General features: G+C 31.3%; 34 protein-coding genes. 17 read left to right on the forward strand and 17 right to left on the reverse strand.

Features of this window, described 5'->3' with window-relative positions; genetic code table 11:
* Window positions 1-34: 34 nt before the first annotated feature.
* The 5 genes from BFJ87_RS07715 to BFJ87_RS07735 form a co-directional block, all read right to left on the reverse strand.
* Window positions 35-748 carry a YebC/PmpR family DNA-binding transcriptional regulator gene (locus tag BFJ87_RS07715; RefSeq protein ID WP_013622143.1) on the reverse strand — a complete coding sequence of 238 codons (714 nt, stop codon included), beginning with the start codon at window positions 746-748 and terminating at the stop codon, window positions 35-37.
* 159 nt (window positions 749-907) lie between these two features.
* The gene (locus BFJ87_RS07720; protein ID WP_077402361.1) at window positions 908-1357 is read right to left on the reverse strand and encodes a protein-disulfide reductase DsbD domain-containing protein; all 450 of its coding nucleotides are present in this window, start codon (window positions 1355-1357) and stop codon (window positions 908-910) included.
* Window positions 1358-1403: 46 nt separating this feature from the next.
* Window positions 1404-3386 carry a protein-disulfide reductase DsbD family protein gene (locus BFJ87_RS07725; protein ID WP_420836112.1) on the reverse strand — a complete coding sequence of 661 codons (1983 nt, stop codon included), beginning with the start codon at window positions 3384-3386 and terminating at the stop codon, window positions 1404-1406.
* Window positions 3387-3614: 228 nt separating this feature from the next.
* Complete coding sequence (locus tag BFJ87_RS07730; RefSeq protein WP_077402364.1) at window positions 3615-4991, reverse strand: TlpA disulfide reductase family protein; 1377 nt, start codon at window positions 4989-4991, stop codon at window positions 3615-3617.
* Between the two features lie 3 nt (window positions 4992-4994).
* The gene (locus BFJ87_RS07735; protein ID WP_077402367.1) at window positions 4995-7799 is read right to left on the reverse strand and encodes a M16 family metallopeptidase; all 2805 of its coding nucleotides are present in this window, start codon (window positions 7797-7799) and stop codon (window positions 4995-4997) included.
* 373 nt (window positions 7800-8172) lie between these two features.
* Here BFJ87_RS07735 and BFJ87_RS07740 point away from each other — a divergent pair, with 373 nt between their 5' ends.
* The 3 genes from BFJ87_RS07740 to BFJ87_RS07750 all read left to right on the forward strand — a co-directional run bounded on the left by BFJ87_RS07740 (window position 8173) and on the right by BFJ87_RS07750 (window position 11423).
* Entirely contained in the window at window positions 8173-9891 is a 1719-nt protein-coding gene (locus BFJ87_RS07740) for a GMC family oxidoreductase (protein WP_077402370.1), read from the forward strand.
* Between the two features lie 3 nt (window positions 9892-9894).
* Window positions 9895-10602: a gluconate 2-dehydrogenase subunit 3 family protein gene (locus BFJ87_RS07745; RefSeq protein WP_077402373.1), complete on the forward strand. Its 708-nt coding sequence runs from the start codon at window positions 9895-9897 to the stop codon at window positions 10600-10602.
* Window positions 10603-10694: 92 nt separating this feature from the next.
* Window positions 10695-11423 (forward strand): M15 family metallopeptidase, encoded by a 729-nt coding sequence (locus BFJ87_RS07750; RefSeq protein WP_077402376.1) that lies wholly within the window; start codon window positions 10695-10697, stop codon window positions 11421-11423.
* Window positions 11424-11425: 2 nt separating this feature from the next.
* On the opposite strand, the gene BFJ87_RS07755 is transcribed toward BFJ87_RS07750, so the two are convergent.
* Genes BFJ87_RS07755 through tsaD form a run of 5 tightly spaced genes read right to left on the reverse strand, consistent with a single transcriptional unit; the run spans window position 11426 to window position 16160 of the window.
* On the reverse strand, window positions 11426-12607 hold the full coding sequence (locus tag BFJ87_RS07755) for a THUMP-like domain-containing protein (RefSeq protein ID WP_077402379.1): 1182 nt from the start codon (window positions 12605-12607) through the stop codon (window positions 11426-11428).
* 8 nt (window positions 12608-12615) lie between these two features.
* On the reverse strand, window positions 12616-13704 hold the full coding sequence (locus BFJ87_RS07760) for an AI-2E family transporter (protein ID WP_077402382.1): 1089 nt from the start codon (window positions 13702-13704) through the stop codon (window positions 12616-12618).
* Window positions 13705-13711: 7 nt separating this feature from the next.
* A complete protein-coding gene (locus BFJ87_RS07765; RefSeq protein WP_077402385.1) occupies window positions 13712-14362 on the reverse strand; it encodes a DUF4159 domain-containing protein in 651 nt (216 codons plus the stop codon).
* A 34-nt stretch (window positions 14363-14396) separates the two neighbouring features.
* Entirely contained in the window at window positions 14397-15104 is a 708-nt protein-coding gene (locus BFJ87_RS07770) for a 16S rRNA (uracil(1498)-N(3))-methyltransferase (RefSeq protein ID WP_077402388.1), read from the reverse strand.
* 27 nt (window positions 15105-15131) lie between these two features.
* The gene (gene tsaD / locus BFJ87_RS07775) at window positions 15132-16160 is read right to left on the reverse strand and encodes a tRNA (adenosine(37)-N6)-threonylcarbamoyltransferase complex transferase subunit TsaD (protein ID WP_077402391.1); all 1029 of its coding nucleotides are present in this window, start codon (window positions 16158-16160) and stop codon (window positions 15132-15134) included.
* 82 nt (window positions 16161-16242) lie between these two features.
* On the opposite strand from tsaD, the gene BFJ87_RS07780 reads away from it, so the two are divergent.
* The 4 genes from BFJ87_RS07780 to BFJ87_RS07795 all read left to right on the forward strand — a co-directional run bounded on the left by BFJ87_RS07780 (window position 16243) and on the right by BFJ87_RS07795 (window position 23779).
* Window positions 16243-20625, forward strand: coding sequence for a translocation/assembly module TamB domain-containing protein (locus BFJ87_RS07780; RefSeq protein ID WP_077402394.1), 4383 nt, complete (start codon window positions 16243-16245; stop codon window positions 20623-20625).
* Between the two features lie 206 nt (window positions 20626-20831).
* On the forward strand, window positions 20832-21818 hold the full coding sequence (gene pfkA / locus BFJ87_RS07785; protein WP_077402398.1) for a 6-phosphofructokinase: 987 nt from the start codon (window positions 20832-20834) through the stop codon (window positions 21816-21818).
* A gap of 21 nt (window positions 21819-21839) precedes the next feature.
* Window positions 21840-22841 carry a type I glyceraldehyde-3-phosphate dehydrogenase gene (gap, locus tag BFJ87_RS07790; protein WP_077402401.1) on the forward strand — a complete coding sequence of 334 codons (1002 nt, stop codon included), beginning with the start codon at window positions 21840-21842 and terminating at the stop codon, window positions 22839-22841.
* A gap of 86 nt (window positions 22842-22927) precedes the next feature.
* Entirely contained in the window at window positions 22928-23779 is an 852-nt protein-coding gene (locus BFJ87_RS07795; protein WP_077402404.1) for an N-acetylglucosamine kinase, read from the forward strand.
* An 81-nt stretch (window positions 23780-23860) separates the two neighbouring features.
* On the opposite strand, the gene BFJ87_RS07800 is transcribed toward BFJ87_RS07795, so the two are convergent.
* Window positions 23861-24241: a RidA family protein gene (locus BFJ87_RS07800; protein ID WP_077402407.1), complete on the reverse strand. Its 381-nt coding sequence runs from the start codon at window positions 24239-24241 to the stop codon at window positions 23861-23863.
* Between the two features lie 62 nt (window positions 24242-24303).
* Complete coding sequence (locus BFJ87_RS07805) at window positions 24304-27051, reverse strand: putative LPS assembly protein LptD (protein WP_171974486.1); 2748 nt, start codon at window positions 27049-27051, stop codon at window positions 24304-24306.
* 55 nt (window positions 27052-27106) lie between these two features.
* Between BFJ87_RS07805 and BFJ87_RS07810 the strand changes: the two genes are divergently transcribed.
* The 10 genes from BFJ87_RS07810 to BFJ87_RS07855 all read left to right on the forward strand — a co-directional run bounded on the left by BFJ87_RS07810 (window position 27107) and on the right by BFJ87_RS07855 (window position 39993).
* Window positions 27107-28369, forward strand: a complete 1263-nt coding sequence (locus BFJ87_RS07810; protein WP_077402414.1) for an N-acetylmuramoyl-L-alanine amidase family protein — start codon at window positions 27107-27109, stop codon at window positions 28367-28369.
* Window positions 28370-28402: 33 nt separating this feature from the next.
* Window positions 28403-29368, forward strand: a complete 966-nt coding sequence (locus tag BFJ87_RS07815) for an MlaD family protein (RefSeq protein ID WP_077402417.1) — start codon at window positions 28403-28405, stop codon at window positions 29366-29368.
* Between the two features lie 17 nt (window positions 29369-29385).
* Complete coding sequence (locus tag BFJ87_RS07820) at window positions 29386-30720, forward strand: 4Fe-4S dicluster domain-containing protein (RefSeq protein ID WP_077402420.1); 1335 nt, start codon at window positions 29386-29388, stop codon at window positions 30718-30720.
* Between the two features lie 19 nt (window positions 30721-30739).
* Entirely contained in the window at window positions 30740-31531 is a 792-nt protein-coding gene (locus BFJ87_RS07825; protein ID WP_077402423.1) for a (Fe-S)-binding protein, read from the forward strand.
* 68 nt (window positions 31532-31599) lie between these two features.
* Window positions 31600-32082: a hypothetical protein gene (locus BFJ87_RS07830; RefSeq protein ID WP_013622166.1), complete on the forward strand. Its 483-nt coding sequence runs from the start codon at window positions 31600-31602 to the stop codon at window positions 32080-32082.
* A gap of 90 nt (window positions 32083-32172) precedes the next feature.
* Window positions 32173-35109 (forward strand): serine hydrolase domain-containing protein, encoded by a 2937-nt coding sequence (locus BFJ87_RS07835; RefSeq protein ID WP_077402426.1) that lies wholly within the window; start codon window positions 32173-32175, stop codon window positions 35107-35109.
* Between the two features lie 18 nt (window positions 35110-35127).
* Window positions 35128-36273, forward strand: a complete 1146-nt coding sequence (gene bshA, locus BFJ87_RS07840; protein ID WP_077402429.1) for an N-acetyl-alpha-D-glucosaminyl L-malate synthase BshA — start codon at window positions 35128-35130, stop codon at window positions 36271-36273.
* A 109-nt stretch (window positions 36274-36382) separates the two neighbouring features.
* Complete coding sequence (locus BFJ87_RS07845; protein WP_077402432.1) at window positions 36383-37564, forward strand: OmpA family protein; 1182 nt, start codon at window positions 36383-36385, stop codon at window positions 37562-37564.
* Between the two features lie 19 nt (window positions 37565-37583).
* Window positions 37584-39032 carry an MBOAT family O-acyltransferase gene (locus BFJ87_RS07850; RefSeq protein ID WP_077402435.1) on the forward strand — a complete coding sequence of 483 codons (1449 nt, stop codon included), beginning with the start codon at window positions 37584-37586 and terminating at the stop codon, window positions 39030-39032.
* A 4-nt stretch (window positions 39033-39036) separates the two neighbouring features.
* Window positions 39037-39993 (forward strand): hypothetical protein, encoded by a 957-nt coding sequence (locus BFJ87_RS07855; protein WP_077402438.1) that lies wholly within the window; start codon window positions 39037-39039, stop codon window positions 39991-39993.
* Between the two features lie 10 nt (window positions 39994-40003).
* On the opposite strand, the gene BFJ87_RS16985 is transcribed toward BFJ87_RS07855, so the two are convergent.
* The 5 genes from BFJ87_RS16985 to BFJ87_RS07880 all read right to left on the reverse strand — a co-directional run bounded on the left by BFJ87_RS16985 (window position 40004) and on the right by BFJ87_RS07880 (window position 45877).
* Window positions 40004-41749 carry a NeuD/PglB/VioB family sugar acetyltransferase gene (locus BFJ87_RS16985; RefSeq protein ID WP_077402441.1) on the reverse strand — a complete coding sequence of 582 codons (1746 nt, stop codon included), beginning with the start codon at window positions 41747-41749 and terminating at the stop codon, window positions 40004-40006.
* A 27-nt stretch (window positions 41750-41776) separates the two neighbouring features.
* Window positions 41777-42379, reverse strand: a complete 603-nt coding sequence (locus BFJ87_RS07865) for a sugar transferase (RefSeq protein WP_077402444.1) — start codon at window positions 42377-42379, stop codon at window positions 41777-41779.
* Window positions 42380-42385: 6 nt separating this feature from the next.
* Window positions 42386-43423 (reverse strand): hypothetical protein, encoded by a 1038-nt coding sequence (locus tag BFJ87_RS07870; RefSeq protein ID WP_077402447.1) that lies wholly within the window; start codon window positions 43421-43423, stop codon window positions 42386-42388.
* 106 nt (window positions 43424-43529) lie between these two features.
* Window positions 43530-44546, reverse strand: coding sequence for an ATP-grasp domain-containing protein (locus tag BFJ87_RS07875; RefSeq protein WP_077402450.1), 1017 nt, complete (start codon window positions 44544-44546; stop codon window positions 43530-43532).
* Window positions 44547-44572: 26 nt separating this feature from the next.
* Window positions 44573-45877, reverse strand: coding sequence for a phenylacetate--CoA ligase family protein (locus BFJ87_RS07880; protein WP_077402453.1), 1305 nt, complete (start codon window positions 45875-45877; stop codon window positions 44573-44575).
* Window positions 45878-46054 lie beyond the last annotated feature (177 nt).

Below are 46054 nucleotides of genomic sequence, written 5' to 3' on the forward strand. Positions count from 1 at the left end.
TAAGGGCTTTATTTATATTTATTGTAATAAAAAACTATTCTTTCATAGAATGATAAACGTTTTGTACGTCATCATCTTCTTCTAATTTTTCTAATAATTTTTCTACCTCGGCAACGTGCTCTTCATTTTCTAGTTCCTTTGTAACTTGTGGTATACGTTCAAAACCAGATGATAAAATTTCAATACCTCTAGATTCTAATTCTTTTTGTAATGCACCAAAGCTTTCAAAAGGAGCATAAATTAAAATACCATCATCATCTACAAACACTTCTTCTGCTCCAAAATCTATTAATTCTAGTTCTAATTCTTCTGGGTCTATGCCTTCTGCAGGAATTCTAAAATTACAAGTATGGTCAAACATAAACTCTACAGAACCAGATGTTCCTAAGCTACCATTACATTTATTAAAGTAGCTACGTACATTGGCTACTGTTCTGGTGTTATTGTCCGTAGCAGTTTCTACTAAAATTGCAATACCGTGAGGTGCATAACCTTCAAAAAGCACCTCTTTAAAGTCTCCTAAACTTTTGTCCGAAGCTCTTTTAATAGCGCGCTCCACGTTATCTTTAGGCATATTTACGGACTTTGCGTTTTGAATAACAGCTCTTAAACGCGCATTAGAGTCAGGATCTGGACCTCCTTCTTTAACAGCCATTACTATGTCTTTACCTATACGAGTAAATGCTTTAGACATTGCAGACCAACGCTTCATTTTACGTGCCTTTCTAAACTCAAACGCTCTTCCCATAAATTAAAATGCTATAAAAATTAGTATAAAGGCAAATTTAATAAAAATTAAGTCCATACCAAATGATGGTTAGTGTTTTACCTAACTAATTTAATTTTTATGCATAAAAAAAGAGCTACTATTAGGTAACTCTCTTTTAGGCTAATTTGTGTGTTCTTTTTATTGTATTGTAAAATCCAAATCTACGTAAGTAGGAGGCAAGCATCTAGAGTCGTCACAAACCATAAACTCTACTTCAGCTACAACAGAAGTTTTACCTGGTTTAGTTAATTTTATACGTTGTGTAAAACTAGCTTTTTTTTCAAAATAGGTAATTTTCATATTAAATACAGGGTCGTCTACTGTATGTCCCTTACCTTCTTTAGTTTTACCAATTGTTGTATAGTTATCTCCTGTTTCAAAAATGAAAGCAGTAGCTATTGGTCCGCCTTCAGGTACTACTTGTGAGTATAAGTGCCAGCCATCATCTATAGTGGCTGTAGCAACTAAATCATACTCTGTAGCAGATATTTTTTTTACTGATGTTTTCCAAGTAACTGGTTCTAATATTTGTCCGTATGAGCTAATACTTATTGCTAATACAACAATTGCTAAAAAATATTTTTTCATTGTAAATTTTTTAAGTTGTTAGTTAGTATACAAATTGCATACCATATTATTTATTTTTAAAGTTAGATACACCTTCTTTTAACCAATTGTGATACTCGGTTACATCTGGTGTGTAAGCAACGGGTTCGTTTAAGTTTTCTTCATCATGGCCAATAAGCACATAGTATGGCTGTGCATTAGTGCCATAACGTATTTGTTGTAACTCACTCCATTGTTGCCCTGTATAGCGGAGCTTTTTACCTGGACGTAATTTAGAGTCAGGAGCTTCTCCTTCAAACTTAATTTTTTCATCAACATATAAAGAAATTAAAACAACATCATTCTTTAACACATTTAAAACATTGTCTTTTACCCAAACGTTTTGTTCCATTTTTCTACAGTTAACACAAGCGTGACCTGTAAAATCTATCATAACAGGTTTGTTTACTTTTTTAGCGTAAGCTAACCCTTTTTCATAGTCGTTAAAAGCAAGTATGTTATGTGGTGCCATTAAATGTGCACCTTCTGGTACTTCTTGAGTATGAGTAGCTGTACCACCACCAGTTTGCATATTACCAACACCATAAGGAGACTCACTATAATGCTGTGGCGGAGGAAAAGCACTAATTAAGTTTAATGGAGCTCCCCATAAACCAGGAATCATATATACTGTTAATGCTAATGTTACTAGACCTAAACTTAATCTGCCTACAGAAATATGTTTTAACGGCGAATCATGAGGTAGTTGTAATTTACCAAATAAGTATAGTGTTAATGCTCCAAAAACAGCAATCCATATTGCTATAAATACTTCGCGTTCTAGTAAGTGCATTTGTAAAACCATATCTGCGTTAGATAAGAATTTAAATGCTAAAGCAAGTTCTAAGAATCCTAAAACAACTTTTACAGAGTTTAACCATCCGCCAGATTTAGGTAAAGAATTTAACCAACCTGGGAATGCTGCAAATAAAGCAAATGGAAGAGCAATTGCTAAAGAGAAACCAAACATACCTACAATTGGGCCTATTTGGCTACCGCCAGAAGCAGCTTGCACTAATAAGGTGCCAACAATTGGTCCTGTACAAGAGAAAGATACTATAGCTAAAGCTAATGCCATAAAAAATATACCAACCAAACCACCACGGTCTGCTTGTTTGTCTACTTTATTAGCCCAAGAATTTGGTAGCATAATTTCAAAAGCACCTAAGAAGGATGCAGCAAAAATTAATAATAGTACAAAAAAGATTAAGTTAAACCATACATTGGTAGATAATGCGTTTAGAGCATCTGCACCAAACACAGCACTGACTATAATACCTAATAATAGGTATATTACAATAATAGATATACCATATATTATTGCATTTCGTACACCTTTAGCTTTAGTTTTACTTTGTTTTGTAAAGAAACTAACCGTCATAGGTATCATAGGAAACACACAAGGCGTTAGTAAGGCAGCAAAACCAGATAAAAATGCAATAAAGAAGATAGAGAATAACCCTTTTTCAGAACCTTCTTTTTCTTTAGATTCTTTGCTAGTATTAGCTTCGTTTTTTTTAGCTTCTGTTGTTGCAGGGGCTTTTTCTGCTTTTATATTAAATACGATGTCTTTGTAAGTAGGAGGTAAGCATTGCGAGTCATTACAAACCATATAGTTTACTTCTCCTTTAACTACAGATAACTCTTTGTTTACAAGTTTTATACGTTGTTTAAATGTTGCGGAGTTTTCAAAATATTTAACCATCATATTATCAAAAGCAGGTTCTGGAGCAGAATGTCCTTCTTCTTCAGATGGTGAGTCTACTAATGTATAGTCCTCACTTTCAACAAAAGTAAATTCAGTAGCAACTGGTCCGCCTTCTTCTAAATGCTGAGAATATAAATGCCATGAAGCATCTATAGTTGCTTTCATGACTAAATCGTATTCTGTATCAGAAATTTTTTCTACAGATGTAGACCAACTTACTGGGTCTAAGATCTGTGCTTTTACTGTACTGCTAAAAGCAGTAGTAAAAATAACTAGTAGGAAATAAAAAGTACGTTTATTCAAAATATAATATTTATGGATATATAATATAAGACGTAAAAATAACAAAGAACCCTTACTTTAATGTTGTTAAAATTGGTTAATATTTTAAAGTTAAGTTTACGCTTTCTTAATATATGAGTAGATTATAAGTGGTTTGGGTGATAAAAAAATAAAAATATTGAATAAAAAAAATCATCTTGATAAATTACCAAGATGATTTTTATATTTTAAATTGTATAGTTTACTGTATTATAACAGGCTATTTAAAACTTCTTTTAACTTAGGGTCAGATGGTCTAGGAGCATTTGCATTTACAATATTACCTTCTGTATCTAATAATATAAATTTAGGAATACCTTGTATAACATAGTCTTGTATAAAATCAGATTCAAAATTATTATCAGCAATTAATTGTATGCCGCCTAATTCTTTATCAATAACCATTTGTTTCCATTTATTATAGGCATCTGGTCTATCTACAGAGATGCTAACAAACTCTATGTTTTTGTTATGATATGCTTCTTCTGTTTCTTTTAAAGCAGGTATTTCTGCCAAACAAGGTCCGCACCAAGTAGCCCAAACATCTATATACACATATTTACCTTTTAAATCTTCTAAAGAAGTTTTACCACCAGCGTGATTTTCATAACCAACAAACTTAGGAGAAGGATTGCCTTTTTCTACTGCTTTTAATTTAGTATAATAATCTTTAACTGTCTTGTTTATCTCTTCATCTGTAGATGCAGAGATAAAGGTGTTATAGTACTCGTCTAACTTATCTGTAATAGTAATACCAAAAATAGCATCTTTTAATAAGCCATTTCTAATAGCATCAGATTCTATTGGAGCAACAGTTTTAAGCATAGCTAAGTCAAAAGAAATACTGTCTTTTTCTGCCTTTTTAGTTGCAATTTTACTGTAGTGGGCAGTTACCAAAGATTTATAAGCACTAGAGTTGCTAAAATCTTTGTCATTAGTAATGTCTATAGCGTCTAGCTCTGCTAAAAAGTTGTCAGAAACTTTAAACTCTGGTTTTTTAGCATAGTGTTGGTGGTATCTTTCATAGTTAGATAAATTTACTAGGTAACTGTAATTATTATCGTTCTTTTGAGTTGTTTTAAATGCTTCTGTTAAACCTTCTGTATTATCTACTAAAGAGTTTAATGCCTTTTTTTGAGAAGTCATTTCTTCCTTAAAAGCTGCCTCATCTAAAGTATATGGATTGGTGTCACTTTTAAAAGTAGCTTCTTTTTCTTTTTTTGCTTTAAAAAAGCTGTTTTCTGTAGAACCATTGCCAGTTATAACAATACTTTTGTTAAAATCTGTAGCATCTGCATTAAGTGCAATATTAAAACCTTCCTCTAAGTAAATATCGGTTCTGTTTTTATCATTAATAACTGCATAATGCCCTTTTGGATTTGCAATAGTATCTGTAAAAGTACCATCTGCAGCAATAGTAACTGTATCTATAGCTTTTCTATTGCTAAAACTAGCAATAATTAGCTCTTTACTGCTTGCATTTTTAATTTTTCCTGTAACTACAGCATAGTCTACAGGAGTAGATTCTGTTTTACAAGAGGCTAAGCTAATTACAGCTAAACCAAACGCATAAATTGATTTTTTCATAAGTTATTGTTGTTTAGGTTTGAACGCAATTTCGTAAGTTTTTGCGCCTTTTAATAATGTTTTTGTAAATTTTTGAATGTCTTTAGTAGTAATAGCGCTTATAATGTTTTCAAAATTCTTAGGATTGTTCATATTATATCCTTCTAAAACATAATTTTGAAGCAAGCTCATATCATAACTATTGTAGTCTTTAGACTCTTTACGTTCTTTAATAAAGTTGGTTAAAGTTTTGTCTAAATCTGTCTGATTTATTTTTCCGTTAGCTATTTTTTTAATTTCTACGTGAACAATTTTTAATAAATCGTCTACTTTATCTGGGTTACAATCAAAACCAACAGAAATACTTCCTTCAGATATTGGTCTTTTAGAAAAGCTTGCACCAGCTCTTGGAGAGTAAGCGCCACCTTCTGCTTCTCTAACAGTTTCTGTAACCCTTAATTGTAAAATATCTCCTAAAGCACTTGCTAAAATAGCATTCTTTAAGCTGTATTTCATCTCGTTTTTGTAGCCAACTCTAACAGATCCTTTTTCATCTTCCATTTTTAAGAAGATATCTTTGTCTATAGCATTGCTTGTCCAAACTATAGGGTCTACTTTGTAATTTTCTTTACTAGTATTGGCTGAAATACTTGCAATATATTTTGCTAGCAATGGTTTTAATGCATCTTTTTTAACATCACCAACAACAAAAAATGTAAAATCAGCAGCATTCTTAAACCTGTCTAGGTAAACAGCTTTCATTTTATTAAAAGTAACATCTTCCATATATGCTTTATCCATAAGACGAACTTTAGGATTGTTGTTACCGTACAACGTAACAGTAACACTGTCTTGCATTTTAGAATTTATGTCTTTGCTTTTACGAGCCAAATAGTTGGTAATGTTACCTTGTAATACCTTATAAGCATCTTCATCAAACCTTGGTTTTTCAAAACGTAAATAAACCATTTGTAGCATAGTTTCTACATCTTTAGTTGTAGATGAGCCACTAATACTTTCTGTTAAATCTGATAAGTTAATACTTGTGTTTGCAGTTTTACCAGCCAATACTTTTGGTAACTCTGTGGCAGAAAAATCTCCCAAGCCAGACATTTGTACTATGTTACCCATAATATTAGCAGAAGGTAAATCTTCTGTAGCTAATAAAGAAGTACCACCATAGCTTGTAGCTACTAGTTTAACATCGTTTTTATTTTTGTCTGCAAATTTGTAATACACTTTAACACCATTACTTAGTGTAAAAATTGTAGCTCCTGTTTCTTTGTTTTCTTCTTCAGATACAACACTGCCTACTGTAATATTTACATCAGATATTAATGTTTTGCCACTAAATTTATCTGTATAAGCAGTTAACTCACTGTTATTTTCAGATGCATTGATAATAACAAGTCCTTCTTCTTTTGTAAGGTTGTTTTTTCCTTTAACACCAGTAACACTTAATGTTCTGTTTTCTTTAGAGTAAAGAGCTTTAAGGGTATTATTAAAATCTTCTTTAGTGACAGATGAAAATATTGCTTGTACAATTTTATATTCTTCTGCAATAGGAGTAATAGTTTGTTTAGATAAGTAATTGGCTTGTATAGACTTTATTAATTGGCCGTGAGGTGTATCTTCTTCCTTACTAATAGCATTTTCATAATAGTTTGCGTATTGTTTTTTTATACGATCTATTTCACCATCTGTAAATCCAAATTTTAAAGCTCTGTTAACCTCATTCATTACTGTTTTAAAAGCTTCTTGTTGTTTACCTGGCTTTGGGGTAATATCAATAGATAAATCATTATTAAGTTTTGCTTTTTCTGTAAACCTAACTCTTGCGGCTAAAAAAGGAGCATCTGGTTGTTGTTGTATCTCACCAAGTCTAGTAGACACCATAGATGTTGCTATATTTCTTAAAAGAGATGTTTTAAGGTCCCCAATAGTTTGCTCTTTAATTTTTTTAGAGTGATTAATGCTAAAACTAATATTTGCTGTAGATACTTCTTCATCCATAGCAATGTTATAAAGCATTTCTTTATTTCCAGGTATTTCTACATAAAAGCGTTCTTTAGGGTTTTTAACAGCTGGTATTTTAGAAAATTTATCTTTTATTTTTTGTTCAATTTCATCTACGTTAATATCACCAACAATTGCAATAGCTTGTAAATCTGTACGGTACCAATCATGGTAAAAATCTCTTAAGGCTTTGTACTCAAAATTCTCTACAATATTCATTAAGCCAATAGGCAACCTTTTGCTGTATTTAGAGTTGTTAAACACAACAGGTAAAGATTGTTGCAAAATTCTCATTCTACCATTTTGGCGTGTTCTCCATTCTTCTTTAATAACACCACGTTCTGCATCAATCTCCTCATCTGTAAGTAATAGGTAGTTAGACCAATCATGTAATACCAATAAACAAGTATCTATTAGCCCATCTTTAGTAGGTATATTGTCCATATTATATACAGTCTCATCAAAACTTGTGTATGCATTAATATCTCTGCCAAAAACAGCTCCGTGTTTTTGTAATGTGTTTAAAATACCTTTTTCTTCAAAGTTTTTTGTACCGTTAAAGGCCATATGTTCTAAAAAGTGAGCTAAACCTTGTTGGTTATCGTTTTCTAGTATAGAGCCCACATTTTGTATAATGTAGTAACTGGCTACGCCTTTGGTAACATCTGTACTGTAAATGTAATAAGTCATACCATTTGGTAAAACACCTTTCTTAAATTTGGTGTTCACAGGTAACGGCTGGTTTAAATCTAGTTGCTGGGCATAAACACCTAAGCATAGAAATAAACAGAGTAATGTTGTAATTTTTTTCATTTTAAAATTTTGTTAGTTTTTTGTGAGTTTTAGTAATAGACGTAGGTAAAATGCATAACCCTTATTGCTATACTGTTAAATAAATGGTAAAATGTTTATCTGTTTACTGCAGTATGCCTGTAATTTTAAAGATATTTTTACTGCTGTAATAGTGTTTTTACGAGCTTAAATTACAAGTAGATAGTTCTTATTTTTTAACTATAAAATCATTCTTAATTAATTGTATTAACATATTTTTTAATTTTTTTATGATTAAAAATTCTAAATTAGTGACTTCTGTTATTTAAAAAATACCAAACAAAAAAACAATATAAGAGTATAAACAGAAGCTCTAAATGTTGTAAACAACCAAATTAACTTAAACTAAAATAATATGCAGATAATAGAATCTTCAACTATGTACGATGTTATCATAGTTGGTTCTGGTGCTGGTGGAGGTATGGCAACTAAAGTTTTGTCTGAAGCCGGACTAAAAGTTGCTGTAGTAGAAGCAGGTCCTTTTTTTGATCCCAAAGACCCAAAACAACAAACCCAATTTAAATGGCCTTATGAGTCTCCGCGTAGAGGAGCTAATACCGTTAGAGATTTTGGAGAGTTTGATATGGCTTTGGGTGGATGGAACATAGAAGGAGAGCCGTATACGCAAAAAAATGGATCTAAATTTGCTTGGTTTAGATCTAGAATGCTTGGTGGTAGAACCAACCACTGGGGACGTATTTCTTTACGTTTTAGTGAAAGAGATTTTAAACATAAAGATGTAGATGGTTTAGGAGAAAATTGGCCAATTGGTTATGATGATGTTAAGCCATATTATGATAAAGTAGATAAACTAATTGGTGTTTTTGGATCTAAAGAAGGTTTGGTAAATGAGCCAGACGGGTTTTTCTTGCCAGCACCAAAACCTAGATTACATGAATTGTATTACATGGATGGAGCAAAAAAATCTGGTGTTCCTGTAATACCTGCTCGTATGTCTATGGTTACTAAAAAAGTGAATAAAGACCGTGGTGTATGTGTCTATTGCGGGCAGTGTGCTAGATCATGCCAATACTATGCAGATTTTTCATCTGGGAGTTGCTTAATTTTTCCGGCACAGAATAATGGCGGACAAATAGATTTGTTTGTAAACTCTATGGTTAGAGAAGTAACTACTAATGACGAAGGTAAAGCTACAGGTGTTTTATATATAAATAAAGAAGACCGTAAAGAGTACAGACTTAAAGGTAAGGTTGTTGTTATGGCAGCTTCTGCTTGTAGCTCTGCGCGTATCCTTTTAAATTCTAAAAGTAAACAACACCCAGCAGGTTTAGGTAATAGTAGCGGTTTAATTGGTAAGTACCTACATGATTCTACGGGTTCTAGTAGAGGTGGTTTTATACCGGCATTAATGGACCGTAAAATGTATAACGAAGACGGTGTAGGTGGTATGCATGTATATTCTCCTTGGTGGTTAGACAATAAAAAATTAGATTTCCCTAGAGGTTACCATATAGAGGTTTGGGGAGGTATGGGTATGCCAAACTACGGTTTTGGTTTTAACCCTAATGGTTTTAATGAATACTTTGGAGAAAAAGTTGGGGGCTATGGCAACAGCTTGCGTGCAGATGTAAAAAAGTATTACGGTGCTACCTTAGGTTTTGGTGGTAGAGGAGAGTCTATTGCCCAAGAAACTAATTACTGTGAAATAGACCCAACCACTGTAGATGAATATGGTATACCAGTATTACGTTTTAATTATGAGTGGACAGATTATGAGCGTAAACAAGCAAAGCATATGCAAGAAACGTTTGAAGAAATAATTCATAATATGGGTGGTAAAGTGTTAGGAGATACACCAACTGCAGAGCAAGATTATGGACTTAACAAACCTGGTGAAATTATTCATGAGGTTGGTACAACACGTATGGGAGATAATCCAAAAACGTCTGTAGTAAATAAGTATGAACAAATGCATGATGTAGACAACGTTTTTATTGTAGATGCTGGTCCGTTTGTTTCTCAGGCAGATAAAAATCCAACCTGGACAATTTTAGCATTGGCTTGGAGAACGTCAGATTATATTGTAGAACAGTTTAAACAGCAAAATATCTAAGTTATGGATAGAAGAAAAAGTATAAAATCTATTATTCTTGGCGGTGTAGCCGGTGGTTTAGCTTTAAACGGTTGTAAACCAGGTGTAGATAGTGATACAACTAGTACAGAAGAAGCAGTTGTAGATGAAAAGTATTTTGGACGTACACCAGAAGAAAAAGAGCAAATAGCAAAATTAAATGCAGAACAATTTTTTAATGAACACCAAATGGAAACCTTAGGTGTATTATGTGCTTTAATTTTACCAGCAAATGAAAAATATGGTAGCGCCACAGATATTGGTGTTCCAGATTTTATAGAGTTTATGGCTAAAGATATACCTGCATACCAAACACAGCTTAAGGGAGGTTTAATGTGGTTAGACCATACAAGTAATAAAGATTATGGAGTAGAGTTTAAAAAAGCTACACCAGAGCAGCAAAAAGTTATTTTAGATGCTATTGCTTATCCAGATAAAGAAGAGCCAACTTATGAGCAAAACTTTTTTTCATTAATGCGTAATTTAACTGTTACAGGTTATTATACATCTAAAGAAGGTATAGAAGATCTAGGTTATAAGGGAAATACACCAAATGTTTGGGATGGTGTGCCACAAGATGTACTGGATAAGCACGGAAAATCTTACCCAAAAGAATGGATGCCTAAGTTTGTAGAACAAAGCAAGAGAAATGTAATGGCAGAGTGGGATGATGATATGAATTTAATTACATAAATCATTCACTTTTAAATTAAGAATGTTAAATTGCCTTTAGAGTTATAATCTAAAGGCAATTTTGCTATAGATGTTTTTGAAAAAAAATAACAATGAAAATTAAACACATACTTGCAGCTTCTCTAATTTGTTTTGTTTTTGCATGCAAAAAAAATAAAACCAAAATGGCAACTAATGTATTAGAAAAAGATACAGTCGCTATTAAAAAAGATACTGTTGTAGTACCACCAGTTAAGCAAGAGATTAAATACAAAACTTTATCTGGTTTGGCAGATACCACTTTTGTACGTTTGGCAGATTATAGTGGAGATTTTGCTTATGATTTACGTTACGCAACAACAAATAATTTTTTAAAAGCTAAGGTGTATGATTGTCCTGAGTGTTATACTCGCGTTAAAACAGCTAAGGCACTTTTAGCAGCTAATTCAGATTTTATAAAGCTTGGATACCGTATTAAGTTTTTTGATTGTTACAGACCAAATTCTGTGCAATATAAAATGTGGAAGATTGTACCAAACCCGCAATATGTAGCAAACCCTAAAAAAGGGTCTATACATAACAAAGGTGGTGCTGTAGATATTACCCTAGAGACATTAGATGGTGTAGAAGTAGATATGGGAACAGATTTTGATTTTTTTGGTAAAAAAGCATATCATGATAATACCAATTTACCTAAAGAAATTTTAGCAAACAGAAAGTTGCTAAAAGAAACTATGGAAAAGCACGGATTTTGGTCTATACGTACAGAGTGGTGGCATTACAATTTGTCTGCAATGTCTAATGCAAAAGTAGCAAATTTTAAGTGGGACTGTGGTGAGTAATATTATTGTATTTTACTACAGAGCAATACAATTTTAGAGTTATTGCAGTCTGTTGTAAAAAATAGGTAAGTGTTGCCACCATCTTTAATTTTAAACTTTTTACGAATATTAGCTACACTTTCAGGAAAATTACGTGTTGTAATATTTGCTTTTGTTAGTTGTAAACGCTGAATTTCCTTTTTGTTAAAAGCTATTTGCTTTTCAACCTTAAAACATCTGCCTGCAAAATTTAGTAAGGTGTTAGAAGTGTATAAATGTGTATGTTCATGTAATTTATGTAATTTGTAATGTGCAGCAACAGCTTTAAAAGCTCCTGCTTTTAAAATAGCCGAATTTGGCTCGTAAATGTACTGTTGAGGTTTACTATAGTTTAATACAATTTCTTTTTCATCTGTATAGTTAAAAGAAAAAAGTGCATCTTCAGTTTTAGTTAGGTTTATTGTTTTAATGTGTATATCTCCTGCATATTCTTTTTCTAAAATCCAGAGCAATTCTTTTACATCATTATTAAGGGCTACAACATGTATTTCTTTTACATTTTTTAATGACTTTATACCAACTGAAAAATCTAAAAGCGGAGATGTTTTTATTAGTATATTATTAGCTTTGCTAAAAATTAAATCTAAATGTTGTGGTACATTTGGTAAGCAATCTTCTAAAAAAAATACTTTTCCTTTGGCTTCATTTCTTCTAGATGGGTCTATATAAATCCAGTCGTAAAATATATCTGAACTTTTTAAGTGTTCAATGCCATTATCTGTAAAGGTGTTAATGTTGTTTACACCTAGTGTATTAAAGTTGTGTGTAGCTATTTTAGATACGTTTTCAGAAATTTCGCAATGGTAAACTGTTGTAATTTTTTTGGCAAAAAAGAAACAGTCTACACCTAGTCCTCCTGTAAGGTCTATTAAAGTGTTTCCGTGAACTATACTGGCTTTGTATTTAGCAGTTTTTTCTGATGAGGTTTGTTCTATGTTTAGCTTGTTTGGATAGTAAATACCAGGCGTTTTAAACCACGTAGGTAATTTATCTTTGCATTTATTTTTAGCTTCAATTTGTGCTGCTAATTCTTTATTAGTAACATTAGCAATAGTGTTTTTTTTTAGTAAAACAGACATAATATCTGTATCTAAATTATGAGCAATAAAATCCTGAGCTTGGGTATGTAAAATAGCAGTGTTCAAACTTAAGATTATAAATTTTTAGTCATAGATTTTACAATTTTATTGTCTGCAAAAAACTCTTTTAAAATTACTTTAATAGCAGTGTATCCAGGAACAGCAATAATCATACCCGTAATACCAAAAAGTAATCCGCCAATAATTATAACTAAAAATATTTCTAATGGATGAGATTTTACACTGTTTGAAAAGATAAAAGGTTGTGAAAAAAAGTTATCTACCAGTTGGCCTACAATAAAACCTATCATTACATAACCTGTTTTTGGTAAAATAACGTCACTAAAACTTTCTCCTAAATTGCTGGACATTGTTAGTGTAACCATTAAAGCACCACCAATTATTGGCCCTACATAAGGTATTAAGTTTAATAAAGCGCATAAAAAAGCAATTACAATAGCATTTTCTATACCTACAATTAGCAAAACAATGGTATAAATAACAAACAATATTAGTATCTGAAAAACAAGTCCAACAAAATATCTTGATAGTAGACTGCTAATAGTGTCCATAGATTTTTTAAATCGTCCTTCTTTGTTTTGTGGCGTTAGCATTAAAAGTCCGTCACTAAATAATTTACGGTCTTTTAAAAAGAAAAAAGTAATAAATAACACAGAGAACAGCCCTATACTTAAGCTACCAAGTACACCTACAAGAGAGTTTAAAAAGTCTGGAATAAAGGCAAAGTCTACATTGGTTAAAAAGTTAGAGGATTTTACGTTTTCTTCTAATTCTGTTGTGCTTACTCCAAAATAATTTACCACTTCAGTATATAGGTTTTCTATATTTCCTTGTAGCTGGTTAATGTCTAGTAAAGCTAAGTTGTGACCTTGTTGTATTATAAGAGGTATAAAAAGTGCTATTATACCACCAACTATGCCTATTAAAAAAAGCATTGTAATAATTACGGCTAATGTGTTATTAAACTTTAATTTATCTCGCAAAAATAAAACAATAGGCCTACCAATTAAAGAGGCAACAGCAGCAATAGAAATATAGACTAAAACAGAACTAATTTTATATAAAAAAAAGCATAATAGTACAATACCTACTATAATGCCAAGTGCACGTAATATGCCATCTGCTATTGTTTTTGCTTTCATTTACTGTTTAGTTGTTAAAAACATATTTTATAATATTTGCACCCATTTGCAAGGCTTTAAGTCTAACATCAGGGCTATCATTATGTACTTCTGGGTCTTCCCAACCGTCACCTAAATCGCTTTCTAATGTAAGTAGCAATATAAGTCTATTATTGTGAGTTATGCCAAAGGCCTGTGGTCTTTTTCCGTTGTGCTCGTGTATTTTAGGTAAACCGTCTTTAAATTTAAATTTCTGATTAAAAATTGGGTGGTTAACTCCTAATTCTTCAAGTTTTTTATTTGGGAATAATTTAGCTAATTCTTTTCTTATATACGGTTCCATACCGTAATTATCATCAATATGTAAAAAACCACCAGATAGTAAGTAGGTTTTTAAGTTTTCTGCTTCTTCATTAGAAAAAACAACGTTTCCGTGTCCTGTCATATGTAAAAAAGGATATTGAAAAATACCTATGTTGCTAACTTCTACAGTTGCTGGTTTTGGTTTTATTTTTGTGTCTATTTCCTTATTGCAAAACTGTATTAAGTTAGGTAACGCAGTTGGGTTTGCATACCAATCTCCGCCGCCATTATATTTTAAAATTGCTATTTCCTGAGCCTGTACATTATTTGTTACAGTACTTAATAAAAGAAAGTATAAAAGAGCAATTTTTTTCATACAAGTAAATGGTGATTTAAAAATGTTTAAAATACTATCCGTTATTAATCATAGCAACTGTAGCACAGGCTACTATAGCAGCGGTTTCTGTACGTAACCTATTTTTACCTAAAGATACAGGAATAAACCCATTTTCATAAGCTTGTTTAATTTCGTTAGAAGAAAAATCGCCTTCAGGACCAATTAAAATAGTTACGTCTTTGTCTGCAGCTACCCTTCTTTTAAGCTCTACTTTTTCTTCTTCTTCGCAATGTGCTATAAACAATAAATCTTTATGTTCTTTTTGTACAAACTTAGTGTAAGGTATAGGAGTGTTTAATTTAGGTAAGTATGTTTGTAAGGACTGTTTCATAGCAGATTGCAATACTTTTTCCATACGCTCTAGTTTTAGTACTTTACGTTCAGAATGGTCGCAAATTATAGGTGTAATTTCGTCTACACCAATTTCTGTAGCTTTTTCTAAAAACCACTCAAACCTATCGTTCATTTTTGTTGGTGCAACAGCTACGTGCAACCAGTGCATAGGTCTGTGTTTTTTTTCTTTAGATGTAATTTGCGCTTTACATTTTTTTACATCAGCAACCATAATTTTAGCTGTAAATAAATAGCCATTACCATTGGTTATGTACAATTCATCTCCTTCTACCTTACGTAACACCTTTACAATATGCTTGCTTTCTTCTGGAGGAAAAACAAATTGAGAAATACTGTTGTCTAAAGTGCTGTTATAAAATAATTGCATAAAATATATTAATTTGGTTACTGTTTGTTATTCGTTAATTACGTAACGTGCTTTTGCGGTAATTTCTTGTGTTGTAAATAATTCTTCTTTGTATTTTAAATAACCAACTATACCAATCATAGCAGCATTATCTGTACAAAATTGAAAAGGCGGAATAAATGTTTTCCAACCGTGTTTTTGTTCTGCTTCTTGCAATATTTTTCTAATGCCAGAATTTGCAGATACGCCACCACCTATAGCAATTTGTTTTACACCTGTTTGTGCAACCGCTTTTTTAAGCTTGCTTAGCAATACATTTATTATGGTGTATTGTATAGATGCACAAATGTCGTTTAAATTTTCAGTTATAAAATTGGGGTTTTTTTGTGTTTCTCTTTGTATAAAATAAAGTACACTTGTTTTAAATCCACTAAAACTAAAGTCTAAACCACCAACTTTAGATTTAGGAAACGGAAATGCTTTTGGGTTACCCAATTGTGCATACTTATCTATTAAAGGTCCGCCAGGGTATGGTAAACCTAAAATTTTTGCACTTTTATCAAAGGCTTCACCAACAGCATCATCTAAGGTTTGACCCAAGATTTCCATATCAAAATAGCTTTTAACCAGTACAATTTGTGTGTGTCCGCCACTTATAGTCATTCCAATAAAAGGAAACTTTGGTTTTTTACCTGTTTCATTATCAATAAAATGGGCTAGTATATGGGCTTGCATATGGTTAACCTCTATTAAAGGTATGTTTAACCCTAAAGATAAAGATTTGGCAAAAGAAGTACCAACTAGCAAAGATCCCATTAAACCGGGTCCTCTTGTAAAAGCTATTGCAGATAAATCTTTTTTGTTGATATTTGCCTTGGCTAGTGCTTGGTGCACCACAGGTACAATGTTTTGTTGGTGTGCTCTAGAGGCTAACTCGGGAACAACACCACCGTATTCTTCATGAATCTTTTGTGTAGCAACAACATTACTAAGCATTTTACTATTTTGTAAAACGGCTGCAGATGTGTCATCACATGAAGATTCTATTGCAAGTATATAGATATTGTTTTTTTCCACGTATTTTTGGAATAAATATTGAAGTAACAAAGGTAAAACATAAAGAGCTATCAAAAAACTATTTAAAATACTACTAAGAATATTGCTAGTTTTATTACTGCTTTGTTTGTTAGCGACTTTTGTTTTTTCATTGTCATCTGTACAAACACGCCTGGCTAATTACGCTACAAATACTATAAATAAAGACTTTGGAACAAATTTAAAGATAGATAAGCTAAAAGTTAACTTTATTACTTGGAACACATCTGCAAAGGGTATTTATGCAGAAGATGAAAAAAATGACACTCTTTTTTATGTAGGAGACCTTACAACATCTATCTTAGATATTAAAAATTTAGTTAAAGGACAGTTAGAGTTTGGAGATATAAATGTAGACAACCTTCATTTAAAATTAAAAACATACAAAGGAGAAAGCAGTTCTAATTTAGAGGTATTTATAGATAAGTTAGATGATAAAAAACCTAGAGCAGAAGGAGCAAAGCCTTTTAAAATGGTTTCAGGTAATGTAAATATTGGTAATAGTAGGTTTCAGTTAATTGATGAAAACTTAGAAAAACCACAACAATTAGATTTTAAAAATTTAAATATTGGCGCAACAGATTTTTTAATTTTAGGGCCAGACGTATCTACACAAATAAACACATTAACTTTTACTAGCAGAAGAGGGCCAAAGGTAGAAAACTTAACCACAGCATTTAAATACTCTAGAACACAAATGAGGTTTGATGCGTTGCAGATAAAAACAAAAGAATCTGATTTAAAAGGTAATTTAGTCTTTAATTATGACCGTAAAGACTTTGCAGATTTTATAAATAAAGTACAAATAGATGCCAATTTTGCAGACTCTGAGGTAGCATTAGATGATATTAATATACTATACAATGAGTTTGGTAGTGGTAAAAAGGTTAGCTTGTCTGCCAATGTTAGCGGTGTTTTAAATGACCTTACAACAAAAAGATTAATGCTTTTTTCTGAAAACACTGGTGTTAGAGGAGATTTTAACTTTAAAAACTTATTTACCTTAAGCAAACCGTATGTTATAAACGCAGATATGAAAAGTGTAACCACAAGTTATTATGAGTTACGCTCTTTATTACCAAATATATTAGGCAATGTTTTGCCTTCGTCCTTTTCTAAATTTGGACAGTTCACGGTTAGAGGAACAACGGCTATTACAGAGACTTTGGTTAATGCTAAAGTAAATGTTAACACAGCTATTGGTAGTAGTTATGCAGATGTAGAGTTAACTAATATTAACAATATAGATAATTCTAATTACCACGGATTTATATCGCTTATAGATTTTGATTTGGGTAAGTTTTTAGAAAATAAATCATTAGGTAAGGCAACTGTAGATATCAATGTAGATGGTAATGGGTTTGTAGCAGAAACTATGAACACAGAAATAACTGGTGAAGTTTATAGCATTAAGTTTAATAACTACGTCTACAAAAATATAAAAGTGGTATCTGGTACGTTAAAAGAGCAGTTTTTTGACGGTGCTTTGCTTAGTAATGATCCTAACTTAAAGCTAAATTTTAAAGGTTTAGCAGATTTTTCATCAGATAACAATACGTTTGATTTTATAGCCTCTGTAGATTATGCAAACTTTAAGGCGTTAAACTTTATAAATGATAGTGTATCTGTATTTAAGGGCAATATTAATATGGATATTACCGGTAATACATTAGATAATATTGTTGGTGCTATAAAATTTAGAGAAACCAGTTATCAAAATAAAAATGATACCTATTACTTTGAGGATTTTGAGGTTACTTCTAATTTTGAGACAGATTCTCTACGTAAAATAACTATTAACTCTCCAGATATTATTACTGGTTATTTAGAAGGTAATTTTAAGGTAAACGAGTTAGATAAGTTAATACAAAATTCTATTGGGAGCATATATACTAATTATAGACCTTTTAAAATTTCATCAGGACAAAAAGTAGATTTTAAGTTTAATATTTACAATAAAATAGTAGATGTATTTTTTCCAAAAGTAAAGTTTGGGTCTAACACATTTATTAGGGGTAAAGTTGTAGCAGATGAAGGCGATTTTAAACTCACCTTTAAATCTCCACAGATAGAGGCTTATGGCAATAAGCTTGATAGTATTAACGTAAAAATAGATAATAAAAATCCGCTTTTTAATACGTTTATTTCTGTAAATGATGCCACAACCAGTTTTTATGATGTTAATAATTTTAAACTTATTAATACGAAGTTAAATGATACGCTGTTTTTTAGAACAGAATTTGCTGGTGGGCGTGGTTATGATGATACATATTATTTAAACTTTTACCACACCTTTAATAAAAATAACAGGTCTGTTATAGGGCTTAAGCGTTCTTCTATAGTACTTAAAGGTAACGAGTGGATTGTAAATAAAAATAGAGATAAAAAAAATAAAGTTGTAGTAAATAGAACTTTAGATAGTATAGATATTAGAGAAATTGTTTTTAATAATGAAGCTAATGAACAAATACGTTTAAGTGGTAAAGTTATAGACTCTACTTACAAAGATTTGTTGTTGGAGTTTAGTGATGTGTCATTACATAAAATTACACCGGCATTAGAAAACTTAGAACTTAAAGGAGAGGTAAATGGGTCCTTAAATATTTACCAAGAAGAAGGTAAATATTTGCCTTCTAGTAATTTAACAATGACAGACTTTACAGTTAACGACATTAGATTAGGTAACTTGGGTGTAGAAATTGTAGGTAATGATGACTTAACCTCTTTTGATGTAGAAACACATTTGCGCAATAAAGGAGAAGATAGGTTAGTTGTTGCAGGTAAAATTACTAACGAAAACAGTAATCCTACGGCAGATTTAGATGTAGAGTTTAATGATTTTTTAATGGAGCCTTTTTCTAATTTAGGAGAAGGTATACTTTCCAATATAAGAGGCGTTATTAACGGAAAAGCTAAAATAACAGAGCGTTTAAGTAACCCGGATATTACAGGTAAATTACTGCTAAATAAGGCAGGTTTAGGAATAGATTATTTAAATGTAGATTATGGATTTGCAAACAACTCTGTAGTTAATTTATACAAACAAACTTTTGATTTTGAAAACATACAGCTAACTGATGTAGCTAAAAATACTACAGCAATATTAGATGGTACAATTAGTCACAAAGATTTTTCTGCTTGGGATTTAGACCTAAATGTAAATACAAATAACAACCGTTTTTTAATTTTAAACACAGATTTTTCTGAGGAGAGTTTGTATTACGGTACAGGCTATTTAAATGGTACAGGAAGAATTTACGGTTCTACCAAGGCCTTAAATATAGATGTTATTGGAGCTACAGCTAAAGGTACATCATTAAAAATACCACTTAGTGATGTTGCAACAGTAGGCGATTATAGTTTTATAAATTTTGTTACCAAGCAAACCGAAGAAGACAAAAGAAGAGAGTTGCAGAATTATGAAGGTTTAGAATTGATGTTTGACTTGGATGTTACACCAGAAGCCGAAGTAGAAATAGTAATAGATCCAAGCACAAAAAGTTCTTTAAAAGGTACTGGTGGTGGTACCATACTAATGGAAATTAATACCAATGATAAGTTTAATATGTATGGCGAATTTGCTGTTGCTACTGGTGAATATAATTACAAATATGGAGGTATTATAAACCGTAAATTTACTGTGGAGCCAGGTGGTACAATTATTTGGGATGGCTCGCCATTAAACGCAGAGGTTAATATGCGTGCTATTTACTCTTTAGACGCTAATCCTGCTCCTTTATTAGATAATTCTGACTATACAAATCGTATACCTGTAGATGTTGTGGTAAGTTTACAAGGGGAGTTAGAAAAACCAGAAGTAGACTTTAATATAGAGTTTCCAAGTACCAGTTCTATTGTAAAATCTGAATTAGAATATAGATTGTTAGATCATAATTTTGAACAAAACAATGCATTTTACTTACTAATGCAAGGTACGTTTGTAAATGAAGAAAGTGGTTTAAATGCAACTGCATTAAGCGGTAATTTAACGCAAACAGCATCTGGATTACTAAATTCTGTTTTTAAAAGCAACGGAGAAAATCTAGACCTAGGTATTGTTTATGAGCAAGGAAACCTAAATCCAAACGCTATACAAACAGAAAATAGAGTAGGTGTTACGGTATCTACAAAACTTGGAGAAAAAATACTATTTAATGGTAAGTTTGGTGTTCCAGTAGGTGGTGTAGGAGAATCTGTAGTTGCTGGTGATATGGAAGTGCAAATTATATTAAATGACAAAGGTACATTAAGTGCTAAAGTATTTAATAGAGAAAACGAAATTCAACAATTTTTAGCAGAGCGTCAAGGGTATACCCAAGGTGTAGGTTTAAGTTACCAGGTAGATTTTGATACGTTTAAGGAATTAATGACTAAAATTTTTCCTAATAAAGCACGTAAAGAAGAGGAGCCAAAAGTAGAAGAAAACTCAAAAAAACCTCAAAACTAAAATTACAGATACTTAAATTCTACCTAGGGAAATATTTTTTTTCTTCATTTTTATCCTTTTTTTCGGTTTAAAATCACACATTTTTAAGAGCTTTTGATAAAACTTATTAACGAAAACGTTTGAAGTTTTACCTGTGTCAAAATTTAGGGTTATTAGCACTAATTTATTAAAATAAGTTTCCTAGCTTTACTACAATAAATTAATAAATGGCATCAAAAATTAAAAAAATAGCAGTATTTACTTCCGGTGGAGATTCTCCTGGAATGAACGCGGCAATTAGATCTGTAGTACGTACTTGTGCTTATTTAAAAGTAGAATGTGTAGGTATTTATAGAGGGTATGAAGGTATGGTTGAAGGAGACTTTAAACCAATGGATGCCCGTAGTGTAAATAATATTATTAATAAAGGAGGTACTATATTAAAGTCTGCACGTTCAGATTCTTTTAGAACAGCAGAAGGTCGTAAGCAAGCTTATGACAATCTTGTGGCTAACAATATAGATGCTTTTGTTGTAATTGGTGGTGATGGTAGCTTTACCGGAGCAATGATATTTAATAAAGAATACAACTTTCCTGTAATTGGTATTCCTGGTACTATAGATAACGATATTTTTGGTACAACCTATACTTTAGGTTTTGATACGGCTTTAAACACAGTTGTAGACGCTATAGATAAAATTAGAGATACGGCTAGTTCTCATAACAGGCTTTTCTTTGTAGAGGTTATGGGTAGAGACGTTGGCCATATTGCACTAAATGCAGGTGTTGGAGCAGGAGCAGAAGAAATATTAATTCCAGAAGAAAATCTTGGTTTAGAGCGTTTGTTAGAGTCTTTAAAACGAAGTAAAAAATCTGGTAAATCTTCTAGTATTGTTATAGTAGCAGAAGGAGATAAAACTGGCAAAAATGTTTTTGAACTTAAAGAATACGTAGAAGAAAATTTACCAATATACGATGTGCGTGTATCTGTACTAGGTCATATGCAACGTGGAGGAACACCTTCTTGTTTTGACCGTGTATTGGCAAGTAGAATGGGTGTTAGGGCTGTAGAAGCATTGTTAGAAGGAAAAAGCAACTTAATGGTTGGTATACAAGATAACAAACTAATACTTACGCCAATAGACCAAGCAATTAAAGGGCACACAAAAATAGATAAAGAACTCATTAGAGTTTCAGACATAATGTCAACATAATTAATAACAAAAAGCAAGAAAATGTCAAATTTAAAAATAGGAATCAACGGATTTGGAAGAATAGGTAGGTTGGTTTTCAGAACAACAATAAAAAGAGGTGACGTAGATGTTGTTGCAATTAATGATTTATTAGATGTAGAACATTTAGCATACCTTTTAAAGTATGATTCTGTTCACGGAAAGTTTGATGGTACTGTTGAAGTAAATGATGGTAATTTAGTAGTAAACGGAAAAGTTGTGCGTATTACTGCAGAACGCGATCCTAAAGATATTAAATGGGATGCAGCTGGAGCAGAAATTGTAGCTGAGTGTACTGGTATTTTTACAACTTTAGAAAAAGCACAATTGCATATTGATGGTGGTGCTAAAAAAGTGGTTATTTCTGCACCTTCTGCAGATGCACCAATGTTTGTAATGGGTGTAAACCATAAAGAAGCAAAAGCATCAGATTTAATTGTATCTAATGCATCTTGTACAACAAACTGTTTAGCTCCTGTGGCCAAAGTTTTAAATGATAATTTTGGTATAGAAGAGGCTTTAATGACTACTATACATGCAAGTACTTCTACTCAATTTGTTGTAGACTCTCCGTCTAGAAAAAATTACAGATTAGGTAGATCTGCAATGGCAAATATAATTCCTTCATCTACAGGTGCAGCAAAAGCAGTTGGTAAGGTTATTCCAGAATTAAATGGAAAATTAACTGGTATGGCTTTTAGAGTTCCTACTCCAGATGTTTCTGTAGTAGATTTAACTGTAAGAGTTAAAAAAGAGACTTCTTACGAAGAAATAAAAAAAGTATTTAAAGCTGCCTCTGAAGGAGAATTAGCAGGTGTTTTAGGATATACTGAAGAAGATGTGGTTTCTCAAGATTTTGTAGGAGAAGCACAAACTAGTGTTTTTGATGCTGGTGCAGGAATAGAATTGAGCCCAACTTTCTTTAAAATTATTTCTTGGTATGATAACGAAGCTGGTTATTCTAATAAATTAGTAGATTTAGCTCAGCACGTAGCTAGCTTATAAATCCATTTTATAATTGTGATATAGTATCCTGAGAATTGGTAGGTAGTAACTTATTTTCAGGATACATTAATTTTAAGTAATAACGTATGATTTTAATTGTAGATAGCGGTGCTACAAAGTCTGATTGGATAGCCTTAGATGATAAAGGTGACCAGTTATTTGTGACGCAAACATTAGGTTTAAGTCCAGAAGTTTTAACCAGAGAAGTTATAGAAGACAGACTGGCAAATAATTTTGAATTATCTAAAAACAAACAAAAAGTAACTAAACTATTTTTTTATGGTGCTGGCTGCGGTACGGAGCGTATGCGTTTGTTTTTAAAAGATATTTTTAAATCCTTTTTCCCTAATGCAGAGGCACAAGTAAAAGAAGATACTTATGCAGCAATACACGCTACTACTAAGTTAGGAGATCCAGGTATTGTTTGTATTTTAGGTACGGGCTCTAACTGTAGTTATTATGATGGGGAAAAAGTACATCAAAAAGTAACCTCTTTAGGGTATATTTTAATGGATGATGGTAGTGGTAATTTCTTTGGGAGAAAGTTGCTTAGGGACTACTATTTTCATAAAATCCCTAAAGATTTGGCAGATAAATTTGCTGCTGAATATGATTTGGAAGCAGACCTTATCAAAGAAAATTTATACAAACAACCAAATCCTAACACCTACTTGGCAACTTTTGCAAAGTTTATAATAGAAAACAAAGAACACCCTTATTGTAAAGGAGTTATTAATAAAGGCCTACAGCAGTTTATTAATAATAATGTTATGCAGTTTGATTTGGCTACCAAAGTACCTGTAAATTTTGTAGGTAGTATATCTTATTTTTTAAGAGATGAGTTGGCTAAAGTTATAGAAAGAAACGACCTTATTTTAGGAGTTATTAGAAGACGACCAATTGAAGGGTTGGTAGATTTTCATAAAAGTAACTTGTAATAAAGAGTGTAAAAGCAACACATAAGTAAAAAGCGCAATCTGTAATGGATTGCGCTTTTTTTATATGGTTTAATAGTATTGTTACTTTACTGCAATCATAGAAATTTCTACGTTTACAAACTTAGGTAAATTAGCCACTTCTACAGTTTCTCTTGCGGGTGCAGTGTCTGTATTAAAGTAAGATCCGTATACCTCATTAATTTCTGAAAATTGATGCATATCATTAACAAATATGCAAGACTTTACAACGTTCTCAAAGGTCATTCCAGCTTCTGTAAGTATGGCTTTTAAGTTTTCCATACTTTGTTTAGTTTCTGCTTTAATGTCACCTTCTATTAAATTTCCTGTTTTTGGGTCAATAGGTATTTGGCCAGATATGTATAATGTATTCCCTGTTAAAACTGCTTGGTTGTATGGTCCTATCGGGGCAGGTGCATTAGTTGTTGTAATAATTTTTTTCATCTTAATTAAGTGTTTTTAATTAGTTTAAAAAGAAGAAGAATATTTTAGAAATAAATGTTGTTTTATCTCTGGCTTCTTTGTTCCCATTTAAGGTCTTTAAGAATACTACTCTTAATTCCTATAAAGAAATACCATCTTTCATAAGTTCCAAATGGTGTCCAGTTAAAATTAAGCCTAAAACTCTTTAAATCTCTTTCAAAACGCAATTGCGTTAATGAAAAACCTTGGTTTTTAAAATCGTAACCAGATGATACACCTACTTTCCATCTAGGAGTTAAATCAACATTTCCAGAAAACATTAATGAATGATTGCTAATTTCATCTTGTCTATTAGGATTGCTATAACTTACTGCGTAAGCAAGCCTAACGTCCCAAGGTATAGTATTTTTGTATAAAGGGTTTTCTTTTACCTCTTCATCTTCATCACCATTTAAGTTTCCTGGTCTTCCGTTAAAATTATCTGCTGTACCAAATAAGTCATCTGTTCTACCACCACTAGCCGCAACATAATTGTCTCCGTTATCTTCATCCTCTTCTTCCTTGTCTTTATCCTTGCTAAACATTTTACTGTTTAAAGAGTATCCTATGTTAGCTCTTGCTGTTGTAAGTCTAAATAAACTACCTCCATTATTAACGTTAAGAGTGTTAATTCTGGTGCCTTTATTATCTATTGCATAAGGATCTAAATTTGCAGAGAAATTAATGGACATTTTTTTATTTAAAATAGTAGTACCACCATTTATTCTAAACGGGCTTAAACGTAATGAATCTGCCTGAAAATTATAATTTGTAGAGATGTTAAAACTGCTTAATAAAGATATTTTTTTAGGCTCTGTAGCAGTAGAGTCTTTATCCTTTACCTTAGCCTCTAATGTGTTTTGTAAAGAAAAACTAAGGGCACTACTTTGTGTTAATCCGGGCGCACCATTTAAAGTTCCTTCAAACCTACTGTACTGTATGTATTCTCCATCGGCATTCATATATTCATCATAGGTTTCTTCAAAAGAAGGAGAATAACTATACCCTATAGATGGACGCATAGTATGTCTTATAGCTTGTATGTTCTTACTTTCATCAAAAGTCCAAGTACCGTATACTGTTGTTCCTAAACTTGCGCTAAAGCTGTATTTGTTGTAGCGGTCAAAGCCATTTATTTTTTCAGACACTACTTCTTCTGTGGTTGCATCATAAGACTTGTTGTAGGTTTCTAGCGTCCAAATATCTTCATAAGATCCACCAAGACTAACACTTAACTGTTTAAAAATTTTAAAATTTGTACTAACGGGTATTCTATGTCTTGCTCCAACTCTTGCATCATCAAACATTTCAGATTTAAAGAAAAGTGAATCTACTGTTGTTATTTGGTTTTGTGCATTAACATCATACTGAAAATTAATGTTTTGTATAATGCCTTTTTTTAAGCCATCTCTTTTTGCAAACGGAAAAATACGCTCCATACTTGCTTGCATTGTAGGTAGCGTTAAGTTAATAACGTCTGTATTGGTGTTTTGGTTATGAGTAGCCGTTAAACTAAGGTTTACAGACGGGTACGCCGGAAACGTTTTGGAGTAGGATACAGAAGATGATAAGTTATTGTTTTGTGTATTGGGTACATTATATTGGTTTAAAGAACTTCTGTAGTAATCACTACTACCAAGGTTTACATTGGCTGAAAGCCTAGAGTTGGGGTTGTTTTTAGGATCTTGCGTGTGCGATATTTGTATGTTGTAATTTGTAGATCTACTATAGTCTTCAAAACCTTTTTGGCTATTTATTTGGTTTTCAAACCTTATATTTATGTTTCCTTTATATTTATAACGTTTGGTATAGACGGATTGCCCTCTAAAACCATAACTACCATTGGTGTAAAAGTCTCCCTGTAATGTTAAATCTACATAATCACTAATAGGAAAATAATAACCACCGTTTTGTAAAAAATACCCTCTGTCTGGATCACTACCAAAAGTTGGAAAAATTAAGCCTGCAGTATTACCAGTTGTCATAGGAAAATATGCAAAAGGTAACGCAATAGGAGTAGGTACATCTGCAATAAACATATTACTATAACCTGCAATCATTTTTTTGCCAGGTACAAATTTACCTTTGCGTACAAGTATATAATAATCTGGGTTTATAGTGTCGTTAGATGTTGTAACCTTTGCTCGGCTCATAAAATAAACAGAGTCGTTCTCCTTTTTTGTTTTTTCGGCGTACACCTTCATAGCATCACTACCAATACTACCTAAACCAGCTTGCTGTTCCGTTCTAGAGTTCCAAATAAGAGCTTTTTGTGTGTCAAAATTAAACCTTATAGAGTCTGGTTTTACAACTTGGTTACCTTGTTTAAAGTCTGGTAACTGTGTGTATACACCTGTAGAGTCTTTTATACGGCCAGCATAAACTTCATTTTTAGCAAGGTCCATAATTATAATCCCTGCTTTTAGTTCTGTGTCCTGGTAATATAATTCTGCTTTGTCATACAAATATATTTTACCTTCTTTACGGTCATAACGCATATAACCTTCAGCTTTTCTTTTTACAATGTCTGCTAGTAAAGGTTCTTTTTTTACAGTAGAATCTTGTATTACGCTATCTTTTTTTGCGGTGTTACCTAGTATATCGGCAGGAATTAATGGAGCTACTATTGTATCTTTTTGTTTCTTTATAGTTAGTGGTATTACCTTATCTTCCTGTGCAGATAGGCTTAAAACCCCTAAAAACAGGAGTAAAGAAAAAAGTAAACGATGTTTATTTGATTGCAAGGCTATAAATCCTATTTTTGTATTGATTTGGCTCGTCGTTTCGGGCATCAAACTTACGCATATTTTTTATTTTAAAATACGCATTAGAATAAATTTAACCTAAATGAATAAAACATTTAATAATTATATATTAAAATTTAACAGCTTTTCATCAGTTAGACTATTGCTGCTTACTTTTTTACTTTCATCATTAAGCATTAATTTTAATTCTATTACAGCACAAGATAAATTTGTGGTTGTTTTAGATGCCGGTCACGGTGGTCATGATCCAGGAAATTTGGGTAATGGTTATTTAGAAAAAAATATTGCCTTAAATATTGTTTTAAAAGCGGGCCAATTATTATCTCAAAATCCAAACATAAAAGTAATTTACACCAGAAAGGACGACACCTTTGTAGATTTATTTGAGCGTGGGGAAATAGCCAATAAGGCTAATGCAGATTTATTTGTTTCTGTACATTGTGATTCTCACACATCAGATGCACACGGTGCGGGTACTTTTGTTTTAGGATTACACGCCAATAAGCAAAATTTTGAAATTGCTAAAAAAGAGAACTCTGTTATTTATTTAGAAGATAATTACCAGGCTAAATACTCTGAGTATAATATAGATTCACCTGAGTCTGTAATCGGTTTAACCATTATGCAAGAAGAGTTTTTAGACCAAAGTATTGCTTTGGCAAAATTACTACAAGATAAATTTTCTAATAAATTAAAGCGTACAGACCGTAAGGTAAAGCAAGCTGGTTTTATAGTTTTACACCAAACGTTTATGCCAAGTGTTTTAATAGAAACTGGTTTTTTAACTAATAAAAATGAAGGTGCTTATTTAAACTCTAGATCCGGACAATTAGAGATGGGAACGGCAATAGCAGAGTCTGTGGTTGCTTATATGGACCAATTGGTGGCTAATGCATTGGCGGCATCTACAAGTACTCCAGAACCACAACCAACAGCGCAAGTAGTAACAGAGGTTGTTAAAGAAAAAGCACAAGAGGAAAAAGAAAAAGACGTTGTTGTTACTAAAAAACCTGTTATTAAAGAACCAGAAATTGTTAGTGCACCTAAACAAGAAGAAAAAATAGTTGAAGAAAATATTTATAATATAGAATTTAGAGTACAGCTTTTTGCAAGCGGAAAATCTATACCTTTAGTACCAGATAATTTTAAAGGGCTTAATGCGTTAACAAAAGAACCAGTTAACAATTTATACCGTTATATGACTGGTAAGGCAAAAACGTATTATGATGCAAAGTTAATTAAGAGTAATGCTGATATAAAAGGGTATATATCTTCATACATTGTAGCTTATAAAGATGGCAAGCGTATTAATGTAGAGGATGCTATTAAACAATTAAAAAAATAATTCTAATTAATTTTAGAGCAAAACATATTTCTATTGAAACTATCTAGAGAATTAAAAACAGGAATAATTGTTATTGGCGGAATATTGCTATTTATAATGGGGTTTAGTTACCTAAAGGCTACACCTTTGTTTGATAATAGTAAAACCTTTTATGCTATTTATGACGATGTTGGCGGACTACAACCTGGTACGCAGGTATCTATAAATGGCTTTGCTGTTGGTAAAGTAAATGATATTAAATTTAAAGATAAAACTGGAAAATTATTGGTGACCTTTACGGTTGATAGTGATTTTCAGTTTTCAAAAAACAGTGTTGCAGAATTGTATGATACTGGAATAATTGGAGGAAAAGGAATTCAGATAATTCCTGTTTTTGATAACGCTACAACAGCAAAATCTGGAGACACATTAGTAACCAAAACTAAACCAGGTTTAACAGATTTAGTGCAGCAAAATTTAGCTCCATTACAAACTAAGGTAGAAGGGGCTATTTCTAATGCGGACTCACTTTTAATAAATGTAAATGATGTTTTAGATGCTAAAACAAAAAAAGATTTACAAAGTAGTATAGCTGGTTTAAATGATTTAATAAAGAGCTTTAAGATTACTACAAACTCTTTAAATAGCTTAATGGCTAACAATAAAGAAGATTTAGAAGGCTCATTGGCTAACATAAAAAAAATAACTGATGATTTCGCTAAAATATCTACCTCATTATCTGAATCAGAGCTAGATAAAAGCATTGCGGGATTACAAAAAACGGTTGCTAACTTAGATAATTTGCTAACAAAAATAGATAAAGGTGAGGGTTCATTAGGAAAATTAATGAACAATGAAGAACTTTACAACAATCTAGCAGGCGCATCAAAAGAGTTAGATTTACTATTACAAGATTTTAGGTTAAACCCTAAACGTTACGTAAATGTTTCTGTTTTTGGTAAAAAACAAAAAGATTATACCTTACCAGAAAACGACCCTGCTGACACTTTAAAAAACTAAATAACTAACTATTATATATGGATTACCTTCCCAACATTATTTTCTTACTGGTATTAGTTGCTGGTATAGGATTTTTTGCTAAAAACGTAAAAGCACTTTCTCGTAATATTAAATTAGGGAAAGATGTAGATGTAAGTGATAATAAACCACAGCGCTGGAAAAATATGGCTCGTATTGCATTAGGACAAACCAAAATGGTTGTGCGTCCTGTTGCAGGTATTTTGCACATAATTGTTTATGTTGGTTTTATTATTATAAACATTGAAGTACTAGAAATTATTTTAGACGGATTACTTGGTACACACCGTATTTTTGCGCCATTAGGTGTTGTTTATGATGTGTTAATTGGTTCTTTTGAAATTTTAGCGTTTTTAGTAATTGTTTCGGTTGTTATCTTTTGGGTAAGAAGAAATGTTATAAAAATTCAACGTTTTTTAAAGCCAGAAATGAAAGGTTGGCCTAAAAAAGATGGAAACCTTATTTTGTATATTGAGTTTGTGTTAATGACGCTTTTTTTAACAATGAATGCAGCAGATTTTCAATTACAAACTATAGATGCCTTGCATTATGTTAAAGCCGGTTCGTTTCCTGTTAGTCAGTTTATAGCGCCATTGTTTAGTGGTATGTCAGAGGCTAGTTTAATAGTAGTAGAACGTTCTGCTTGGTGGTTACACATAATAGGTATTTTACTTTTCTTAAATTACCTTTACTATTCTAAGCACTTACATATTTTATTAGCTTTCCCTAATACGTACTATGGAAAAGTAAAACCAAAAGGACAATTAGATAACCTTGAGGCTGTAACAGCAGAGGTTAAAATGATGATGGATCCAGATGCAGATCCATTTGCAGCACCAGCAGAGGGAGCAGATGAGGCTGCAGAGCCAGACAAGTTTGGAGCATCAGACGTTACAGATTTAAACTGGGTGCAGTTGTTAAATTCATATACCTGTACGGAGTGTGGTAGGTGTACTAGTGAGTGTCCTGCCAATCAAACAGGTAAATTATTATCGCCAAGAAAGATAATGATGGATACCAGAGATAGGCTTCAGGAAGTAGGTAATAATATAGACAAAAATAAAGGCGAGTTTGTAGCAGACGGCAAACAATTATTAGGAGATTACATTACAGAAGAAGAGCTATGGGCGTGTACATCATGTAATGCCTGTACAGAGGCTTGTCCTGTTAGTATAGACCCATTATCTATAATTATGGATATGCGTCGTTACTTGGTAATGGAGCAGTCTGCAGCACCATCAGATTTAAATAATATGATGGGAAATATAGAAAACAACGGGGCGCCTTGGCCATTTAATCAAATGGATAGGTTAAACTGGAAAAACGAATCTTAAATAGAAATCCAAAATATTTATGAGTAACGAATTAAAAGTGCCAACAATGGCAGAGTTATTTGCCGAGGGTAAACAACCAGAAGTTTTATTTTGGGTTGGTTGTGCAGGAAGTTTTGACGATAGAGCAAAAAAAATTACCAAAGCATTTGTAAAAATTTTAAATAAAGCAAACGTTAGTTTTGCTGTTTTAGGAACAGAAGAAAGCTGTACAGGAGATCCAGCAAAAAGAGCAGGAAACGAATTTTTATTTCAAATGCAAGCAGTTACCAATATAGAGGTAATGAATGCTTATGAAGTTAAAAAAGTAGTTACAGCTTGTCCGCACTGTTTTAATACTATAAAAAATGAATACCCAGGGTTGGGTGGTAACTATGACGTAGTTCATCATACGCAGTTTTTAAAAGATTTATTAGCTGAAGGAAGAATTACTATGGAAGGTGGCCAATATAAAGGTAAACGTATTACTTTTCATGATCCTTGTTATTTAGGAAGAGCAAATGGTGTGTATGAAGCTCCAAGAGATTTAATACGTAAGTTAGATGCAGAGCTTGTAGAAATGAAAAACTGCAAGAAAAAGGGATTATGTTGTGGTGCTGGTGGTGCACAAATGTTTAAGGAGCCAGAAAATGGTAACAAGGATGTTAATGTAGAACGTACAGAGCAAGCCTTAGGTACTAAACCAGAAATTATTGCTGCAGGTTGTCCTTTTTGTAATACAATGATGACAGACGGCGTTAAGAGTAAAGAAAAAGAAGGAGAAGTAGAAGTTTTGGATATTGCAGAACTTATTGCTAATGCAGAAGATTTATAAAAAAATCTTTATGGTAGAGAGGAAGTTTTATAAAAAATAAACGTCTATTTACTTTTAATAAAATAATTATGCTAGTAGATTTTAAAGATTTGCCAGATACATCTCGTATTTGGATATACCAGGCCAATAGGTCTTTAACTCCAGAAGAGTTAGCAGAGATAAAAGAGGGGCTAGATGCTTTTATTGTAGATTGGACTGCTCACGGGAGTAACCTAACTGCAGGTTATGAAATAAAATACAAACGTTTTATAGTGTTAGGTTTAGACCAAACCAATGCTTCTGCAACAGGTTGTTCTATAGATGCCTCAGTACGTTTTATTCAAAGTTTAGAGCAAAAATATAATATAGATTTGTTAGATAAGATGAATGTATCTTACAAACAAGGAGAATTTGTAGCTTACAAAACTTTGGTAGATTTTAAAAAGATGGCTAAAAATAAATCGGTCTCTAAAAAAACTATTGTATTTAACAATCTTGTAGCTAATAAGCACGAGTATTTAAACCACTGGGAAGTTCCTGCAGAAGAAAGTTGGCACAGTAGGTTTATGTAATATAAAGTTCTCCCCAAATCTTTTATACTTACTAAGTAAAGTTCTTAACCTACAGATTTACTTAAAAACAAACCTGTTTTACATTCGTTTATGCGGTTATTAGTTACATTTTCTTTATTTTTTTTTAGTTTTTTAGTAGTTAATGCTCAAGAATTAGATTCTTTAGTTACTACAGTAGACCCTTTAGTAACAAAGGATTCTATTTTACAAAAAAAATGGGTAGATGCACAGTACAGCGCTATGACTTTAGATGAAAAAGTAGGGCAGCTGTTTATGGTTAGTGTTGCATCAAACCAAAATAAACAAAGTACAGATAAAATAAAAGAGCTGATATTAAAGGAAAATATTGGCGGTGTCATTTTTTCTAAAGGAGGACCTGTACGGCAAGCAAAGTTAACTAACACATACCAAAAAGCAGCAAAAATACCTCTATTAATAGGTATGGATGCAGAGTGGGGTTTGGCAATGCGTTTAGATTCTACCTATGCTTTTCCTTGGAATATGACTTTAGGTGCCATAAAAAATAATGCCGTTGTAGAAAAAGTAGCTCAGCAAATAGGTGAGCACGCTAAACGTTTAGGAGTACAAATTAACTTTGCGCCAGATATAGATATAAATACCAATCCATTAAACCCTATTATAGGTAATAGATCGTTTGGAGAAGATAAAGACAACGTAGCTAAAATGGGGATAGCTTTTGTAAACGGATTTGAAAAAGCCGGTATATTGTCTAGCGGAAAACATTTTCCAGGGCACGGAGATACGTCAACAGATTCTCACAAAACATTACCTGTAATTAACTTTTCAAAAGAAAGGCTAGATAGTATTGAACTTTATCCGTTTAAAAAACTCATAAATAACGGAAAATTAAGTAGTGTAATGATTGCACATTTAAATATACCCAGTTTAGAGTCAAGATCAAATTATCCTTCATCATTATCAGAAAATATTGTGACTAATTTATTACAGAATAAATTGCAATATAAAGGTTTAATTTTTACTGATGCGCTAAATATGAAAGGTGTAGCAAACCACTCAGATCCAGGGGATACAGATTTAACAGCTTTTTTGGCAGGTAATGATATTTTGTTAATGCCTTTAGATGTAAGAAAAGGGAAGCAAAAAATAATTGAAGCCTATAATTATGGGGTTGTAACAGAGGAGAGATTAGCACGTTCTGTAAAAAAAATATTAAAAGCAAAATACAAGGCAAATTTGCATAATAACAAGCTGGTGAGTCTTAAAAATTTGTATAATGATTTAAATACTTTAAGTAACGATTTGGTGTATGAAGAGGCAATTGAAGAAGCTATCACCGTTGTTAAAAATAAATTAGACCTTTTGCCTATTGCAAAGTTAGAAAACAAAAAAATAGCTTATCTAAGTTTGGGTAACGCTTCTGGAGAAGATTTTATACAAGAGCTTAAAAAATACACAACAGTTACTGAAGTGAAAGAAGACAACCTTCAAATTTTACTACAAAAATTACAACAATTTAATATTGTTATAATAGGACATCACAAAAGTAATGCTAGCCCTTGGAAATCTTATCAATTTTCAACTAAAGATGCAGAAATTGTAAAAGCAGTATCCTCGTTAAGAACATCAAATTCTGTTTTAGTGAATTTTGCTAAGCCGTATACGCTTTTAAATACGGACTTAAGTACATTGGATGGTGTAGTTATAGGATATCAAAATAGCACGTTGGCACAACAGAAAACTGCTCAATTATTATTTGGAGCTATAGGAGCAAAAGGTAATTTACCTGTCTCTATAAGTACTAAATACCCAGTAGGTACAGGAATAAAATTTGAATCGTTAAAAAGATTAGGGTATGATTATCCTGAGCGTGTAGGTTTAAGCACTTACGGACTACGCAGAATAGATACACTAGTTACCGCAGGTATAGACTCATTAATGTTTCCTGGGGCACAGGTATTAGTTGCACGTAAGGGAAAAGTGGTATACCACAAAAGCTTTGGTAAGCCTACATACGAGTCTAATGAAAAAATTACCAATAATTATATCTATGACCTTGCCTCTGTAACCAAAATTTTAGGGACACTGCCAATGATTATGAAAATGGAAGAAGAGAATAAAATAGCGTTAAATAATACGTTTAAAGATCTAATTCCGGAATATGCAGATACAGAGTTAAAAGATGTTACTGTGTTAAAAGCGCTGTCTCATTACGGTAGGCTACCAGCTTGGATAGCTTTTTATGTGAGTACGTTAGATAATAACAGAAAACCCTCTAGAGAATTTTATAGTAGTAAAAAGTCTGCGGATTATCCGTATAAAGTTTTTGATCATTTATATTTAACAAGAGCCTACAAAGACTCAATTTATAATAGAATAGGAAGGCAAGATTTAAAATCTAATAGGTATAGGTATAGTGATGTAGGCTACTATGTTTTTAAAAAATATATAGAAGATACTTATAAGAATGATTTAGATAAATTGGTAGATGATTTTTTGTACCAACCAATAGGAGCAAACCGTACAGCATACAATCCTTTAGAGAAGTATTCTAAAGATATGATAGTGCCATCAGAAAAAGATAATTATTACCGTTATGCAATCGTGCAGGGTTATGTTCATGATATGGGAGCGGCAATGCAAGGCGGTGTAGGAGGTCATGCAGGTTTATTTAGTAATGCTAATGATGTTGCTAAAATTATGCAAATGTATTTGCAAGGAGGCTATTACGGAGGCAAACGCTACTTTAACGAACGGACTATAAAAAAATTTAATACCTGTTATTTTTGTGACGAAGATGTGCGTAGGGGAGTAGGTTTTGATAAGCCACAGTTAAAAGGCTCAGGATCTACATGCGGTTGCGTCTCTAGAAAAAGTTTTGGACATAGTGGTTTTACAGGCACTTATACTTGGGCAGATCCTGATGAAGAAATTGTATATGTATTTTTGTCTAACAGAACATATCCTACTCAAAACAACAACCTTTTAGTTAAATCTGGGTTAAGAACCAGAATTCAGCAAGTAATTTACGACGCTATACTAAATTAAAATATTAATTTTGCTAGAATGAAAATAGCTATTGTTTGTTACCCAACGTTTGGGGGAAGTGGTGTTGTAGCCACAGAGTTAGGAATTGCACTTGCTAATAGAGGTCATGAAATACATTTTGTTACATATAGGCAGCCTGTAAGATTAGAGTTGTTAAACGAACGTATACATTTTCATGAGGTAAATGTTCCCGAATATCCACTTTTTAAATACCAACCTTATGAGCTAGCATTATCTAGTAAATTGGTAGATACTGTTAAGTTTTTTGGAATAGAATTACTTCATGTTCACTATGCAATTCCACATGCTTATGCAGGTTATATGGCTAAAAAAATGCTAGAAGAAGAAGGCATTTATATTCCTATGGTAACTACCCTTCATGGTACAGACATAACTTTAGTTGGTAAGCATCCTTTTTACAAACCAGCAGTTACATTTAGTATAAATAAGTCTGAAGTAGTTACCTCGGTATCAGAAAACTTAAAGCAGAGTACCTTAGATCTTTTTCATATTAAAAAAGAGATAAATGTAATTCCAAACTTCATAGATAAAAGTAATTACAATGCAGATTATACAGATTGTCAACGTTCTTTAATGGCAAATGATGATGAGCGAATTATAACACACATTAGTAACTTTAGAAAGGTAAAAAGAATACCAGATGTTGTGCAAATATTTAAGAAAATTGTTGATGTAACAGCAGCCAAATTAATAATGGTTGGTGAGGGTCCTGAAAAAGAAAAAGCAGAACAATTAGCAGAAGATTTAGGAATAAAAGACAAAGTTGTTTTCTTAGGAAATAGCAACGAGGTAGATCGTATTTTATGTTTTACAGATTTGTTTTTATTACCTTCAGAAACAGAAAGTTTTGGATTGGCAGCTTTAGAGGCAATGATGCATAGAGTACCGGTAATATCTAGTAATACAGGTGGTATACCAGAAGTTAATGTAGATGGCGTAACTGGTTACATGAGTAATGTTGGTGATGTAGATAGTATGGCATTAAATGCATTAAAGATTTTAAAGGATGATGCAACATTAAACACTTTTAAAGATAATGCGGAAAAAGAGGCACATAAATTTGACATCATAAATATTCTTCCAATGTATGAAAAAGTTTATGAAGAAGCCTTTAACAAATACTATAAAAATACACATCAATAAGTTTTGTTAAAAGCTGTTTTATATCGATGAAAGCTACTGTTTACACGATTTTGTTGGACGTAGTTTGCTAACAGAATAACTTCGTAATCTTATTTGGGAAAATTAGATTATGAAAAATATTAAGGTTGGTGTTTTAGTTATTTTACTTCATACCGTTGGGACTGTTTGGGCTCAAGATTTACAACTTACAGCTAAAGATAGTATTGTTAAAAGTTCTTGGATGTTTGGTCTTGGATATAATTTTGTTGATGACTCTGGAGATGTTTTTGATGAATTATTTGATGTAGATAAACAATGGAATTCAGTAGCTTTTCCATCTAGAGTTAGTATTGGAAAATATTTTGAAAGTGGTATAGGTCTAGAGGCTATTGGTAGTTATAATAAGTATAAAATAGGTAAAATTGTAGATGGGGCTGTAAACTTAAATGAAACAGACTACTATGCTATTGATGCAAGAGTAAGTTACGATTTAAACAAAATTATAGGACAAACTGCTTGGTTTGATCCATATATTGGTGTAGGATTAGGATATACAGATGCTAATAATAATGGCCGAGGAACGTATAATGGAGTTGTAGGTTTTAGAACTTGGATTACAGACCGTATCGGTTTGGACTTTAATTCTTCTGGTAAATGGGCAATGGATAAAGGCGACGGAGTAACAAACCATTTGCAACATGCAGTTGGTGTTGTATATCAATTTAAAGCAGAAAAAGAACTTTCTAAAAAGGGATTAGAGAAACAAGCTCAGATAGAAGAAATTTTAAAAGAGAGGCAACGTGTAGCCGATTCTACTGCATTGGCTAAACAACAAGAGGAAGAAGCGAGGCAGTTAGCAGAGCGTCTTAAAAAAGAAGAAGAAGCTAACCGATTAGCTCAAATTGAAAAAGAGAAACTTGAGGCCTTAATTCAAAGAAAAGAAGATTTACAGAATAAAATAAATAGTTTAGGGAGTATCAACTTTGCTTTAAATAGCTCTTATTTAGATAAAAATTCTAAGAAAACCTTAGCAGCTATAGCAGAACTATTAAAAGAAAATCCTACCGTAGTTGTTAAACTTGGTGCGTATACAGACTCAAGAGGTACAAATAAGTATAATTTGTGGTTGTCACAGCGCAGAATGCAAAGATCTTTAGATTATTTATTATCTAAGGGAGTAATAGCATCTAATGTTAATGCTAATGCTTACGGAGAAGAAGTACTATTAAATGATTGTTTAGATGGAGTATATTGTACAGAGCAAGAGCACAAAATTAACCGAAGAATAGAGATTTTAGTAGAAAAATTATAATAACCTAAACCAAATTTTAATGCTTTTTAATTCCATAGATTTTGCTATTTTTTTGCCTATAGTATTTTTACTGTATTGGTTTGTAGTGAATAAAAATTTGAGATTACAAAACTTCTTGCTTTTAGTAGTTAGTTATGTATTTTATGGTTGGTGGGATTGGCGTTTTCTATCTTTAATAGCTTTTAGTACATTAGTAGATTACACCTTGGGTGTGTTATTAGGTAAAGAAGAAAAAGAGGGCAAACGTAAGTTATACTTATGGACAAGTATTATAATTAATTTAGGTTTCCTTGGTTTTTTTAAGTATTACAATTTTTTTGTAGAGAGCTTTGTAGATGCATTTACATTTTTTGGGCAAGAAATACAAGTTGGTACTTTAAATATTATTTTGCCTGTAGGTATTAGTTTTTATACGTTTCAGACGTTGAGTTATACTATTGATGTTTATAAACGTAATTTAGAGCCTACTAAAAAGTTTATAGCCTTTGCTGCTTTTGTTAGTTTTTTTCCGCAGCTAGTTGCTGGTCCTATAGAAAGAGCAACAAATTTATTACCTCAAATACTTAATAAACGAAAATTTAACTATTGCCAGACTAAGGATGGTTTACGATTAATGTTATGGGGGTTATTTAAAAAAGTAGTAATAGCAGATTCTTTATCCCCAATTGTAAATGATATTTTTGCTAATTATAGTACTTTGTCTTCACCAGTGTTATTAATGGGAGCTATTTTTTTTGCTTTTCAAATTTATGGTGATTTTAGTGGATATTCTGATATAGCTATTGGAACATCAAAGCTATTTGGGATTGAATTAATGTCTAATTTTAAATTTCCTTATTTATCGAAGAATATAGGGGAGTTTTGGAGGCGTTGGCATATATCATTATCTACTTGGTTTAGAGATTACTTGTATATTCCTTTGGGAGGTTCAAGAGGCTCTAAATTAAAAGGTATTCGTAATGTATTTGCTATTTTTATAGTAAGCGGTTTTTGGCACGGTGCTAATTGGACATTTATAGTCTGGGGACTTTTTCATGCGTTGTTGTTTTTACCAAGCTTTTTGATGGGTACTAATAGAAGGTATGTAGGAGTTAACAAGTCTGGTTTTAATATTGTTATACTTGCCAAAAACACCTATAAAACAATAGTTACATTTATACTTGTAACCATTGGTTGGGTATTTTTTAGAGCAGAAACTATTTCTGATGCGTTTAATTACTTAAAACGTATTGTGACTGAGCTTTCAATAGGAGAATACAGTCATCCAAATGGGTATAGATTAATAGATTACGGGCTGTTATTACTATTTTTTATTGTTTATGAATACATTATAAGGGGTAAAGAACGTAATCCTATTGGTTTTAAAAATAAATATGTGAGATTGTCTGTATATATTTTACTAGTATTTTTAATGCTGTTGTTTTATGATGATGGAGTAGATAGGTCATTTATTTATTTTCAATTTTAAGAGTATGAAAAAGGTAATATTGAAAGTAGTATTATATACTATTATTTTATTGGTTTCTTTAGAAATATTGGCAAGAATTTTTCATTTACATAATGAGCGACCAGAAAGGTATTTAGATGAATATGGAGTAGAAAAATGGATTTCTAATCAAAAAGGATATTCCATTACAGGAAATAGAAGACAAAATGTAGGTGAATATAGAATTAATAATTTTGGGTTTAATTCTGTATACGATGATTATACGGTATCTAAGGATAGTATAGAGGTAGCAATTGTTGGAGATTCATTTATAGAAGGCTTCCATCAAAACTATACAAATTCTATTAGTAGAAAAATAGAGAGAGAAATACCAGAAATTAAAGTGTTAGAATTTGGTTATGCGGGTTATAATTTATCGGAAGAATTTAATTTAATCCAGTCGTACAATCATTTATTTAAAGATATTGATAAGGTTATTGTTTATATGAGGTATACTGATGATTTAACGGTAGGAGAGTATAAAGTCTCAAGCAGGTTGTCATTAAATACACCTGTTAATCGATTGCTAAAACAAAGTAAATTAATTGTTTATGCTAAGGATATAGGATTGTTTGATCCTATTAAAAATAAAATAGCATCAACAATAAACCTTATAAAAAGAGCTAAGCCCAATGATAACGTAGAGGTGAATAAGGATTCTATTTACTTAGCTAATTTTAAAAAATTGGTTAAAACTTATAACTATGATAAAGAAAAGAATGTTTTACTCTTAGATTATAGTCTTTGTTCTAAAGAGTTTTTGGAATATTTAAAAAGGAACGATTTTGAAAGTATTGACTTTAGCGCTCTTTTTCAAAACGATTCTAGACCAAAAACGTTAATTTATGATCAGCACTGGAATAATTTAGGAAGAGATATTATTGCTGACGAAATTGTTAGGTATTTAAGAAAAGAAAATTTACAAATAAAAAAAAGCCTGTAATGGGCTTTTTTTATTGTCTGTAAGCAGGGAAAAATTCAGTTAATTTTTCACGAGAATGTACTTCTAATATGTTCGAGTTATTTTTTGAGCACAAATCTTTATAAACATTTTCATTTATAATTTTTCTGCCTGTATAAAATTGGGTGTCTTCATCTTTTGGAAAAAACATCTTTTTACTTTTGTATAAAGAATCATCATCATGTTGTCCTCCTCCTAAAACGTAAAACTTTTTGTTGTTTTTTATAGCCCATTTCAGAATTTCTACTCTTAAAAAATCATTTGGTCTGTCTGAAAAATATTTAGCTCTTGTACCTCCTAAAAAGGCATACAAAGTTTTATTATTAATTATTATTAACTCAGCAGAAACCGCTGTGTCATCTATATAATCTAATGCTATAGCAAAGCTATTAGGGTTAGAGTGTATAATACTTTCAAAAAATTGCTTAGGAAAATAATAAATATCTTTAGCATTATTTCTTTCCATTGTTTCAATATATATATTATGAAAATCAGAAATTATACTATCAGTAATTTCTTCTCCTCTGTATATATTAAATTTAATATTACTTTTTAACGCTCTTCTATAATTATTTCTAACTTTTTTAGAGAAAGCAGTCCAATGTTCTTCTTCACTATGTTTTACTTCTCCTTTTACATTTAATAAGCTCTTTACAAGTGTACCAGAGTAATTAATGTGGTTATCTGTTAAGCTAAATCTAACAAATTCAGATACAATACTATTATCTAAATACCATTGATCTACTAAGTTCCAGAATTTAGATAACTTATCAATATCTAAATCATTTTTAAATAGAGGACCTCCGTACCCATATGGAGTAATTACATCAAAATAAGAACTGTTTTTTATAGATCTTATATAAAAAGGCATAATAACAATAGGTTCTTCATTTTCTTCAAAAACAAAGTATCTCAATTTATCTGTTTTCGTTTCAAAATAAATAAGATATTCATAAGAGTAATATATATTATCCTGAAAGTGGTTTTTTAGTAATTTTTTATAATTTTTTATATCTTTTAAATTGTTGAAATTGCAAACACTTATTTTAAAAGGTTTATCTTCAATAACTTTGTTAGTGCTTTGTTCTTTTGTGTCCATTACTCTTAATGTTTTAGCTGGTAAACCAGCAACAATATGATTTGGGGGAACATTTTTTATAACAACTGCGCCACAACCTACTATTGTGTTTTTGCCAATGTCTGTAACACCGGTCATAATAGTGGAACTTATACCTAAAAAGGCTTTTTCATTAATAGTTATATTTGCACCTACATTTACTCCTGTAGAAATAAAAACGCCTTTTTCTAGTGATGTATGATGGGCAATTTTACTGCCCATACTTATTATTACAAAATCTTTAATTTTTGCATGTGGCATAATAATTACTCCAGGTAATAAATATATGCCTTTGCCTTGAATGCTATCTTTATCATAAATAACTGAGTTATGTATAAAGTTAGGAATTTCATATCCAAAGTCATACAATTTTTTTAAATATTTTGCCCTTATTTTATTATCTCCAATAGGACAAAAAACACAGTCTATTTTATTTTTTACATCCTTATTTAATAAGTCTTTAAAAGTTCCTAATATAGGAGTGTTATGAACTAGCTTTCCTTTGTTTTTTTTATTGTCATCATAAAACCCAACAATATTAAAGCCTTGTTCTTTTAAATAATTTAAAAATACCTCGCCATAAGATCCAGCACCAAGTATTACAGTATTTTTATTTTGCATTAGGGGAAGTTTTTTTTGAGCTTGTTATTATTTAGTGCCAGTAAAAGTTGTCATATTTAAATTTTCACTACTGTTAACACCTTCTTTAAAAAGGACTTTTTTAACTGTTAAAAATAAAATTTTAATATACAATAGGATAGATTTATTTTCTACAAACCAAACATCTAATTCAAATTTCTTTTCCCAAGATATCGCATTTCTTCCATTAACCTGAGCCCATCCTGTAATTCCAGGCTTAACATTATGTCTTTGTTTTTGAAAATCGTTGTAAAGTGGCAAGTATTGTACAAGTAATGGTCTAGGTCCAACTAAGCTCATATCTCCTTTAATTACATTAAGTAATTGTGGTATTTCGTCTAAAGAAAGTTTTCTAATAGTACTACCAAATTTAGTTACTCTTTGGTCAAAAGGTAAAAATTCACCGTTTTCGTCTTTTTTATCATTCATAGATTTAAATTTAATCACCTTAAATATCTTTTCATTTTTACCTGGTCTGGCATGATAAAAGAAAACATTTCCATTATTGGTTATAAACAGATACAGGTATACAAATATGAAGAAAGGTGATAAAATAAATAAACCTGTTATAGCAAAAATAACATCAAAAATTCTTGTTATAAAATTATACATAATCTTTTAGGGTATAGTGTTAATTGTTGTAGTTATATGTTGCATATGCTTTAGATTATATCTAAAGTCTATATGTATATTTAGGAGGTAAGACAAATCATCTCTTTCTTTATTATTTGGCCAAAGTTCTGAAGGATAAATGTCCTTTGTGATAAGAGTTTTTTTTACTTCGTTAAAATCTTCTCTGTTCTTAAACACCAATTGTAAGCCAAATGTACAATCAATTTTAGAGTTTAAAACTTTAAATTTTTTGTTTAATTTTAAATTTTTTAAAAGAAACTTTAGGTTGTCTTTTTTGTAAATTTGGTAATCTTTATTTAAAAAACGCAATATTAATTCCTCATTTTCTTTAGATAATTTTATTGGGGAATATTGTTTGTGCAAATATTGCTCAGATTGGTTTATTAGGTCTAGAAATTTACTTTTATCGTCATTTTTATTTCTAATAAAATCACTTTTTAAATGCATTGCTAACTTAATTTTTCTCCAATTTTCATAAAAGTCGAAATCTTCAATTAAATTATTCTTATAATTTTTGTTGCTATTTGGTTGCCATAAAATTCCTCCTAATGGTATAGGTAGTGTTTTACGTAAAGATGCTACACAATAGTCTGCATTACTGTTTAAGCAATTGGTACTTTGCCACCCATGGGAGTGATCTTCTATAAAAATTGCTTTAGCTTTAGATGTTGGTATATTATAATTATAAATACCCCAAAAATTGTTTAATATTACAATATCTCTTGGGTTAGAAAAAGTGTTTAAATCTAAATTCTCAGCATTAGAAAAAGGATCTATTTCGTAAAAGTAGATATTAGAGTAACATTTTTTTAGCCAGCTAGTAACATGTTGACAATAGTAATTAGGCAACCAAATTTTAGAAATATCCTTAGTTAATTTTATTTCGTCAATAATAAATTTTATAGCGTGCCTTCCAGTATAAAACAGTTTAAATTTTGGAATAAATTCATTTAAATTAAAATCTACAAGATCATCAGCGTTTACCTGATGAAAAAAAGAACCAATACCAGCTTTATTATTCATTAAACACCCTAGTTTTAGAAATCAAAAATAGTTAAAAAAAATTCCTGATTTTAATATGCTTTAAGCATATAGATGTATGGTACTTTTATATAGATTAACGAACTTCTTATACCTTTAAGAGCTTATCACACTTTGCAAAAGTTATGTTTTCTTTATAGTTATTAAATTTATTAACGTTGGTGTTATTTTTAATCCACTCTATATAAATAGCAGCTGTGTTAATACCTGCTTCATGAGAAAAAGGGTATCCGCCTCCAAACCTTGGATTTAGTTCTAAAACATATATGATATTATCTTTAATAAAAATGTCGCAGTCTAAATTGCCAATATGACCTAAGTTGTTCGATATTGTTTCTCCTACTTTATTTATTTCGTGGTTAATTACAGATTTTGCCTTATCGGTTTCTCCAGATCGCATAGCAATTTTTTCTCTAGCAAAGGTTCCATAATAGTTTCCATTAAAATCATTTAATACATCTAGCCCGTACTCAATGCCATCTATTCTTTCTTGTATTAAAATAGCTTCTTCAATATTGTTTTTGCTTACGGTATTTAGAATTGTATTTTTTAATTTTATTTTTTGAAGTTTATATACCAATTCCAACTCATCAAAATTATAAACCGTTTCAATGCCTATAGAGGCGCTTCCCCACCTTGGTTTTAAAATTAAAGGAAAGCTTAGTTTTCCAGTTTTTAAATCTTCATATGCTAATTTATAATCTATATAAGTCTTAGGTGTATGTAAGTTTGATGCTTTAAAAAAATTATAAGATTCCCATTTGTCAAAAGCTATATTAATTACTTTTTGTGATGATAGAATAACCCTAGTGCCCTGTTCTTTAAAAATGTCTAAACTTTTTGATAATATAGGAAGCTCTAGGTCATTTAAAGATATTATTGCATCAACCTTATATTTTTTACATATGGTTAATAAGGTGTTTATATAGGCGCTGTCATATATACTGGGTACAGTAACAGCAATATCTGCATCTACTAATGCAGGTGCGTTACTCTGCATGTCTGTAGCTATAATAACTCCTTTTTTATATAAGGCTTCTTTAAAATAATTAATTAGGTAGTTTCTTCTTCCGGCACACGTAAATAAAATATTAATTTTTTCCATATAAATAAGCTCAGCTATATGTTTAATTAGGGTTTGTATAAATTAACAGATATTTTTCTTTTGCCAGATTTTAAAGACGGTATTTCTTTAACATACGCTACAGTTATCTCTGCATCCAATCCAATATCATTTTTAAATTTACTTATTAGTAGTTTTTCTTTTGTAAACTTAACATTTGTGTTAATTTTTATTTTAAACTGATATTTATCTAATTGTATAAATTGTAGTTGCTCTATTTCTGGAAAGTCATATACATATGCATGCATTGTAAATGGATTTAAAATTTCTCCATTTGTTTTATATAAGGCATCCATCCTTCTTCCTTGAATACTTTTTAGTTTTGGTATTTCATCATTATCATTTACGGAGATTATTCCTAAGTCTCCTGTGTCGTACCTTATCATAGGAGTCGCTAAATTATATAGGTCTGTTATAACAATTCTACCTACCTGGTTAGTTTTAGCTGGTTCATCTTTCTCCAAATCTAAAACCTCTAAAATATAACTTGCCCAATTAATAGTAAAAAAGGAATCGTCTTCAGTTTGTTGCGCAATAATACCATTTTCAACATTAGAGTATCTAGACACTGTAGGGGATTTAAAATAATACTCCATTTTTTCTTTAACGTCATTACCAAGTCTTTCTGATATTGCTATTATAGAGGTAATGTTGCAATTTAGTGGAGCATAATTATTTTTATCTAAGTATTTACATATCGTTTCAAATCCAGATGCATAGCCTAACCAGCCTTTGTTACTTTTATCATTTTCTAAGCTTATAATCAATTTACGTAAATATTCATCATTAAGGTCGCTTACGTCTAGCTGTGTAGAGTTCTGAAGCCATGCAGTAAGTTTTGGTTTTTTATAGTAAGCAGCCCATAAACGCAAGTAAAGTAATTTTTGGCCCAATGTAAAGCCCGATAGTTTAGCGTAAAAAAGTGTATCTGCCGTATTTCTTATTTTTTTTCTCTTAGTCTGGTATATTTCAAAAGGGGAGCCAGTAGATCCGCTTGTTTTAACCTTGTTAACATTTGCATCTTCTCTGTTGCAAATGTTTATGTCTAAAAAGTTGTCTTTAATATCTCTTTTAGTAACTACAGGAAAATCTAATAATGAGTTGTAATTTTTATATTTTTTGTAATAGTTGGTATTATTAACGGTTAAATTTAAAAGTTTATTTAACTGTGGTTTTTGCTTGTTAATTAGGGTAGAATAGCTTTCAATTTTGTGGTAATCTTCAATCTCTTTTAAGTCTTTCTTTATAGGACTACCTTTAAAAAAATCTAATGTCCAAAAGGCATAATTTCTTATCTGTTCTAATAAATTCATAATAAAAACTAAAGATTTATTTTTTAAATAATAGAATAGCTTTTTTAGGCTAATTATAGTTACACAATTAAATGTGATTGCAAGTAAAACATTTTTTTATTAATAAAATTGCTTTTCTTTTTAAATGATTTTTTGGCCATTAGTAAATTTTTGTAAGAAAATAATTATAATTTTTTT

Source organism: Cellulophaga omnivescoria (assembly GCF_001999725.1).
In the GTDB taxonomy this organism is placed as follows: Bacteria; Bacteroidota; Bacteroidia; order Flavobacteriales; family Flavobacteriaceae; genus Cellulophaga; species Cellulophaga omnivescoria.

Excerpts from the sequence above, each read along its gene's own strand:
- BFJ87_RS07735 (WP_077402367.1), bottom strand. The coding sequence starts at position 7,799 with ATGAAAAAAATTACAACATTACTCTGTTTATTTCTATGCTTAGGTGTT.
- BFJ87_RS07875 (WP_077402450.1), bottom strand. The coding sequence starts at position 44,546 with ATGGAAAAAATTAATATTTTATTTACGTGTGCCGGAAGAAGAAACTAC.
- BFJ87_RS07760 (WP_077402382.1), bottom strand. The coding sequence starts at position 13,704 with ATGAAAGCAAAAACAATAGCAGATGGCATATTACGTGCACTTGGCATT.
- BFJ87_RS07720 (WP_077402361.1), bottom strand. The coding sequence starts at position 1,357 with ATGAAAAAATATTTTTTAGCAATTGTTGTATTAGCAATAAGTATTAGC.
- BFJ87_RS07740 (WP_077402370.1), top strand. The coding sequence starts at position 8,173 with ATGCAGATAATAGAATCTTCAACTATGTACGATGTTATCATAGTTGGT.
- pfkA (WP_077402398.1), top strand. The coding sequence starts at position 20,832 with ATGGCATCAAAAATTAAAAAAATAGCAGTATTTACTTCCGGTGGAGAT.
- BFJ87_RS07765 (WP_077402385.1), bottom strand. The coding sequence starts at position 14,362 with ATGAAAAAAATTGCTCTTTTATACTTTCTTTTATTAAGTACTGTAACA.
- BFJ87_RS07880 (WP_077402453.1), bottom strand. The coding sequence starts at position 45,877 with ATGAATTTATTAGAACAGATAAGAAATTATGCCTTTTGGACATTAGAT.
- BFJ87_RS07820 (WP_077402420.1), top strand. The coding sequence starts at position 29,386 with ATGGATTACCTTCCCAACATTATTTTCTTACTGGTATTAGTTGCTGGT.
- BFJ87_RS07770 (WP_077402388.1), bottom strand. The coding sequence starts at position 15,104 with ATGCAATTATTTTATAACAGCACTTTAGACAACAGTATTTCTCAATTT.
- BFJ87_RS07810 (WP_077402414.1), top strand. The coding sequence starts at position 27,107 with ATGAATAAAACATTTAATAATTATATATTAAAATTTAACAGCTTTTCA.
- BFJ87_RS07745 (WP_077402373.1), top strand. The coding sequence starts at position 9,895 with ATGGATAGAAGAAAAAGTATAAAATCTATTATTCTTGGCGGTGTAGCC.
- BFJ87_RS07830 (WP_013622166.1), top strand. The coding sequence starts at position 31,600 with ATGCTAGTAGATTTTAAAGATTTGCCAGATACATCTCGTATTTGGATA.
- BFJ87_RS07750 (WP_077402376.1), top strand. The coding sequence starts at position 10,695 with ATGAAAATTAAACACATACTTGCAGCTTCTCTAATTTGTTTTGTTTTT.
- BFJ87_RS07845 (WP_077402432.1), top strand. The coding sequence starts at position 36,383 with ATGAAAAATATTAAGGTTGGTGTTTTAGTTATTTTACTTCATACCGTT.
- BFJ87_RS07850 (WP_077402435.1), top strand. The coding sequence starts at position 37,584 with ATGCTTTTTAATTCCATAGATTTTGCTATTTTTTTGCCTATAGTATTT.
- bshA (WP_077402429.1), top strand. The coding sequence starts at position 35,128 with ATGAAAATAGCTATTGTTTGTTACCCAACGTTTGGGGGAAGTGGTGTT.
- BFJ87_RS07865 (WP_077402444.1), bottom strand. The coding sequence starts at position 42,379 with ATGTATAATTTTATAACAAGAATTTTTGATGTTATTTTTGCTATAACA.
- BFJ87_RS07795 (WP_077402404.1), top strand. The coding sequence starts at position 22,928 with ATGATTTTAATTGTAGATAGCGGTGCTACAAAGTCTGATTGGATAGCC.
- BFJ87_RS07825 (WP_077402423.1), top strand. The coding sequence starts at position 30,740 with ATGAGTAACGAATTAAAAGTGCCAACAATGGCAGAGTTATTTGCCGAG.
- BFJ87_RS07855 (WP_077402438.1), top strand. The coding sequence starts at position 39,037 with ATGAAAAAGGTAATATTGAAAGTAGTATTATATACTATTATTTTATTG.
- BFJ87_RS07805 (WP_171974486.1), bottom strand. The coding sequence starts at position 27,051 with ATGCCCGAAACGACGAGCCAAATCAATACAAAAATAGGATTTATAGCC.
- BFJ87_RS07730 (WP_077402364.1), bottom strand. The coding sequence starts at position 4,991 with ATGAAAAAATCAATTTATGCGTTTGGTTTAGCTGTAATTAGCTTAGCC.
- BFJ87_RS07800 (WP_077402407.1), bottom strand. The coding sequence starts at position 24,241 with ATGAAAAAAATTATTACAACAACTAATGCACCTGCCCCGATAGGACCA.
- BFJ87_RS07835 (WP_077402426.1), top strand. The coding sequence starts at position 32,173 with ATGCGGTTATTAGTTACATTTTCTTTATTTTTTTTTAGTTTTTTAGTA.
- gap (WP_077402401.1), top strand. The coding sequence starts at position 21,840 with ATGTCAAATTTAAAAATAGGAATCAACGGATTTGGAAGAATAGGTAGG.
- BFJ87_RS07715 (WP_013622143.1), bottom strand. The coding sequence starts at position 748 with ATGGGAAGAGCGTTTGAGTTTAGAAAGGCACGTAAAATGAAGCGTTGG.
- BFJ87_RS16985 (WP_077402441.1), bottom strand. The coding sequence starts at position 41,749 with ATGCAAAATAAAAATACTGTAATACTTGGTGCTGGATCTTATGGCGAG.
- BFJ87_RS07870 (WP_077402447.1), bottom strand. The coding sequence starts at position 43,423 with ATGAATAATAAAGCTGGTATTGGTTCTTTTTTTCATCAGGTAAACGCT.